The 57,671-nt window shown below is 34.5% G+C and carries 48 protein-coding genes and 4 tRNA genes (1 of these 52 only partly in view); 43 read left to right on the top strand and 9 right to left on the bottom strand.

From position 1 onward, the window contains the following. Nucleotides 1-348, top strand: partial view of a Ppx/GppA phosphatase family protein gene (locus tag CS873_RS07780; RefSeq protein WP_099975263.1) — the final stretch only. Its footprint begins 567 nt before the window's first position; 348 of the gene's 915 nt are visible here — the last part of the coding sequence; the start codon falls outside the window, past its left edge; the stop codon is at nt 346-348. Here CS873_RS07780 and CS873_RS07775 read toward each other — a convergent pair. After that, nucleotides 345-845 (bottom strand): YbhB/YbcL family Raf kinase inhibitor-like protein, encoded by a 501-nt coding sequence (locus CS873_RS07775; protein WP_099975262.1) that lies wholly within the window; start codon nt 843-845, stop codon nt 345-347. The genes CS873_RS07780 and CS873_RS07775 overlap by 4 nt on opposite strands. A 32-nt stretch (nt 846-877) precedes the next feature. Between CS873_RS07775 and CS873_RS07770 the strand changes: the two genes are divergently transcribed. From CS873_RS07770 to CS873_RS07730, 9 genes are all read left to right on the top strand, one after another. Continuing rightward, nucleotides 878-1,825, top strand: coding sequence for an HELLH-NELLK family protein (locus tag CS873_RS07770; protein ID WP_245823054.1), 948 nt, complete (start codon nt 878-880; stop codon nt 1,823-1,825). A gap of 55 nt (nt 1,826-1,880) precedes the next feature. Further along, nucleotides 1,881-3,893: a methionine--tRNA ligase gene (gene metG, locus CS873_RS07765; RefSeq protein WP_099975260.1), complete on the top strand. Its 2,013-nt coding sequence runs from the start codon at nt 1,881-1,883 to the stop codon at nt 3,891-3,893. Continuing rightward, the gene (locus tag CS873_RS07760) at nt 3,893-4,657 is read left to right on the top strand and encodes a TatD family hydrolase (protein ID WP_099975259.1); all 765 of its coding nucleotides are present in this window, start codon (nt 3,893-3,895) and stop codon (nt 4,655-4,657) included. Before metG ends, CS873_RS07760 begins: the two co-directional genes overlap by 1 nt. A 1-nt stretch (nt 4,658) precedes the next feature. After that, entirely contained in the window at nt 4,659-5,225 is a 567-nt protein-coding gene (rnmV, locus tag CS873_RS07755) for a ribonuclease M5 (protein ID WP_099975258.1), read from the top strand. Beyond that, nucleotides 5,225-6,115, top strand: coding sequence for a 16S rRNA (adenine(1518)-N(6)/adenine(1519)-N(6))-dimethyltransferase RsmA (gene rsmA / locus CS873_RS07750; RefSeq protein WP_099975257.1), 891 nt, complete (start codon nt 5,225-5,227; stop codon nt 6,113-6,115). Before rnmV ends, rsmA begins: the two co-directional genes overlap by 1 nt. Before the next feature lie 71 nt (nt 6,116-6,186). After that, nucleotides 6,187-6,459 (top strand): Veg family protein, encoded by a 273-nt coding sequence (locus CS873_RS07745; protein ID WP_099975256.1) that lies wholly within the window; start codon nt 6,187-6,189, stop codon nt 6,457-6,459. A gap of 154 nt (nt 6,460-6,613) precedes the next feature. Then, the gene (purR, locus tag CS873_RS07740; protein WP_099975255.1) at nt 6,614-7,459 is read left to right on the top strand and encodes a pur operon repressor; all 846 of its coding nucleotides are present in this window, start codon (nt 6,614-6,616) and stop codon (nt 7,457-7,459) included. A gap of 77 nt (nt 7,460-7,536) precedes the next feature. Continuing rightward, complete coding sequence (glmU, locus tag CS873_RS07735) at nt 7,537-8,925, top strand: bifunctional UDP-N-acetylglucosamine diphosphorylase/glucosamine-1-phosphate N-acetyltransferase GlmU (protein WP_099975254.1); 1,389 nt, start codon at nt 7,537-7,539, stop codon at nt 8,923-8,925. Between the two features lie 9 nt (nt 8,926-8,934). Next, the gene (locus CS873_RS07730) at nt 8,935-9,915 is read left to right on the top strand and encodes a ribose-phosphate diphosphokinase (RefSeq protein ID WP_099975253.1); all 981 of its coding nucleotides are present in this window, start codon (nt 8,935-8,937) and stop codon (nt 9,913-9,915) included. A gap of 33 nt (nt 9,916-9,948) precedes the next feature. On the opposite strand, the gene mscL is transcribed toward CS873_RS07730, so the two are convergent. The 3 genes from mscL to CS873_RS07715 all read right to left on the bottom strand — a co-directional run bounded on the left by mscL (nt 9,949) and on the right by CS873_RS07715 (nt 12,559). Next, nucleotides 9,949-10,347, bottom strand: a complete 399-nt coding sequence (gene mscL, locus CS873_RS07725) for a large conductance mechanosensitive channel protein MscL (RefSeq protein WP_099975252.1) — start codon at nt 10,345-10,347, stop codon at nt 9,949-9,951. 65 nt (nt 10,348-10,412) lie between these two features. Continuing rightward, nucleotides 10,413-11,753, bottom strand: a complete 1,341-nt coding sequence (locus CS873_RS07720; protein ID WP_099975251.1) for an HD domain-containing protein — start codon at nt 11,751-11,753, stop codon at nt 10,413-10,415. A 2-nt stretch (nt 11,754-11,755) separates the two neighbouring features. Then, complete coding sequence (locus CS873_RS07715) at nt 11,756-12,559, bottom strand: lipoate--protein ligase family protein (RefSeq protein WP_099975250.1); 804 nt, start codon at nt 12,557-12,559, stop codon at nt 11,756-11,758. A gap of 63 nt (nt 12,560-12,622) precedes the next feature. Here CS873_RS07715 and CS873_RS07710 point away from each other — a divergent pair, with 63 nt between their 5' ends. From CS873_RS07710 to CS873_RS07685, 6 genes are all read left to right on the top strand, one after another. After that, nucleotides 12,623-13,060 (top strand): YwiB family protein, encoded by a 438-nt coding sequence (locus CS873_RS07710; RefSeq protein ID WP_099975249.1) that lies wholly within the window; start codon nt 12,623-12,625, stop codon nt 13,058-13,060. A gap of 44 nt (nt 13,061-13,104) precedes the next feature. Further along, complete coding sequence (rpoE, locus tag CS873_RS07705) at nt 13,105-13,731, top strand: DNA-directed RNA polymerase subunit delta (RefSeq protein ID WP_342743836.1); 627 nt, start codon at nt 13,105-13,107, stop codon at nt 13,729-13,731. Nucleotides 13,732-13,886: 155 nt separating this feature from the next. Further along, nucleotides 13,887-15,500, top strand: a complete 1,614-nt coding sequence (locus CS873_RS07700) for a CTP synthase (RefSeq protein WP_099975247.1) — start codon at nt 13,887-13,889, stop codon at nt 15,498-15,500. A 37-nt stretch (nt 15,501-15,537) separates the two neighbouring features. Then, complete coding sequence (locus CS873_RS07695; protein WP_099975246.1) at nt 15,538-16,821, top strand: UDP-N-acetylglucosamine 1-carboxyvinyltransferase; 1,284 nt, start codon at nt 15,538-15,540, stop codon at nt 16,819-16,821. A gap of 255 nt (nt 16,822-17,076) precedes the next feature. Further along, nucleotides 17,077-18,567: a ribosomal protection-like ABC-F family protein gene (gene abc-f, locus CS873_RS07690; RefSeq protein WP_099975245.1), complete on the top strand. Its 1,491-nt coding sequence runs from the start codon at nt 17,077-17,079 to the stop codon at nt 18,565-18,567. 103 nt (nt 18,568-18,670) lie between these two features. Beyond that, nucleotides 18,671-18,910: a type B 50S ribosomal protein L31 gene (locus tag CS873_RS07685; RefSeq protein ID WP_099975244.1), complete on the top strand. Its 240-nt coding sequence runs from the start codon at nt 18,671-18,673 to the stop codon at nt 18,908-18,910. Nucleotides 18,911-18,936: 26 nt separating this feature from the next. Here the strand turns inward: CS873_RS07685 and CS873_RS07680 are convergent, their stop codons facing one another. Then, nucleotides 18,937-20,148, bottom strand: a complete 1,212-nt coding sequence (locus CS873_RS07680; RefSeq protein WP_099975243.1) for a multidrug efflux MFS transporter — start codon at nt 20,146-20,148, stop codon at nt 18,937-18,939. 90 nt (nt 20,149-20,238) lie between these two features. Here CS873_RS07680 and CS873_RS07675 point away from each other — a divergent pair, with 90 nt between their 5' ends. The 4 genes from CS873_RS07675 to alr all read left to right on the top strand — a co-directional run bounded on the left by CS873_RS07675 (nt 20,239) and on the right by alr (nt 24,829). Then, the gene (locus CS873_RS07675) at nt 20,239-21,603 is read left to right on the top strand and encodes a UDP-N-acetylmuramoyl-tripeptide--D-alanyl-D-alanine ligase (protein WP_099975242.1); all 1,365 of its coding nucleotides are present in this window, start codon (nt 20,239-20,241) and stop codon (nt 21,601-21,603) included. Between the two features lie 71 nt (nt 21,604-21,674). Continuing rightward, nucleotides 21,675-23,264, top strand: coding sequence for a degradosome RNA helicase CshA (cshA, locus tag CS873_RS07670; protein WP_099975241.1), 1,590 nt, complete (start codon nt 21,675-21,677; stop codon nt 23,262-23,264). 103 nt (nt 23,265-23,367) lie between these two features. Continuing rightward, nucleotides 23,368-23,736, top strand: a complete 369-nt coding sequence (gene acpS, locus CS873_RS07665) for a holo-ACP synthase (RefSeq protein WP_099975240.1) — start codon at nt 23,368-23,370, stop codon at nt 23,734-23,736. Further along, entirely contained in the window at nt 23,729-24,829 is a 1,101-nt protein-coding gene (gene alr / locus CS873_RS07660; RefSeq protein WP_099975239.1) for an alanine racemase, read from the top strand. The genes acpS and alr overlap by 8 nt, the downstream gene beginning before the upstream one ends. Before the next feature lie 36 nt (nt 24,830-24,865). Here alr and ald read toward each other — a convergent pair whose 3' ends face one another. From ald to CS873_RS07645, 3 genes are all read right to left on the bottom strand, one after another. Next, complete coding sequence (gene ald, locus CS873_RS07655) at nt 24,866-25,987, bottom strand: alanine dehydrogenase (RefSeq protein WP_099975238.1); 1,122 nt, start codon at nt 25,985-25,987, stop codon at nt 24,866-24,868. A 125-nt stretch (nt 25,988-26,112) separates the two neighbouring features. Then, the gene (gene cbpA / locus CS873_RS07650) at nt 26,113-26,775 is read right to left on the bottom strand and encodes a cyclic di-AMP binding protein CbpA (RefSeq protein ID WP_099975237.1); all 663 of its coding nucleotides are present in this window, start codon (nt 26,773-26,775) and stop codon (nt 26,113-26,115) included. A gap of 183 nt (nt 26,776-26,958) precedes the next feature. Beyond that, nucleotides 26,959-27,945: an L-lactate dehydrogenase gene (locus tag CS873_RS07645; RefSeq protein ID WP_099975236.1), complete on the bottom strand. Its 987-nt coding sequence runs from the start codon at nt 27,943-27,945 to the stop codon at nt 26,959-26,961. Between the two features lie 164 nt (nt 27,946-28,109). Here CS873_RS07645 and pth point away from each other — a divergent pair, with 164 nt between their 5' ends. The 18 genes from pth (at nt 28,110) to rpoC (ending at nt 52,836) form a co-directional block, all read left to right on the top strand. Next, entirely contained in the window at nt 28,110-28,667 is a 558-nt protein-coding gene (gene pth / locus CS873_RS07640) for an aminoacyl-tRNA hydrolase (protein ID WP_099975235.1), read from the top strand. A 12-nt stretch (nt 28,668-28,679) separates the two neighbouring features. Further along, nucleotides 28,680-32,201, top strand: a complete 3,522-nt coding sequence (mfd, locus tag CS873_RS07635) for a transcription-repair coupling factor (protein ID WP_099975234.1) — start codon at nt 28,680-28,682, stop codon at nt 32,199-32,201. Continuing rightward, nucleotides 32,191-33,756 carry an oligosaccharide flippase family protein gene (locus CS873_RS07630; RefSeq protein ID WP_099975233.1) on the top strand — a complete coding sequence of 522 codons (1,566 nt, stop codon included), beginning with the start codon at nt 32,191-32,193 and terminating at the stop codon, nt 33,754-33,756. Before mfd ends, CS873_RS07630 begins: the two co-directional genes overlap by 11 nt. Further along, nucleotides 33,757-33,999 carry an RNA-binding S4 domain-containing protein gene (locus tag CS873_RS07625; RefSeq protein WP_099975232.1) on the top strand — a complete coding sequence of 81 codons (243 nt, stop codon included), beginning with the start codon at nt 33,757-33,759 and terminating at the stop codon, nt 33,997-33,999. 84 nt (nt 34,000-34,083) lie between these two features. Continuing rightward, complete coding sequence (locus tag CS873_RS07620) at nt 34,084-34,479, top strand: FtsB family cell division protein (RefSeq protein WP_099975231.1); 396 nt, start codon at nt 34,084-34,086, stop codon at nt 34,477-34,479. A 47-nt stretch (nt 34,480-34,526) separates the two neighbouring features. Continuing rightward, on the top strand, nt 34,527-35,870 hold the full coding sequence (gene tilS / locus CS873_RS07615) for a tRNA lysidine(34) synthetase TilS (RefSeq protein WP_099975230.1): 1,344 nt from the start codon (nt 34,527-34,529) through the stop codon (nt 35,868-35,870). Then, the gene (hpt, locus tag CS873_RS07610) at nt 35,863-36,408 is read left to right on the top strand and encodes a hypoxanthine phosphoribosyltransferase (RefSeq protein WP_099975229.1); all 546 of its coding nucleotides are present in this window, start codon (nt 35,863-35,865) and stop codon (nt 36,406-36,408) included. The genes tilS and hpt overlap by 8 nt, the downstream gene beginning before the upstream one ends. Before the next feature lie 88 nt (nt 36,409-36,496). After that, nucleotides 36,497-38,596: an ATP-dependent zinc metalloprotease FtsH gene (ftsH, locus tag CS873_RS07605; RefSeq protein WP_099975228.1), complete on the top strand. Its 2,100-nt coding sequence runs from the start codon at nt 36,497-36,499 to the stop codon at nt 38,594-38,596. A gap of 56 nt (nt 38,597-38,652) precedes the next feature. Further along, the gene (gene hslO / locus CS873_RS07600; protein WP_099975227.1) at nt 38,653-39,537 is read left to right on the top strand and encodes an Hsp33 family molecular chaperone HslO; all 885 of its coding nucleotides are present in this window, start codon (nt 38,653-38,655) and stop codon (nt 39,535-39,537) included. A 68-nt stretch (nt 39,538-39,605) separates the two neighbouring features. Continuing rightward, nucleotides 39,606-40,610: a tRNA dihydrouridine synthase DusB gene (gene dusB / locus CS873_RS07595; protein ID WP_099975226.1), complete on the top strand. Its 1,005-nt coding sequence runs from the start codon at nt 39,606-39,608 to the stop codon at nt 40,608-40,610. Nucleotides 40,611-40,659: 49 nt separating this feature from the next. Next, nucleotides 40,660-42,138 carry a lysine--tRNA ligase gene (gene lysS / locus CS873_RS07590; RefSeq protein ID WP_099975359.1) on the top strand — a complete coding sequence of 493 codons (1,479 nt, stop codon included), beginning with the start codon at nt 40,660-40,662 and terminating at the stop codon, nt 42,136-42,138. Nucleotides 42,139-42,206: 68 nt separating this feature from the next. After that, nucleotides 42,207-42,279 (top strand) — tRNA-Val (locus tag CS873_RS07585). A 41-nt stretch (nt 42,280-42,320) separates the two neighbouring features. Continuing rightward, a tRNA-Leu gene (locus CS873_RS07580) sits at nt 42,321-42,403 on the top strand. A 28-nt stretch (nt 42,404-42,431) separates the two neighbouring features. Continuing rightward, nucleotides 42,432-42,504: transfer RNA gene (locus tag CS873_RS07575), tRNA-Thr, on the top strand. A 7-nt stretch (nt 42,505-42,511) separates the two neighbouring features. Further along, nucleotides 42,512-42,583, top strand: a tRNA-Gly gene (locus tag CS873_RS07570). A 191-nt stretch (nt 42,584-42,774) separates the two neighbouring features. After that, nucleotides 42,775-45,243 carry an ATP-dependent Clp protease ATP-binding subunit gene (locus CS873_RS07565; RefSeq protein ID WP_099975225.1) on the top strand — a complete coding sequence of 823 codons (2,469 nt, stop codon included), beginning with the start codon at nt 42,775-42,777 and terminating at the stop codon, nt 45,241-45,243. A gap of 249 nt (nt 45,244-45,492) precedes the next feature. Next, on the top strand, nt 45,493-49,122 hold the full coding sequence (gene rpoB, locus CS873_RS07560) for a DNA-directed RNA polymerase subunit beta (protein ID WP_099975224.1): 3,630 nt from the start codon (nt 45,493-45,495) through the stop codon (nt 49,120-49,122). 30 nt (nt 49,123-49,152) lie between these two features. Beyond that, nucleotides 49,153-52,836, top strand: coding sequence for a DNA-directed RNA polymerase subunit beta' (rpoC, locus tag CS873_RS07555; RefSeq protein ID WP_099975223.1), 3,684 nt, complete (start codon nt 49,153-49,155; stop codon nt 52,834-52,836). 38 nt (nt 52,837-52,874) lie between these two features. Here rpoC and treR read toward each other — a convergent pair whose 3' ends face one another. Beyond that, nucleotides 52,875-53,597, bottom strand: a complete 723-nt coding sequence (treR, locus tag CS873_RS07550; RefSeq protein ID WP_169922468.1) for a trehalose operon repressor — start codon at nt 53,595-53,597, stop codon at nt 52,875-52,877. Nucleotides 53,598-53,759: 162 nt separating this feature from the next. Here treR and CS873_RS08255 point away from each other — a divergent pair, with 162 nt between their 5' ends. The 5 genes from CS873_RS08255 (at nt 53,760) to CS873_RS07530 (ending at nt 57,615) form a co-directional block, all read left to right on the top strand. Next, entirely contained in the window at nt 53,760-54,113 is a 354-nt protein-coding gene (locus CS873_RS08255) for a PTS transporter subunit EIIB (RefSeq protein WP_245823053.1), read from the top strand. A gap of 40 nt (nt 54,114-54,153) precedes the next feature. Next, nucleotides 54,154-55,242 carry a PTS transporter subunit EIIC gene (locus tag CS873_RS07545; protein ID WP_245823052.1) on the top strand — a complete coding sequence of 363 codons (1,089 nt, stop codon included), beginning with the start codon at nt 54,154-54,156 and terminating at the stop codon, nt 55,240-55,242. A 10-nt stretch (nt 55,243-55,252) separates the two neighbouring features. Further along, nucleotides 55,253-56,623, top strand: coding sequence for an alpha-glucosidase (locus CS873_RS07540; RefSeq protein WP_342743835.1), 1,371 nt, complete (start codon nt 55,253-55,255; stop codon nt 56,621-56,623). A gap of 292 nt (nt 56,624-56,915) precedes the next feature. Beyond that, on the top strand, nt 56,916-57,401 hold the full coding sequence (locus CS873_RS07535; RefSeq protein WP_099975221.1) for a PTS sugar transporter subunit IIA: 486 nt from the start codon (nt 56,916-56,918) through the stop codon (nt 57,399-57,401). Next, nucleotides 57,394-57,615, top strand: coding sequence for an SGNH/GDSL hydrolase family protein (locus CS873_RS07530; protein ID WP_099975220.1), 222 nt, complete (start codon nt 57,394-57,396; stop codon nt 57,613-57,615). The genes CS873_RS07535 and CS873_RS07530 overlap by 8 nt, the downstream gene beginning before the upstream one ends. The last annotated feature ends 56 nt before the right edge of the window (nt 57,616-57,671 follow it).

Genomic DNA, 57,671 nt, shown 5'->3' with positions numbered 1-57,671 from the left:
GAATTTTCTTGGATGGTAAATTCAAATAATTTTATTGGTTTAGGTGGTACTATGCGTGCTGTTGCAAGTATTTTAAATAGAGAAGGTAAGAAGAAAAAGAGCCTGCATAACTCTATAATTACTGAGCAACAAATAAATGACTTATTTAATAGATTTCTGCATATCTCTGAGGATGAACGTAGCCATATTCGCGAATTGAGCGATGGACGTTATGAGGTGATCTTGGGTGGTATGTTGATTATTTCTGAAATACTAAAAAAATCCCCCGCGAAAGAAATCAGATTTTCTAATTTCGGTGTTCGCGAAGGATATGTTTTTAATTATTTTCAAAAGAATAATAAGAATTAGGCTCTACTCAATAAAACTAATTCAGTAGAATCTATGATGTGACCACGAGATTTGTCTATAAGTTCGTTTAGCCAAAAACCTTGTTTTATATCAAGCTTTTCATCTAAAGCATAAACTTTTAGTACATAGTTGTGATCCTTATCAGGTGGCATAGGACCGTTGTATCCTTCTGTGAATGGTTCATCACCGTTAGAAATTAACGGAGAAGCAGAACTGTTCTTTCCTTGGATAAGAGATGAATCTTCTTGGCTAGCATTTTCTTTTAACAAAGAAATATTAGGATCTAAATTAGCAACGGTCCAATGAATCCATTCGAATCCACAGACTGGAATTGAATCAGGATCAGAGAAAACTAAATCGACACTTTGAGTGTTTTCAGGAATATCGAGAAATTCAATCGGGAAACTTACTACGGGTTTCTCGTTTTTCATTTTTGAACTGTATTTTCCATATAAATCAGGTAAGTAACCATTTTCCAATGGGATGTTTACTTTCATAATAAAGACTCCTTTAAAATTGAGGTATAAAGATGAATAACAAAAACTTATCTAAGAATATTTTAGATCAAATCGAAGCGATTGAACAACAATCTAATAAAAAAATAAATATATCAAATGATTTTCAAGAATTTGAATTTATCACATTGGATCAAGCAATTCATCAAACTACAGATTCTGAAATTAACATAACTGTTAAAAATGAAAAATACTTTGAGTTCGTTCTTTCACATGAGCTACATCATATAATGTTTGAAATATCTGATGAACCTTCAGTTAGTAATGCTGTAACAAGCGGTAATCAAGGACTGGACGGACGTATATTATCAACAGCAAACTCGATTTTTGAAAGTTTGGAACATGTCCAAGTTATCCAAGATCAATTGGAAGATGGTACATTAACTGACGAAATAAAAGATCTATATCTACAGGGGATTGAGAAAGCACTACATCCTAATGTTGACTTAGATGAGAATAATTTACACTTTTATCAAATTTTGATTATGTTAGATGGCATGATTTTTTCTCAACATAGCCATGACGAGCAGTGGAAACAAGATATGCCAGTGGTCTATGGTGTTGTTACTGAAATGCTGAAGGAAATAGAATCTAGTGATTTATCTAAGCCTACCGAGTTTCGTAGAACATTAATTAATACATTAGATATGTATGATAATTACATTACTAATGCTGGCTATGAAGGTATGAATTACCATGATTTTTTGAATATTACTCCGATTGTTTCAGAACGTCAGTTAAGGTTAAATTTGAACCAAAATTATCAAATAAAGCATTCCGTATTTAAAAATAGAGCTACTGGAAAAGATGGTTTTGTCTTGATAGGAACAAAAGATGAACAGTCTGTAGCTACTCTAAATATTGATCCAAAACTAGTAAAACCTGAATTCTATCAAGTTTATTATAGTCGTACAGTTAAAGATGTTTTTGAAGGTAACGGAATTGATTATCTTATAAGATAGACCGGTGATTATGCTATACTAAATAACGATTTAAACCCCAATGGAGGCAAGCTAAATGTCTGAAAAAAATACATTTTACGTAACAACACCAATCTATTATCCATCTGGAAGATTAACGATTGGTAATTCTTATACAACTATCGCTGCAGATACATTAGCACGTTACAAACGCCAAGAAGGATACGACGTATTCTTTTTGACTGGTACTGATGAACATGGATTGAAGATTGAAGAAAAGGCTGAAAAGTTAAACATGAAGCCTAAAGAGTATGTAGATATGATGGCTACTCAAATTAAAGATCTATGGAAACTTTTGGAAATCTCAAATGACAAATTTATCCGTACAACAGATCAGTATCACGTTGATGCTATTCAGAAGATTGTTGAACAATTGATTGATCAAGGTGATATCTATCTTGGAGAATACTTTGGTTGGTATTCAGTTGATGACGAAGAATACTTTACTGAATCACAACTTGAAGAAGTATACCGTGATGAAAACGGCAAGGTAATCGGTGGTAAAGCTCCATCAGGTCATGAAGTAGAATTAGTTAGTGAACCATCATATTTCTTCAAGATGAGAAAATACGCTGATCGTTTATTGAAATATTACGAAGACAATCCAACTTTCATCCAACCAGAAATACGTAAAAATGAGATGATTAACAATTTCATCAAACCTGGTCTAGAAGATTTGGCTATTTCTAGAACTTCTTTTGATTGGGGAATTCCTATAAAGAGTGATCCTAAACATGTTGTTTATGTTTGGATTGATGCTTTGATGAACTATATTACTGCCCTAGGATATGGTAGTGATGATGAAACATTGTTCAATAAGTATTGGCCTGCCGATGTTCATTTTGTAGGTAAAGAAATTGTGCGTTTCCATACTATTTATTGGCCAATCATGCTTATGGCGCTTGACTTACCACTTCCAAAGCAAATTTTTGGACATGGATGGTTATTGATGAAAGAAGGTAAAATGTCTAAATCTAAGGGAAATGTTGTTTACCCTGAAATGCTAGTTGAACGTTATGGATTAGATGCACTTAGATATTACTTAATGCGTGCAATGCCATTTGGTAATGATGGAATGTTCACACCAGAAGATTTCGTGGATAAGGTCAATTATGATTTGGCAAATGATTTGGGAAATCTTCTAAATCGTACGGTTTCAATGATTAATAAATACGATGATGGAAAAATTCTATCAGTAAAAACAATTTCAGAATACGATAAGTCCTTAGAAGACAAGTATGCGGAAACAATAACTACTTATCGTGATCAAATGGATAAATTCCAATTTCCAGATGCGCTAGCAAGTGTCTGGAGTTTAATTAGTCGTGCAAATAAATATATCGATGAGACACAACCTTGGGTTTTAGCAAAAGATGAATCTAAGAAAGAAGAACTACAATCTGTTTTAGGTCATCTAGCAGAAACTTTACGTTTAGTTGCTTTATTAATTGCACCTGTAATGACACAAGCACCTGCAAAAATCTTTGAGCAATTAGGATTATCAATTGACTCTGATAATTGTTTTGAATTTGGAGATACAGTTGTTGGTAAGACAGTAACTTCTAAACCAGAACCTATTTTCCCAAGACTTGATACTGAAGAGGAAGTTAACTATATCAAGGAAAAAATGGCAGAAGAAAAAGCTAAAAATGGTGCTGGCAAGCTAAGTAAGTCTGCCCAAAATAAGTCTAAGCAAGAAGAAACTGATGACGAATTCCCTAAAGAAATCGAATTTGATGATTTTGCTAAAGTAAAAATCATAGTTACTGAAGTTCTAGATGTAAAACCTGTTGAAAAATCTGACAAATTGCTTCAATTTAGATTAGATGATGGTTCAGGAGTTGATCGCCAAATTCTTTCAGGTATGCACAAATTCTATCCAGATTACAAAGAATTAATTGGTAAGAAAATTCTTGCAGTAGTTAACTTGAAACCACGTAAGATGGTCGGAGAGTGGAGTAATGGAATGTTACTTTCATCAGAACTAGGAGATGAAGTTAAACTTGCAATCGTTGATGATTCTCACCAAAATGGAGCAATTATAGGCTAATGAAAATTTTTGATACTCATACACATTTAAATGATGAAGCTTTTGCAGGTAAGGCAAAAGAATATATTTCTCGTGCAGCAGAATTAGATGTAGATGAAATGGCAATTATTGGTTCTAATGAAGAATTCAATATTGAAGCAATCCGCCTAGCTCAAAATTATAAGCAATTATATGCGGTCATTGGTTGGCATCCAGAATTTGCTGACAAATATAATGAAGATCAGTTGATTAACCAAATCAAGCTTCCTGAGGTTGTAGGTATTGGTGAAATTGGATTGGATTATCATTGGCCAGAAAATCCCAGTCATGAAATTCAAAAAGAAGTTTTCATTAAGCAATTATCTGTAGCTCGTCAGTATGATATGACGGTAAGTATTCACTGCCGTGATGCATTTGATGATATGTATGAAATTTTAAGTAATGAAAATATTTCAGGTATGGATATTATTTTGCATAGTTTCAATGGTGATGTTGACTGGCTGAATAAATTCTTAGATTTAGGATTGTGGATTTCTTATAGTGGAGTTTCTACTTTCAAAAATACAAAAGAAGTACATGAGTCAGTTAAGAATACTCCTCTAGATAGAATGCTTGTTGAAACAGATGCACCATATCTATCACCAGAACCATATCGTGGACGTCAAAACGAACCAGCGTATACTCGCTACGTTGTAGAAGCTATTGCTGGATATAAAGATATTGGTCCAACAGAAGTAGCACAGGCAACATATAACAACGCACATAAGGTGTACAAGATAAAATAGTATGATAAAAAAGATAAAAGAAATTATTGTAGTTGAAGGAAAGTCGGATACTAATCGTCTTAAAGACTGTTTAGGGGATGTTGATACCATTGAGACAGTGGGGTCAGCATTAGATGATCGCACCATTCATCAAATAAAGTTAGCTCAAAAAACCAGAGGAGTCATTATCTTCACCGACCCTGATTTTAATGGCAATAGGTTGCGTACACTTTTGATGAAAGAAGTGCCAGATGCGAAACAAGCATTTTTAACGAGAGCTTCAGCAGCTCCCAAAACTAGCAATCACAATAGCTTAGGTATTGAGCATGCAAGCAATCAAGATATTGAATTAGCCTTGGAAAATGTCTATGAAATATCAAATGATGATTTTGAACCATATACAATTGTAGATATGTCAGATTTAGGATTGTCTGGTGACAAAGATTCTCAAAATCTCCGCAACTATGTGGGAGATAAGCTAAATATTGGCTCAACAAATGCCAAACAGTTTAGAAATCGATTGAATATGTTTCAAGTTGATAAAAGACTATTAGTAGATACCATAAATAACTTTAAAAAGGGAAAATGATGCCACGAAATAAATTAAGTATTTCTGATCCAATTAAAACGAATGAAATTTTACGCAAGTACAAGCTGCGTGCTAAGAAGAGCTTAGGCCAAAACTTTTTGACTAATCCTAAAGTTCTAGATGATATTGTAGATGCAAGTCAACTAAATCTGGATGAAGTAGCTATTGAAATTGGCCCAGGTATTGGTGCTCTAACTGAAAAATTAGCAGAGGTCTCTAAGCAGGTATATGCTTTTGAAATTGATGATAGTTTGATTCCAATCTTGCACGATACATTGAGTGACTATGACAATATTGAAATTATTCATGATGATATTTTAAAAGTAAACTTAGATCAGTTTGTTAAAGATCATGGTTTAGAAAATACAACAATTAAAGTAGTTGCTAATTTGCCTTACTACATCACTACACCAATCATGCTTAATTTGATTAATAGTCAGTATTCATTTAAATCATTAGTGTTGATGATGCAAAAAGAAGTTGCTGAAAGAATCACCGCAAAACCTGGAACAAGGGACTATGGTTCATTAACAATTGGTGTTCAGACAAAAATGAATGCACGTATAGAAAGAATTGTTGGTGGTAAATCGTTTATTCCTCGTCCAAAGGTTGATTCAGCTGTTGTCGTTTTAGAGAGACTGCCAGAAGATCAGATAGATATTGAAGACCCTGTATTTTTTGATAAGCTAGTACGATCCTCATTTGCACAGAAGCGTAAGAGTTTAACAAACAATTTATTAAACTGGCTGGGTCGCAATGATGATAGTCGTGAAAAAATTAAAGAGGCGTTTGAAATCTGTAATATTCCAGAAAATGCTCGTGGAGAACAAGTTTCAATTGAACAATTTAAACAATTAGCAACAGAAATTAAAAGATTATTTAAAAAATAGAGATTTTTGTTACATTATTGTAAACGTTGTGATACTATGTTATGCTTAGTACTCTAGGGGGTAATGACATTATGCCAACATCTTTACAAACAATTAAGACACATCTTGATGAACATATCGGGGAAAACCTTACAGTGGTGGCGCAAGCCGGACGCAAGAAGGTTGTTCGTCGTAAGGGTACTTTAGCTGAAACATTCCATTCAGTTTTTGTTGTTAACCTTGATCAAGAGGAAAACTCATTTGAAAGAGTTTCATACAGTTACGCAGACTTACTTACAAAATCTATCGATATTACATTCGAAGGTGATGAAGTAGTCGATGCAGAAGTAGCTGAAGCAGAATAATAAAAAAACATCTACTTTGAGGGTAGATGTTTTTTTATTATTCAAAATTAGATAAGATTCCGCAAAAATACTTGCTATTTAATTTACATTGGGACATTATAAAATTAAGTTTTTACGGTAATTTATTGTATATATTTAATTTTAAGGGGAAAAAATGTCTAAAATACGAAGAAGCGAACGTTTGATTGATATGACTTTTTATCTATTGGAACGTCCTAATACCTTGATTTCACTATCGAATTTTGTGGAAAGATATGATTCGGCTAAGTCTTCAATTTCCGAAGATATTGGTATTATTCGCCGAACATTTATGATGAGGGGTATAGGGATGTTGGAAACCTTACCTGGTGCTGGTGGCGGAGTTCTGTACACTCCAGGTATATCAAAAGATGAGTCACAAAAATTTTTGAACGATATAAAAAATGAAATTGCTCAAATTGATCGTATTTTGCCAGGAGGATATTTATATCTATCCGATTTACTTACCAATCCCGAAATTTTAAAAACAATAGGTAGAATGATAGCTACGCAATATGCAGATAGTTCTATTGATGTTGTTATGACAGTTGCCACAAAGGGTATCCCTATTGCTCAAAGTGTTGCTAATTATCTTAATGTACCATTTGTCATTGTTCGACGTGATTCCAAAATCACTGAGGGTTCAACTATTAGTGTTAATTATGCTTCTGAATCTAGTGACCGTATTCAAAAGATGGAATTATCCAAACGTTCTTTAAAGGCAGGATCCAATGTTTTAGTTGTAGATGATTTCATGAAGGGCGGCGGAACTATCATTGGGATGAAGAGTTTGATTGAAGAATTTGATGCTAACTACATTGGAGCAACAGTATTTGTCGAAAATTCTACAACAAGTAACAATGTCTCTGAAAATTCCATTACATCAATGTTTAAAGTAAATGAAATTGATCCAAATAAAAAGTCAGTTTCGATTGATGAAGGAAACTTCATAGAAAATACAAATTTTAACTATTTTGAATAAAACTCAATTGAGTAGACTCCCTAAAAAATGCTATTATATATAATGTAAATAGTGTGACCGAAAGGGAGTCTTTTTTGATGTCAAATCGATATGTAATTATTCTTGCCGCCGGTAAAGGTACAAGAATGAAATCAAAACTTTACAAAGTACTGCATCCAGTCGCTGGTAAAGCAATGGTTGATCATGTTGTTACTCAGGTAGAAAAAATCAATCCTGAAGTAATTGAAACAGTTATTGGTCACGGTGCTGAAAAAGTGCAAGATCTACTAGGCGATAGAACTAAGTATGCGCTACAGTCTGAACAGTTAGGAACTGCGCATGCTGTTCAACAAGCAGAAGATGAATTGGGTTCAAAAGAAGGAATGACTCTGATTGTTAATGGTGATACACCATTATTCACAGCAGAAACTTTTGAAAATCTATTCAACTACCATGAAGAACAAAAAGCGGCAGTTACAATATTGACTGCTCATGCTGATAATCCATTTGGCTATGGAAGAATTATCAGAGATGAAAATAACGATGTTCAAGCTGTTGTTGAGCAAAAAGATGCAACGCCTGAACAACAAGATATCCGAGAAATAAATACTGGTGTTTATTGTTTTGACAATAAGTTACTATTTGATAACTTAAAAAATGTGAAAAATGATAATGCTCAAGGTGAATATTACCTGCCAGATGTAGTATCCATTTTAAGAGAACAAGGCAAAAAAATTGCTGCTTACCAAATGGATGACTTGAGTGAGTCATTGGGCGTGAATGATCGTATTGCGCTTTCCAATGCAGAAAAATTGATGCGCAAACGTATCAATGAAGATCACATGCGAGAGGGAGTAACAATTGTTGATCCTGAAAGCACATATATTGATTTTGGAGTAAAAATCGGTAATGATACAGTTATTGAACCGGGATCAAAGATTTTTGGAAATACAACCATTGGTTCAGATTGTTTGATTGGCTCAGGATCAAGAATTGAAAATTCAGTTATTGAAGATAATGTTCAAGTTATTAGTTCAACAATTGAAGATGCCGTTATGCACAATGGTAGTAATGTTGGTCCTAACTCACACCTACGTCCTAAAGCGGTTCTTGGCGAAGATGTACACGTGGGTAATTTCTGTGAAATTAAAAATGCTGAAATAGGTGATAGAACTAAGATAGGTCACCTAACTTATGTTGGTGATGCTACCTTAGGTACTGACATCAATGTTGGATGTGGTGTTGTTTTTGTTAATTACGACGGAGTGGGTAAGCATCATAGTAATATCGGTGATCATTCATTTATTGGAAGCAATTCTAATATTGTTTCACCAGTTAATGTTTCAGATCATTCATTTATTGCAGCAGGATCTACTATTACTAATGATGTGCCTTTCCACTCTTTAGCAATTGCTAGAGAAAGACAAACAAATAAAGAAGACTTCTGGGATAGACTTCCAGTATCTAAAAGTGAAGATTGGAATTAGGAGAAGAAAATGTCTGATAATAACAGCGATAGACCAATTAAAATTTTTGCACTAAATTCTAATAAACCATTAGCTGAAAAAATTGCCGAAACAGTAGGTATTCCACTGGGAAAATCATCTGTTACTCGTTTTAGTGACGGTGAAATTCAAATTAACATTGAAGAAAGTATCCGTGGTGCTGAAATTTTCTTGGTACAATCTACCAGCGCACCAGTTAATGATAATTTGATGGAATTATTAATTATGGTTGATGCTCTTAAGAGAGCTTCAGCAAGCACTATTAATGTTGTTATTCCTTATTACGGCTATGCTCGTCAAGATCGTAAAGCAAGATCTCGTGAACCTATTACAGCCAAACTAGTTGCAAACATGCTACAAAGAGCTGGTGTAAATCGTGTTCTAGCTCTTGATTTGCATGCTGCACAAATTCAAGGATTCTTCGATATTCCTGTAGATCACTTGATGGGTGCACCATTGCTAGCGGACTATTTCTTGAGTAATCATCTGGAAGAAAATGCTGTTGTTGTTTCTCCAGATCACGGTGGTGTTACAAGAGCTAGAAAGTTGGCTGAATTTTTGAAGACACCTATTGCCATTATCGATAAAAGACGTCCAAAAGCAAATGTGGCTGAAATCATGAATATTATCGGCAATGTTAAGGGTAAAAGAGCTATTATTATCGATGATATGATTGATACAGCTGGTACAATTACGTTAGCATCTCAAGCAATTATTGATGCAGGTGCAACAGAAGTATATGTATGTTGTACACATCCTATACTTTCAGGACCAGCTGTCGAGAGATTAGCTGCATCTCCAATTAAAGAATTGATTGTTACTGATTCAATAAACTTATCAGAAGACAAGAAGATTGATAAGTTAGTTCAAGTTTCTGTTGGACCACTTATTGGTGAAGCTATTAATCGTATTCATGACAATGAACCAGTCAGTCCATTGTTCAACACAAGATTTAACAGTTCAAACAATTAAAAAAAAGGAAATCCTATATAGGATTTCCTTTTTTTAATATCTATTTCTTTGATCATTTTGTTGTTGCAATAGATTTCTAATTTGAGTAAGTGTTTGAAGTTCTGGACTTTGATTCTGGCTTTGTTCAAACTTACTTTTAGAACCGTCACGTCGTAATTGATTCATAAGTCTCATGATCATGAATATTACGAACATAGTAATCAAAAATTCAATTATTGCATTAATCAGATCACCAACTAAGAATGTTGCACCTAATATTTGGAATTGCATAGCTGACAAGTTAATTTGTCCGATGAAGATACCAAGTAAAGGGTTAATAATTGAAGTTGATAGTGCAGCCACTAGTTTATTGAAAGCAGCACCAATAATAACACCGACTGCCAGGTCAACAGTACTACCACGAGAAATAAATTCTCTAAATTCTTGTAACATTTAATATCTCCTTTGAAAGTATAATATTAATTACTTTACTACAAAATTGTGAAAGATTGTTGAATCTATATAATTTTGTTATTACGAATATTCGATTGAAATTCAAGATATGCATCATTAAAAATATCATTTGTCTGATTTTTCAGCATAGATTTAGGGAAATAGAATCTTTCATCTCCCGTGAATCTACCTGAAAGTGCCTCTACCAAGGGGCTAACAGTAGATAACTCAATGAATGTTCCATCTGCTTGAACTAGTTCAATTTGAGTACGATTTTTTTGTTTCTTAGGATCATAAATATCATATGGTAAGTCAAAATTCGTATTTGTTGAAGTGTAGTAATTTTTTTCGAAACCAGCATTTTCCACAATATTAGCTAGAGTAGGAAGAAGATGTTCAGTATCACTGCTATATTCAACAGATTTGAATGGCTTTCTATTTAAAAATCGACTAGATAAATCTCTCAAGATAGCATCAGGAGAATCTTGCCAGATTGAGAAATAAGTATTGAGTATTCCGTCATCTAAACGAAGATAATCATCGATATCAACATCATTGCGGAAGAATGGCATAAGAAAATTCGATAGTTCAAATTTTTCTAATTGATTAGTATCAAATAGGTCTTTAGCACGTTTTAGCAATTTAGTTAAAACGACCTCCATACCCCTAGAGACAGGATGGAAATATACTTGTTGATACATTTGATATCTACAAATTAGATAGTCTTCCACAGCGTGCATACCGCTGGCATCAAAGACAATACCTTGCGAGTATGGTCGCATCATTCGCAAGATTCTTTTGAGGTCAAACATTCCATATTCAGTACCAGTGAAGTAAGCATCTCTCAGTAAATAGTCCATGCGATCAGCGTCTATCTGGCTAGATATCATCTGAACAACTTGAGGATTAGGGTAAGTTTTAGCGATAACACTGGCTACTTTATCTGGTAGATCTGGAGAAACTTGTTTTAAAATTTGATTAATTTCTGTTTTATCAGAAGTAATAATTTCTTGTGTCCATTTTTCATGATCAGTATCAAAAATATGTTCGAAGGTATGTGAGTAAGGGCCATGTCCAACGTCATGAAGTAGAGCAGCACAAAGTGCTACTATTCTTTCATCATCGTTCCACAAACCGTCATTTTCATTTTTAGATGGGTAATTTCTTTGGAAATTATCACATATTTGACGTGTAATATCGTAGACACCAATACTATGTGTAAATCTGGAATGTTCTGCACCATGAAATGTAAATGAAGTAGTCCCCAATTGTTTAACACGGCGAAGACGTTGAAATTCTTTACTATTTATAAGATCCAGAATAACCTTATGTTGAATATGAATATAGTTGTGAACAGGATCTAGGAATACTTTTTCTTTTGGCAACATTTCTATTTCGTAGGCCATTTTTATACCTCTGGTTGTTGGAGATTTTTTTGTTCAATTCGTTCAATTGAGTTTTTAAAATTTTTAATGTAAGTATCACTATCTTTTATAGTCTCAAAATTATCGTAATCAATATTGTAATCTAAAGCTATTCTATCAATAATTTTCTGTTTTGCTAAATAGATAGTTAAATTTGGCTCATCAAAGCTATCTAAATTTTCCATACATTCTGGATCAATTACAGGAAACTTGATTTTTTCGTTGATAGGTACATTGCTTAATTGATAAAAATTTTGCATCAAGTTGGATCTCAAGTTTTGATCACCACAAATACTGATGTAAGCCATGATAGCAACTGACTCTCCAACACGACGTTGAGATAATCCGGCGATTTTTTTGCCATTAATACTCAAATCATAAGTACCAGGGCAATAAGAATTTTCTATTTCTCCAGCTACAATGTTTTCATTAAAAGTTTCTCTGATAATTTTGTACATCAGTTCGTAGGCAGCATCAATTGAAAGTTGATCTTTTGATGGTAGGCAGATAGTAAAGTTTAAAACTCCATCATCTGAAACAACTCCAAGACCGCCAGAATTTCTGACAAAATAATCGTATTGTTGCTCTTTTAAATAAATTAATCCTTTAGATAGATTTGATAGTCTTAAATCTTGCATCCCAAGAATTACTGTCGGTTCAGTCGTCCAAAAGTGAATTACAGCTTTTTTCGTTTCAGAAGTATACTTTAAAATTGCTTCAGTGTTTGCAAAAGATGAGTATTTGGATGTTTTTTGTTTTTGATTGTATAATAAAATGGTATCATTCATTGAGTTTTCTTCTTTAGTAAATTATTTTAATATATATAATTTTATCATTTCGAGGTCTTATTTTTGGAAAATAATACAGATGTATCAGTAGAACTTAATATCGATATGCAGCAAGAAGACGAAATCAGTCGAACTACCATAATTGAACCGGGGAAATTTTCTCAGGTTGGTAAGTCTTTTTATCTTCGGTTTAGTGAAAAATTAGATGACAGTGAAGAAGCACTAATCACAGTGAAGATTACTGAAGATGGTGATGTGCTGGTTCGCCGTGTGGCTAGCTCAACTAAATTGAGTACTAATCTATATTTTACACATGGAGATTACAATTCAGGTCAGGTACAAACTGAATACGGATTGATGCCAATGAGAACATTTACTAAAAATTTAAGTGCAGAATTTTCAACAGAACCACTAGCTGGAAATATAAAGGTTGACTATGACTTAATAATTGGGGAAAATGTTATAGGTAATTACAAATTTAGATTGATTTTTAATGCTTAGCTGATATCATAATAACTAGACGCTTGTGAAAGGACGTGTACCTTTTGGAATTTGAAAAATTCAAAAATCAAAGAAAAGAAGAACTATCTCTAATTGAGGTGGCACTTGAACTTCTTGAAAATAACAATAAAAAAGTAATGAACTTTTCTGATATGATCAATGAAATTCAAACATATCTTGGTAGATCTGACGACCAAATTAAAGAAGCATTACCACAATTTTATACTGATCTAAATAATGATGGTAGTTTTCTATCTTTAGGTGAGAATGTTTGGGGATTACGCAAGTGGTATCCATTTGATTCTATTGATGAAGAAGTTAACCATCCAGAAGATAGTGGTGCTGAAAGTGCTCACAAGTCTGCATCTAAGGTTAACGCCTTCTTGAGTGATGACGTAGATGATGTTGTATCATTTGAAGATGATTCAGAACTAGGCGACGGAGATGACGAAGTTGCAGTATCTGGTGTTGTAGACAATGGTCCTGATCTATCTAAATTTACAAATGCTGATATCACAGCAGTAGATGAAGTTGATGATGAGGATGAAAAAGACGATAGCCTAGAAGATGGTATCGAAGGTCAACTAACAGAATTCGACGAAGATGAAGAAGACATCGATCTTGATGAAGAAGACGATGACGACAATTCAGACGACGACGAAGATTTATAAAATAAAAGGTTTGACGTAGGACTCATATAATCGTATTATATTGTTTGGGCTCTATTACAAAGGCTAATTAAAGGTTCCCTGTTCAATATTGAATAGGGGACCTTTTTATATTTTTTGAGTGTAAATCCCTACCAAAAATATGTGGAGGAACAGATATGACAAAGTATATTTTCGTTACAGGTGGAGTTGTTTCATCATTAGGAAAAGGTATAGTTGCCGCATCACTAGGACGACTATTGAAGAATCGCGGATTGAAAGTTACAATCCAAAAATTTGATCCATATATCAACGTTGATCCAGGAACTATGAGTCCTTATCAACACGGTGAAGTTTACGTTACAAATGACGGAACTGAAACAGATTTAGATTTAGGACACTATGAGAGATTTATCGATAATGATTTGAATAAATATTCAAATGTTACTACTGGTAAGATTTATTCAGAAGTTATCAGAAAAGAACGCCGTGGAGAATACAACGGTGCTACAGTACAAGTAATTCCACATATTACAGACATGATAAAACAAAAAATCATGCGCGCTGCTACAACAACTGATTCAGATGTAATCATTACTGAAGTTGGTGGAACAGTTGGGGATATTGAATCAACTCCATATTTAGAAGCTTTGCGTCAAATGAAAGCAGATGTTGGAGCAGAAAATGTAACTTATATCCATACTTCACTGGTGCCATATCTAAAGGCAGCAGGTGAGATGAAGACAAAACCTACACAACACTCAGTTAAAGAATTAAGAAGTATCGGTATTCAACCAAATATCTTGGTAGTTCGTACAGAACAAGAAATGCCACAAGATATGAAAAATAAGATTGCATCATTTTGTGATGTAGATCCAGAAGCAGTTATTGAATCAAGAGACGCTGACTCATTGTATTCAATCCCATTGAATCTTCAAGAACAAAAATTTGATGAAATTGTATGTAAATATTTGGGTATAGACACAAAACCTGCAGATATGGCAGATTGGAACAAACTTGTTGATCGAGTTAGAAACTTGAAACATAAGACAAAAATTACTCTTGTTGGTAAATATACAAAACTACAAGATGCTTATATCTCAGTTACAGAAGCATTACGTGCAGCTGGTTACACATATAATACTGATATTGAAATTGAAAAAATCTCTGCGGATTTGATCAATGAAGACAATGTTGCTGAATATTTGAAGGATTCAGATGGTATAATTGTTCCTGGTGGTTTTGGTAGTCGTGGTCTGGAAGGTATGATTACAACTATCAAATATGCACGTGAAAATGATGTGCCATTCCTAGGTATCTGTTTAGGAATGCAAATGGCAAGTATCGAATTTGCTCGAAATGTAGCTGGAATCAAAGACGCTACAACTGGTGAAGTTGATGACAAAGCTCCAAATAAAATTATTGATATCATGGCAGACAAAAAAGATGTTGAAGACATCGGTGGAACATTGAGACTTGGTGCTTACCCATGTAAGCTAAAAGAAGGTTCTAAAGCATATGAATCATATGATAGACAATCAGTTATTCAAGAACGTCATAGACATAGATATGAATTTAATAATGAATACCGTAAACAATTTGAAGAGTTAGGACTTACATTTTCTGGTGTTTCTCCTGATAATCGTTTAGTTGAAATTGTTGAAGTAACAGAAAATAAATTTCACGTTGCTGCTCAATATCATCCTGAATTTTTATCAAGACCAACAAGACCAGAAGGACTATTCAAAGCATTTATCGGTGCAGCTTCAGGTCTAGAAGAAGATTCGATCTAGATCCTAGCAGTCAATAAATACTTTAAGGATATTAAAGATGCAAAAACTAATAATTAATGGTGGAAAAAAACTTTCTGGTGAAGTGACTATTGGTGGAGCAAAGAATAGTACTGTTGCTATTATTCCAGCAGCAATACTTTCTGAAACTCCTGTAACACTTGATTCAGTTCCTCAAATTAGAGATGTGAATAACCTATGTTCTATCCTTAAGGATATGAATGTAAAATCTAGTATGAAGAATGATGTGTTGCATATCGATACAACAAATATTAAATTTGCTGAGCTACCAAGTGGTAAGGTAAGTTCTCTTCGAGCTTCTTATTATTTTATGGGTGCAATGCTTGGAAAATTTGGTAAGGCTATAGTTGGGTTCCCCGGTGGGGATGATATTGGACCTAGACCAATTGATCAACATATCAAAGGATTCGAAGCCTTGGGTGCAACTGTTGAAAACAGAAAAGGTCAAATTATCATAACTTCACCAGAGGAAGGACTTACTGGTGCCAAGATATTTTTAGATATGGTATCAGTAGGTGCCACTATTAATATTATTTTGGCTGCTGTAAAAGCAAAGGGAACAACAGTAATTGAAAATGCAGCTAAAGAACCTGAAATTATCGACTTAGCTACATTTCTGAATAATATGGGAGCCACTATACGTGGCGCTGGAACAGAGACAATTAGAATTGAGGGCGTCGATAGCTTGAAATCTAAGAATTCTCACACAATTATTCCAGATAGAATTGAAGCAGGAACTTACTTGAGCTTGGCTGCTGCAAATGGCGGCGGAATCAGAGTCAACAATATTATCAGTGAGCATTTGGATGCTTTCATTGCAAAATTAATTGAAATGGGCGTTGATCTTCAAATTGACGAAGATAGTATTTATGTTGGTGAAACTAAAAATATCAAGCCAATAAATGTGAAGACAATGCCATATCCTGGATTTGCGACAGACTTACAACAACCGATAACACCATTGTTAATGTCTGCAGCAGGTGAAGGGATGATTGTTGATACTATCTATCCTAAGCGAATCAAACATATCCCTGAATTAGTAAAAATGGGTGCAGATATCAGAAGTGAAAATGATCTTATTTTTATTAAGGGTGGAAAACCACTTAAGGGTGCCACAGTTTCAGCGGAAGAGATTCGAGCTGGTGCCTGCTTGATGATTGCAGGTTTGTTAGCTGAAGGACAAACAGTTATTAATAATGCTGAAAATATTCTACGAGGATACGATCAAGTTGTTTGGAAATTACATTGTTTACAAGCAGATGTTCAATTGATCGGTGATGACGAATTTAGATTTGAAATTTAATTGACAATGTTTTGGTCACATGATAAATTATAAAAAACTAAAAACAAGAGAGGATGTGTCGCTATTGAGAAATTAAGCAGAATATACAAGATTATACATAAATAACGTGTGTAGTTTTTTACTTTTGCTTAATTTAACTCAATAGTGTCAAACATCCTGTGCTGTAGATAAACACCATAGGACGCTATTTAAGCGTTCTTTTTTATTTGCCCGAGTAAATGTAAATCACTACACCTCAAACGAAGAGGTGCGCAAATGGGAACAATAAACATAAATAATTTAAACTTTCGATATAATCAAATGTCAGATTATCTATTCCAAAATGTTAATTTAAATATTGATGAAACTTGGAAATTAGGATTAGTTGGAAGAAATGGTCGTGGGAAAACAACATTACTAAAAATTTTGTCTGGAGATTTACCTTCAGATAACTCTGTTAATACAGACATGAAATTTTATATGTATCCACAAAATATAGAGGATCCATCAAGATTAGTCTCGGATATTGTTACCAATTTATCAGGGATCAATATTTACGATATGTGGAAAATAGAAATTGAATTTGAGAAATTGCATTTAAGCGATGATGTTTTAGAAAGACAGTTTGATACTCTTAGCCCAGGAGAACAAACAAAAGTCTTGCTTGCAATTTTGTTTGCTGATGAGAGAGGATTCCAATTGATCGATGAACCAACTAATCATTTAGATATTCAGGGACGACAAATTGTCTCTGAATATTTAAAAAATAAAAAGGGATTTATAGTAGTTAGTCATGATAAATATTTTTTAAACGAAGTAATTGATCACGTTATATCAATAAATAAAGCCGATATTGATACTATCAAGGGAAATTATGATACTTGGGAAACAAAAAAGAATTTACAAGATAGCTTAGAAATAGAGCAAAAGAAACATCTAACAAGTGAAATTAAGAATTTAAATAAAATAGCAACGAAGAGAAAAGAATGGGCAGGTAAATCAGAGAAACAGAAAAATAAAACTAAGGGACAAAAGGACAATCTAGATAAAGGCTTTATTGGACATAAGTCAGCTAAAATGATGAAAAAATCAAAACTTTTAGAAGACAGATCTAACAAGTCACTAGAAGAATCTAGAGAATTGTTGAAAAATATTGATGTGGAAAGTCCACTTTCCATGAATTTTAAAAAATTTACTCAAGATAAAAGCTTGATCCATGTTCAAAATTTGATTTTAAAAACCAATAAAATAAGCACTCCAGAAACATCATTTTATTTAAATAACGATGATATAATTTCTTTAGTCGGTAGAAATGGAATTGGAAAGACAACTATTTTTAGACAGATAATGGGTATTTCTCAACCGTTTGAAGTATATGGAGAAATAAAAATCAAGCCTCAATTAAAAATTTCTTATCTAGAACAATTGCAAGAATTTACTGAAAATATAGAAAAATTAGCTGAAATAAAGAATGTAGATGTTCAATTAATTTATTCAAATTTGCGAAAAATGGGGTTTGAGAGAGAATCTTTTCCAATGCCAATATCCCAAATGAGTTTAGGCCAACAACAAAAAGTTAAGTTAGCAGTTAGTTTTTCAGAAGAATCAAATGTTTACTTGTGGGATGAGCCACTTAACTATGTAGATATAATTACCAGAGAACAAATTATAAAAATGATTAAAAATCAAAAACCTACAATGATTGTTATAGATCATGATTTAGATTTCATAAATGAAATATCTAATAAAAAAATCGTTTTGGGATAGCATAATTGTATTGAATGTAACGCTAATTCATGATAATATTATTAATCGTTAGTAAATAATCTCTATTTCAGCAAATGATTTAGGGCAAAAGGAGCGCATATAAATGAAAGACGGAATTCACCCAGAATACCATCAAGTAGTTTTCATGGATTCAACTACAGGTAAGAAATTCTTAGCTGGTTCTACAGTTCAATCAAATGAAACAACTGACTTTGAAGGTAACGATTATCCACTAGTACGTATTGAAATTTCATCAGATTCACATCCATTCTACACAGGTAAACAAAAGTTTGCTCAAGCAGATGGTCGTATCGATCGTTTCAACAAGAAATACGGACTATAAGACAAGTACTAAAAAAAGCCACCTTTTTACAGGTGGCTTTTATTTTTAACTTTTAAATTGGAAAATACCCAGATGAAGTTTATCAGTGCCAAAGAACTAGTGAATAAAAATACTGCAGAGTAGTTATAAAAACCTGCTATGGAAGAACCCAATAGAGGTCCTGCAACATTTCCCATTGATTGGAATGATTGATTATAACCAAATATTCTACCAGTGTATTTATGACTAGTATTTTTAGCCAACATGGTTTGAACTTGCGGAGCAAGACAGGCATCTGAAATTCCAACAAGGAATCTTAGACCAGCCAGTTGCCAAATATTTGTAACAAACGCTTGGGGAATGTAAACTAGGAAAGCAAAGAATAAACCACCGATTAATATTTTTTCGGTACCTATTCGATCTCCTAGTGCTCCAAACCTGGGAGCAGCAATAACATTTGCAATACCAGGCATAGCAGCCACCAATCCAGCTACCAGTGTTACATTACTACTTCCATTCATAAGTTGTTTTGTGTACAAACTGACAAATGGATTAATAGAAGTATTGGAAGCATAGATAATAAAAGTAGTAACAAATAATGCAAAAATTATCTTTGGATGTTTCAAATTATGGAAGATTTCCTTTGTGGATTCTTCGTCTTCCTTGGCAATTGGATGAAAATCTTCTTGTATGAAGGTTACAACTAGGATGAATGCTATAAATAATAGAGTACCTGTTATTAAGAATGGAACTCTGTATCCAAAGTATTGTGCTATAGCTCCACCTACTAAGGGTCCTAATAGTGTTCCAGACATAACACCAGTGTTTAGAGTTCCTAGAGCTCGACCACTTTGTGATCTAGGAGCGGTAGACGCTATAAGCGTATTGGCGTTACTGATAAATCCTGAAAAAACACCTTGTAACAGTCTAAGTACAAGTAGCTGCCATGGTGCAACTACAAATGCTTGTAGTGTGATGACGATAGCCATACCTAGTGATGCACGAATTAACATTAACTTTCTACCGCGGCGGTCAGCAATTTTTCCCCAAACGGGAGAAATGAATGCCATAACTAGGAATGTAGCAGAAAAAATCAGACCATTCCAAGTAACCAGCTGACTCTTAGTGAAATTGCCTAAAGTATTGATGTATAATGGCATGAAGGGTGTTATCATGCTAAATCCAATACCAGATATAAAGGTACTAAACCAGAGTACGGTTAGATTTTTTTTCCAATAATTATTTTGTTTTTCTTTCATGATGATATAGTTCAAATCCTTTCTAACTCTAACTAGTATACTCTTAAGATTTATCGATACTAATAATTTTTGATTTGGGGAAATTTTATTATGAAAATGAGACTTAAAGAAGTGTATTCTGCACTCAATATTGAAGCAGAAAATATCAAAGATATATCTATTACAGGTGTAAGTTTTGATAGTCGTGAGGCAAAAGATGGGGATTTGTTCATTCCACTAATTGATCAACGTGATGGACATGATTTTATAGATAGCGCTATTAACAATGGTGCTGTTGCTTCAATTTGGCAAAGAGATCATGAAATTCCAGATGTCTCTATCCCACTTTTGGAGGTTAAGAATACTAGTGATGCTTTTGAAGCTATCGCAAAGTATTATCTTTCTAAGGTAAATCCTAAAGTTGTTGCAGTTACAGGTAGTAATGGTAAGACAACAACCAAAGATATGATTGCCAATGTGCTTTCAATAAATAATAATGTTGCAAAAACTCCCAAGAATTTTAACAATGAAATTGGTGTTCCTTTTACCATTTTGAATATGCCAGTTAATACAGAAGTTTTAGTTCTTGAAATGGGAATGGATCGACCAGGTCAGATAGAGCATTTGAGTACAATTGCAAATCCTGACTTTTCAGTTATTACCATGATTGGTGAAGCACATATAGAGTTTTTCCAGACCAGAGATAAGATCGCTGATGCTAAGATGGAAATTACTAGTCACCTTAGAGAAGATGGCCGTTTCATTTATGATGGAGATGAACCACTGTTAGTTAAAAAGGCTGAAAATGTTGAGCAAGAACAACTTACTTTTGGTATGGGTACAGAGAATAGTATTTATGCAACAGAAGTTGTTTCAGGTAAGGATTATACTGAATTTAAAACAAATCTTTGGCCAGATGAGAAATTTACTATTCCGATGATGGGCGAATATAATGTCAGAAATGCTTTAGCAGCCTTGATGATTGGTAAAATTTTCCATACTAGACCTGATCAAATGGCTAAATCTTTGAAAGAATTAAACGTTACTGAAAATCGTACAGAATGGTTAAAAGCAAGTAACGGAGCTGATATTTTAAGTGATGTATACAATTCCAACCCTACTGCTGTAATTGAAGTTTTAGACAATCTAAAAACTATTAAAACAGCAGGAAGAAAGATTATTGTATTAGGGGATATGCTTGAGCTTGGCGATTTATCTTCTGAGTTACATGAATCATTGGCAGACCATATTGATCCTGATGACTTTGACAAAGTCTATCTAGTGGGAACTGACATGCAGCAATTGAATAACAAGTTAACTGATAAGTATTCATCTAAAGATTTGAAATTATATGATAAAGATCAACTAGATAATCTTGTCAGTGATTTGAAGCAAGAATTAGAACCAACAGACACAATCTTATTAAAAGCTAGTCACGGAATTCATTTGGAAAATGTTTTAAAAGACTTGGTTTAAGTTGAGATTATTACTAATAAATGGTAAATTAGTTTTTTATGCCAAAAAAGGCGTAGACTCGGAGGAAATTTGTGAAATTTAATGAATTAGGTTTAGACCCCACTTTAATTAGTGCGGTAGAAAAAGTTGGATATGTAGAAGCTACACCAATCCAAGCAGAAACAATTCCACTTGTATTAACAGGTGAAGACGTAATTGGACAAGCGCAAACAGGTACAGGTAAAACTGCTGCGTTTGGTTTACCAATTTTAAATAGTATTGATACTAAAGACCCAGCAGTTCAAGCTTTGATCATTTCACCAACTAGAGAGTTGGCAATTCAAACTCAAGAAGAACTTGCAAAATTAGGTCGTGACAAGCACGCCAAAGTTCAAGCCGTTTTCGGTGGAGCTGATATTAGAAGACAAATTAATGGTTTAAAAAACCACCCACAAATTGTTGTAGGAACACCTGGTCGTTTACTTGACCATATCAATCGTAAAACAGTCAAATTGGGAAATGTAAGAACAATTGTTTTAGATGAAGCTGATGAAATGCTAGATATGGGATTCATTGAAGATATCGAAAGTATTCTTTCAAATGTTCCTAATGAACACCAAACACTACTATTTTCAGCAACAATGCCAAAACCAATCATGAATATCACTAAGAAATTCATGACAGATCCAAAAGTTGTTCAAATCAAATCAAAAGAACTAACAGCTGACAACATTGAACAATATTATGTTAATTCAAAAGAATTTACAAAATTCAATATGATGACACGTATTATGCAAGTTCAACAACCAGATCTTGGTATTATTTTTGGACGTACAAAGAGACGTGTTGACGAATTAATTCGCGGATTACAAGCTCGTGGTTTCAAAGCTGAAGGTATCCACGGAGATATGTCCCAAGATAAGCGTTCTAGTGTATTGAAGAAATTCAAATCTGGAAAGCTTGAATATCTAGTAGCTACTGATGTTGCTGCTCGTGGTATCGATGTTTCAGGTGTTACTCATGTTTATAACTATGATATTCCTCAAGATCAAGATAGTTATGTCCACAGAATTGGACGTACTGGACGTGCTGGTAAGTCAGGTGTTTCAGTTACATTTGTTGCACCAAACGAAACTAGTTACTTGAGAGCAATTGAAAAGTTAACTAAAAAACGCATGACACCACTTGCACCTCCTACTGATGATCAATTGGTAAAAGGTCAAATGGAAGCTGTTGAAGAGGAAATACAGAGTACTCTTGCACACGGCAAAGGTTTGGATCGTTTTAAAGAACCAGCTGAAGAATTATTAAAGAAATACACACCAGAACAATTGGTTCAAATTTATTTGAACTCAGCTGTTAAGGATGAACACAGTGTTCCTGTTAATATCACACCAGAAAGACCACTTCCTTCTCGTGGTGGTGGTTCATCTAGAGGCGGTAACAGAAGAGGAGGCGGTGGTCATTCAGGCAACCGTTCTCGTAATGGACATGGTGGCAGTAGTCGTGGAGGCCAAAGACGTAGTTACCGCGATAGAGATCGTGATAGCTCAGGCAGCCGTAATGGTACTAGTAGAAAAGATACTCACTCAAAGAGTAGAACTAATCCAGGAAATAAGGCTAACTCATCTAATAGAAAGTCTTCTTCTAAGAAGTCATTCAAGATTAGAACAAGTATCTAATTAAGCTATAAAAACAACTAAAATGTTATAATATTATTTAAAAGGTAGGGTAATTAATCTAATTACTGTGCCTTTTTTTATAGAAAAAATGGAGATAATTAATATGATTAAAGGATTAGGAATTGATATTGCTGAAATAGGTCGTGTGACGGATATTTATACAAAACATCCTAATTTCATAGAAAAGGTATTAACTGAAGAAGAAAAAGAACTTTTCTATCAACGTAATACTTTAAAAGCAAAGATGACTTTTTTAACAGGACGTTTTTCAGTTAAGGAATCATTTTCTAAAGCAATGGGAACCGGTTTGGGTAAAGTAGGATTCCATGATTTAAGCATATTAAATTATGAATCAGGTCAACCATATATCAAAACTGATATATATGATGGACCAATCCATGTTTCAATTTCTGATACTGATGAATTAGTAATCACTGAAGTTATTCTAGAGGAGTCTAACAACAATGAATAAATTAGATTACATACCGTCTTATATTGAAGTTAATAAAGATAACTTGATAGATAATTTACAAAACCAAATGAAGATATTACCCGAAGATGCAACAGTTTTTGCCGTTGTTAAGGCTAATGCTTATGGACATGGTATGGTGGAAGTCGCTAAGTTGGTACTTGAACATGGTGTTAGTGGACTCTGCGTTGCAACACTGAATGAAGCTGCAAAATTAAGAGGGGCTGGAATAAGTGCCCCAGTTTTAGTATTGGGTATCACACCATATCAATATGCACAATTTGCAGCAGATAATGATATTTCATTAACAGTTGGTGATTTACCATGGCTAGAAAAAGCTGAGGTAAATAATCTAAAAATACATTTAAGCATTGATAGTGGCATGGGCCGTATAGGATTCCGAAAGAAATCTGATTTGCTTGAGGCATGTGAATTCATTGAAAATAACACTAACAAGTTCATAGCAGAAGGTATTTACACACACTTTTCAACGGCAGATAGTCCAGATGACAGCTATTTTCAAATTCAACGCAAAAGATTCAATGAAATGATTAGCAATTTACCAATTGACTTTAAATATATTCATTGTGCTAACTCAGCAACAGCTTTGTGGCATGAAGATATTGGAATAAATATGGTTCGTTTTGGTATTGGATTGTTTGGACTAAATCCATCAGGGACAGATATCACAGAATTGCCTTATAAGCAAAAACCAGCTCTATCGTTATATTCTTCATTGGCATTTGTTAAGAGTGTTCCAGCAGGTGAAAAAATCGGTTATGGAGCAACTTACACTACATCCGAGGAAGAATGGATTGGTACAGTTTCTATGGGGTACTCTGATGGATGGTTACGTAGAATGTCTGGATTTGATGTGTTAGTTGATGGACAGAGATGTCCAATCGTTGGTCGTATCTGCATGAATCAATTTATGATTAAATTACCGCATGAAGTGCCAGTTGGCAGCAAGGTTACCTTAATAGGTACTGATGGAAATGAAACTATCACTGCAACAGATGCAGCTGCATATTCTAGAACAATAAACTATGAAATTTTATGTAGTTTGGCTGAACATTTACCTAGAATTTATAAATAAAAAACCTCACAATTATTGTGAGGTTTTTTTATTTAATTAAGATTTAACTGATTCAGACAAATTTGTAAATTTATGAAATGGAATATTTAAGCTTTCTGATACTGCTCCTTCTGTTAGCATACCATCAAATGTATTAATACCTGATTGAATAGTGAAATTATTTGATGCTTCAATTAATCCTTTGTTTGCAATTTGTAAGGCATAAGGTAGTGTAGCACTTGAAAGTGCTTCGGTAGCAGTTTTTGGAACAGCACCAGGTATATTTGCCACTGTATAGTGTATTACGTCATTAACCTTGTATACTGGATTATCATGTGTAGTTGCATGAGTGCTGGTTTCAAATATACCTCCTTGGTCGATAGGTATATCAACAACCACAGAACCTGGCTCCATTGAAGCTACCATTTCTTTAGTTACTAGCTTAGGAGCAGCCGCACCAGGGATAAGTACCGCACCTACAACAATATCTGATTTTTTAACTGATTCAGCTATATTATGTGTATTTGATATTAATGTATTAATTTTACCATCAAAAATATCTTCGATTTCTGCAAGTCTTTGTGCATTTATGTCTAGTATAGTAACATTTGCACCCATTCCAATTGCTATTTTGGCTGCATTAAATCCTACTGATCCTGCACCAATGATAGTTACGTTACCTCGGCGAACTCCTGGAACGCCACCGATCAGAACACCTTTTCCACCATTTATTTGTTCTAAGAAATGAGTACCAACTTGAACTGACATACGGCCTGCAATTTCACTCATTGGAACCAATAATGGCAAACCACCTTTTGGACCTATCATAGTTTCATATGCTACTGATGTAACTTTTTTGGCCATAAGTTCTTCAGTTAATTCTTTATTTGCAGCTAAATGCATATACGTATAAATTATCAAATTTGGTCGGAAATACTTATATTCTTCTTTCATTGGTTCTTTTACTTTAATGACCATATCTGCAGACCAAGCAACGTCTACATTTACAATTTTTGCGCCAACATTTTTATATTGGTCGTCAGAATAACCAGAACCAAGGCCAGCGTTTGATTCTATCAAAATTTCATTTCCTGAACGTATTAAATTATCAACACCGGATGGAGTCATTCCAACGCGATTTTCTCTATTTTTAATTTCTTTAGGAATTCCAATTTTCATGATCGATATACCCTCCTAGTTTTGTAATCGTTTACAATTGCTAGTTAAGTATATCAACCAAATTATAATCTTACAAACAATATAATTATTTTAAAAAAAGGAACTATCCAAGTGGATAGTTCCTTTTATATATTTGCTTTATTTAAAATTTTTCCAGAATGAATATCATCAATTTCTGACACAACAAAACCTTTTTTCTCTAGTTTGTTAATTACTACTTTCAATGTTTCTATATCAGTATCTGAAGGAAGAGAGAATAGAGTTCTACGAACTACTTCATTATTTTTACTATCTAAAGTAATACATGCTGTAATAGAAGAATGCTTAGAAATAATCTTTGACATTTTTTCCAGATCACCGTGTTCTCCTGGAGAACTAACTGTTAGAACGTAGCTACTGATATCCATTTTCCATGCATCAGACAACATACTCAATAGACGTGAGTGAGTTAAAATGCCATAGAAATTATTATTTTCATCTAAAACTGCAATATAAGGTAAATCTTTGATGTTGAAAAATACTTTAAAGAAGGGTGAGTCTACACTGATAGTTTTTGTGGCATTTTTTAGTAGGGAAGTTACGGGTTGAGTCATATCGCCACCACGAGATTTGTGACGATAAATGTGCATTTTGTAAATATTTCCTCTAAATATTTTACCTGTTTCATCAACAATAGGTACACAACGGAAGCCTGAGTCTTCAAGTATTTTTAATGCTTCTTCTAAGGTAACAGTTTCTTGTACTGTAGTTAGATGATCCTTTGTTTGAACTAAAGATTTAACTAGCATGATATTCCTCCGGTCAATTATTATTAATTACAATAATACATTAAAATCTTAAAAATTAAAAGATTCTTAATTTAATGATAATTTTAAGGCATCTAAATACTATCGTAAGGGGATTTGAATGTTAATTTTGGGCAAAATAAAAAGCCCATCTCCTGTTGGAGGATAGACTTTTTAAAATGATGATTATTGACGAGCTTCAATTCCTGTTGCAGCAAATCCATCTTCGATAACTTTTTTAAGTTCATCAGCAGATTTCTTCATTTGTGCACTTTCAGTATCTGTAAGAGGAATTTCAAGAATATCGCGTAGACCTTTACGGTTAACGATAGCTGGAGAACCGATAAATACATCGTTTACACCATATTCACCTGTCATGTAAACAGATAATGGTAGCACTGTATTTTCGTCACCAAGAAGTGCTTTAGAAATTCTTGCTAGAGCTGTACCGATACCGTAGAATGTAGCACCTTTACGGTTGATAATGTTGTATGCAGCGTTAACAACGTTGTCATAAATTTCATCAAGTTTAGCTTGAGTGATTTCTGGATGTTTTTCCATCCATTCGTGCATTGAGATTCCACCGATTGTTAAGTGAGACCATGCAGCAAATTCTGAATCACCGTGTTCCCCAAGAATGTAACCATGTACTGATCTTGGGTCAACGTTTAGTTCTTCACCAACAAATTTGCGTAGACGTGCTGTATCAAGTGATGTACCTGAACCAATAACACGTTCCTTAGGGAAACCAGATAGTTTCCATGTTGCATATGTAAGAATATCAACTGGGTTAGCAGCTACAAGGAAGATACCATTGAATCCTGATTCAACGATAGGATCAACGATTGATTTCAAAATGTTTAGGTTCTTGTTAACAAGGTCAAGTCTTGTTTCACCTGGTTTTTGTGGAGCACCAGCAGTGATAACAACTAGATCAGCGTCTTTAGCGTCTGAGTAGTCACCTGAGTAGATTGTTTTAGGTGCGGCAGAGAATGGTAGTGCATCGGCGATATCCAATGCGTCACCTTCTGTTTTTTCTTTAGCAATATCGCAAATTACAAATTCTTGAGCGATACCTTGAAGTGTCATTGCGTAAGCAAATGTAGAACCAACGGCACCATCACCAACTAGAAGTACTTTTTGGTGGTTTTTTTCGTTTGTTGGAGTTGTCATATTTAAAAATGTCCTTTCAAAATTAAATTAGTTCAATTTAATTATACAAATAACTTTCTAAAAATAACAGCATTTACATAAAAATTACATTTATAATTCACTTTTCTTATAAAGATATTGTAAGCGTGTAGTGTTATAATGGAATTTCGAAATGAGGTAGAGCAATGAAATTTGTTGTTGGATTAGGAAATCCCGGTAAAAAATATGATCGTACAAAACACAATATGGGGTTTATGGCGATTGATCAATTAATGGAAGATTATGGTGAAACAAGAACCAAAACAGACTTCCAAGCAGAATTTGTTAAATTCAAAGTAAATGGAGAAACGGTATTTTTTGTTAAACCACTTACATTCATGAATGAATCAGGTCGAGCTGTCCGTATGTTGATGGGTTATTTTCAGGTCGAAGCTTCAGAAATTATGGTTATACAAGACGATATGGATATTCCTATCGGAAAAATAAGAATAAGACAAAAAGGTTCAGCTGGTGGACACAACGGGATTAAAAGCATCATCTCTTCTCTAGGAACTCAAGATTTTGCTAGAGTAAAAGTTGGTATTCAACATCCACAACGCCAATCTGTAGTTAACTGGGTTCTGACACCATTCTCTAAGGATGAAGAACCTGTGGCACTGTCAGGAATTGACAATGCAGTCAATGCAGTTAAAGATTGGATAGACGGAGAAAGTGTCGACCAGTTAATGAACAAATATAACTAATAGAGGTATATTGTGGAATTAACTGATTACATCTCAAATAAATTAGACCTTGGGAAATTTATTGATCAAGTCAAACCTGGAACTAAGAACTTATTGACAGGGTTGGTTGGATCAACGATTTCCCTATTTGTGTTGGATTCATTTAAGAGAACAAATAAAAAAATCCTACTGGTTGAAAATACGAATTTTCACGCTAATAAATTGTTTGATGAATTAAATTTAGTAGATGATATTGATACACATATTTTCCCAGTTGAAGAGGCGGTTTCATCAGAACTAGCAACTAGTTCACCTGATGAACTGGCTCAAAGAATCGATGCACTAGATTTTATTACTAGCGAAAAAGCTGGGATATTAGTGACGTCTATTTCTGGATTGGAGTATATTCTTTCACCAAAAGAATTATATGAAAAATCTAGGATAAATTTAGTTTTAGATGAAGATTATAACTTAGAAGAACTTAATAAAACATTTGTTCAGATGGGTTATATAAAAGAAAAGCTCGTAGCCAAACCAGGTGATTTTTCTATTAGAGGGGATATTATCGATATCTATCCATTAAATATGGATGATCCGATTAGAATGGACTTTTTTGGAGATCAACTGGAAAATATACGTACCTTTGATACAGAAAGTCAGCGTAGTATTGATGGATTAAAATCCGTAGAAATTTTACCGGCAGTGGATCGGATTTTTACATCAGAGCAACTATCAGCAGCTGCAGCAAAGCTACAAGAAGACTATGACAGTCAAATAGAGATAGACGATAAGATCGTAAAAGAAAATCTAGAGAATAGTTTTGGATCTTTGTTGTCAGAATTATCTCAAGGTAATAGACCTGATAATTTGAGTAGAATTGTTGATTATTTAGACACAACTAAAACAAGTTTGTTAGACTACATGTCTGAAGATGACATTGTTATTTTTGATGAATACAATCGTTTAGTTGAGCAATCAAATAATAACTACTCTGATAATCAATCCTATTTAGCTAGTCAATTAGAATACGGTAAAATTTTACCTAATCAAAATATTCGTCAAAAATTTATGGATATTTATCCAAATAATAAAAGTACCCAAATTTATCTATCCGCATTCCAACAAGGAATGGGGCGTATTCGACTTGATCAATTGGAAAATGTTTCCGTTAGAAGTATGCAGCAATTTTTTGGTCAAATGCCATTGCTAAAATCTGAAATAGGTCGCTGGCAAAAGCAAGCATATACAGTATTGATTATTTTGAATGACAAAAAACGTGTTGATTCAATAATGAGAACATTGGAAGATTTTGAAATCAGCGCTATCGTTACAAGCTCAGAAAAAATCATTGATGGTCGAACACAGGTAATTGAAAATCCGTTTGGTGAAGGTTTTGAATTACCTCAAAATAAATTGGCTGTAATTACTGAGAAAGAACTATTCAACAAAAAAGTTAAACGTCGTCGTCATCAGACTTTAGCCAACGCAGAAAGACTAAAAAGTTACAATGAGTTAAAACCTGGTGATTATGTAGTTCACGTTAACCATGGTATTGGTAAATTTACCGGAATGCAGACCATGGAAGTAGATGGTAAACATCAAGATTACATTACTATCGAGTATAAAGATGACGGAAGATTATTCATTCCTGTATCACAATTAGATCTTGTTCAAAAGTATGTTTCTGCAGAAGGTAAAACACCTAAAGTTAATAAACTTGGTGGTAAGGAATGGAGTAAGACTAAAAGTAAAGTTCAATCAAATATTGAAGATATCGCTGATGATTTGATTGAACTATATGCACAACGTGAATCCGAAGTCGGATATCCATTTCCCAAGGATGATGAACTACAAAATCAGTTTGATGATGCCTTTCCTTATCCAGAGACACCTGATCAACTGAGGTCAATTGACGAAATTAAACATGATATGGAAAAACCACATCCAATGGATCGTTTATTAATAGGGGATGTTGGATTTGGTAAAACCGAAGTTGCTTTTCGTGCAGCCTTTAAAGCCGCCGAAAATGGTAAACAGGTAGTTTTCCTAGCACCAACAACCTTATTGGTACAGCAACATTACGACAATATGCGTGAAAGATTTGCTGGATTTCCAATAAATATTGGTGTTCTATCAAGATTTCAATCTCGCAAACAAGTCAAAGAAACCACTGAAAAATTAAAAAATGGTGAAATAGATATCGTAGTTGGAACACATCGACTGTTATCGGATGATATAGAATTCAAAGATATTGGTTTATTAATTATTGATGAAGAGCAACGTTTTGGAGTTAAGCACAAGGAAAAAATCAAGCAATTAAAAGCAAATGTTGACGTTCTAACTTTGACAGCTACACCAATTCCTCGAACATTGAATATGTCTATGTTAGGTGTACGTGATTTGTCAGTTATTGAAACTGCACCAAGTAATAGATATCCTGTTCAAACTTTTGTAATGGAACAAAACTTTGAAGTTGTAGCTAGTTCTATTCGTCGTGAAATGGAGCGAGGCGGACAGGTATTTTATCTACATAATCGTGTCGAAGACATGGATCGAGTTGCTGATGAGATTCAGACATTTGTTCCAGAAGCAAGGATAGCTATAGCTCATGGAAGAATGACAGAGACACAAATGGAAGGTGTTATAGCTGATTTTTTGGCAGGAGAATATGATGTCTTAGTCACTACCACAATTATTGAAACAGGTGTTGATATGCCTAATGCCAATACTCTAATTGTAGAAAATGCTGATCAATATGGGTTATCACAGTTGTATCAAATAAGAGGCCGTGTAGGTCGTTCTAGTCGTGTAGCGTATGCCTATCTAATGTATAAACGTAATAAAGTTCTAACTGAGGTTGGTGAACAAAGACTAGAAGCCATCAAGAATTTTACAGAGTTAGGATCAGGGTTTAAGATTGCCATGCGAGACTTATCAATTCGTGGTGCTGGTAATCTCTTAGGTAAACAACAACATGGATTTATTGATTCAGTTGGTTTTGATTTGTATACTCAAATGTTAAATGAGGCAGTTGCTAAGAAGCGTGGTCAAACTAAGACTGAAAAAACAAATTCAGAAGTTAATCTTCAACTAGAAGCTTATATTCCAAGTGATTATATTGAAGACCAAAATCAAAAAGTTGAACTATATAAACGTATACGTCAGATAGACTCAGAAGAAAATTACCAAGAAGTACGTTCTGAATTAATTGATCGTTTTGGCGAATACCCTAAAGAAGTTGATAACTTACTTCAAGTCAGTCTACTGAAGGCTTATTTAGATGAATCACTGGTTCAAAATGCAATGATGAAGGATAATATCGTTACTGTTAAGTTTGCTAAGAATGCCAACAATTATCTAACAGGTGATTTGGTATTTAGATTGTTGGGTAATACTGAGATGAAAGCAACTGTCAATAATAGCGATGATGAATTTAAAATTATGTTAGATACATCTTCAGTCGACAATTGGGTTGAACAATCGGTTAATTTTGCTCAAAAAATGGCAGAAGTTTTCGATAAATTAAAAGAGGATAAGCCTAAAGATGGAAAATAATTATAGCAGCCGAGCTGTCAAAGGTGCTTGGATACTAGCTATTGCTTCATTTGTATCAGAATTTTTGAGTGCAGTTTATCGAATTCCTCTACAAAACATTGTTGGTGATCAAGGATATTTTATATATCAACAGGTTTATCCAATATATGGAATATTTACTGTTCTTTCACTGACTGGATTGCCAGTAGTATTGTCCAAAGTTTACGCTGATCAGGATAATGAAAGATCCAAGAGAAGATTATTTTTTAGACTGTTCTGGATATTGACGATAATTTCAGTTTTTATCACAGCTTTTTTAGTTGTTTTTTCAGATCAAATATCCTTATTGATGGGTGATATAGGTCTAACAAATGAAGTCAAGATAGTTAGTTTGGCTTTCTTGTTGGTTCCATTAGAAAGTAATTTAAGAGCATATTTCCAATCAGATTTACTGATGCAACCTAGTGCAATTTCTCAAGTTGTTGAACAGATAGTACGAGTATTCATAATAATTGTCAGTGCAATTATATTTGGTAAAGGAACTATTAATCTTTATCAAATGGGAACATTAGCAAACTCAGGTGCATTTTTTGGTGGGATTGCTTCTATTTTCATTCTGTTAATAACTTATATATATTTTTCTCGTATCAAAAATGAAGAAAAAACCAAAAAAACTAAACCTTTAGTAATCAGCAAAGGTCTAGTTTTTGAAATTGTCTTGATTGTAACTTTTACAGGAATTACAATTTTTTATCAGTTAATTGACACCTTCACAATGATTCATCAATTGAAATTATTTGGATTTTCTTTGTATGATGCTGAAGTACAGAAGGGTATTTTTGATCGAGCACAACCAATTTTACAATTAGGTATTGTTATATCATTATCATTTGTTTCAAGTATCATGCCCCAGCTAAGAAGATCAAATAATAATCGCCAGATCATTTCCAGAATGGTACGTGTTTGTATTTGGTTATCATTTGCTGAAACAGCTGGTTTATTAGCATTGATGCCAGTTATTAACACAATGTTGTTCAAAGATAGCAGAGGATCTATCACGATAGGGGTATATTTACTGTCTATTATATTGATATCTTTGATCAATCTGATAGTTGTTATTTCTAGTGAAGATAAATCACAAAATATTAGTAAGCTATTGGCATTTGGAGTTTCTATTTTCATTAAAATAGGACTTAATATATTACTAGTATCTCATTTTGGAATACTAGGTGCTGCGATTTCTACAATTGCTAGTGAGCTAATATTATTAATCTGGATATTTATTAGTTATCAAAAGACTACAACAAATAGTTTGTTGAGTATTAAATTTATTTCCAAAGTATTTGTAACATCATTGATTATGGGAATTTTTGTTGAAATAATTTCCTTATTAATGATGAAATTACTAGATTTAACAAGATTGTCTGGGGTTTTAATATGTATAGTTTCAATTCCTGTAGGGGTGATACTATACTTTGTTATAACTAAGTATTGGAAAGTTTTAGATGTAAACGAATGGCAAATTTTGCCTAAGGGTAAATTTATCACCAGAATTATGAAAATTGAGGATAAATAAATGAGATTAGATAAATTTTTAAAGATAAGTAGAATTATAAAGCGTAGAACTGTAGCAAAAGAATTTGCAGATAACGGTCGTGTATTGATAAACGGACGACCAGCCAAATCTTCAACTTCTGTTGCTATAGGAGATATCATGGAACTTCAATTTGGTGAGAAGACTATGAAAATAAAAGTTTTGGATATAAAAGAAACAACTAAGAAAAATGAGTCAGCAGATATGTTTGAGGAAATTGTTTAAAGATTTTCTTAATATTGTATTAAAATTTTGTCCATAAATTTAAAAACTTGATATACTCGATACATAAGATCAAGGGGAAAATCTATGGAAGTTCGAAGAATAAAAGGTTCAGCTTTTTCTGTGATTAGTGCTAAATCACAAGTAAATAAGCAAATATCAGATCGACAATCATATGTTAGAAGTGTCCACAAAAGACGATTAATTGTAATAGGTATAGTTTTTGCAATTATTTGCCTTTATTTTGGTTCACAAATTATCTCCTCACATGCAACATACACAAAGACAAATGAGAGTATCTCAAAAACTAGTGATAATTTGAGAAGTCAAAGAGAAACAAATAAAGATTTAAAGATTGAAGTCAAACAATTAAACAACAAAAGTTATCTAGAAAAATATATTCGAGATAAGTATATGTACACAAAAGATGGTGAACTAGTTTATAATTTACCTGAAGATGCAACATCAAATATTGATAAATAAGGTTGAGACTTAGTCTCAACCTTATTTAATTACAATGGAGAAAAATAATGGTGCTTAGCTTGCTGAAAATGGTACACGATGTAAAAAGACAACTAAATAAATTTTCAGCTAACCGAATACTAGTTGCTGTTTCTGGTGGAGTAGATTCAATGGTTTTGCTGCAAACTATTGAAGAAATCTGTGATAAATCTGATTTTGCAGTTATTAATGTGGATCATGATTTACGTGAACAAAGTAAATTTGATACAGATTTTGTCCAAAAATATTGTAAAGATAAAGGAATAACTTTTTACTCATCAATTTGGAATCATCAAGGAGATATTTCTAAAGGTATGGAAGTACAGGCCAGGGAGTATCGCTATAACTATTTTTACAATGTGATGTCTACGGAGAATTTTGATACTCTTCTAACAGCACATCATCAAAATGATATTGCTGAAAATATTTTGATGAAGATGATTCGTTCAGGTAATTTATATGAAATTTCTAGCCTCAAAGTAAGAAGACCCTTTAAAGAATTTCAAATTGTTCGACCACTGTTGAATTTTTCAAAACAAGATATCAAAGAAATTGCCGATCAGGAAGAAATAGATTTTGTTGAGGATGAAACTAATTCTGAAGATATAACAATAAGAAATCGGATAAGAAACAGTGTTCTGCCATTATTTGAAGAAGAAAATGGTCAGTATCTAGAACATTTTGAATTATTCGATAAACAATTGAAAGGCCTGCTCCAGTTAGGGAACAGGTATTTTGACCAATTAGAACAAAAAATGAATGTACAGGTATCATCTGATGATATTAGTGGTTTAGTATCGCCGGTGTTTGATTTAAATGATGAACAGAGTTCACTATTTTGGGGAAGATTTTTCACAAAAAATTTGACCGCAATAAAGGTTAGTAATCGACAAATTGAAATGATAACTTCCATTATTAAATCTGATAGACCTAACCTTAAAGTAGACTTGGATAAGGGACATGTATTCCTTAAGTCTTATGATAAATTTTCAATTAATGTTCAGAGTAAAAAGAAGAATCAATTCACAAAAAATATATCAATTAATGAAATGGTGAAAATTGATAATAAAAAAATACTAATTGAAAGTTGTCCTGAAGAAGATGCTGATTTTTCTACAGATAATTCGGATCCTTTAATTGAGCTGAGAAACAGAATAGATGGAGATCTTCTTTTAATACAAGATGGGCATCATCAAAAGTTAAGTCGCAGATTAATCGACAAAAAAGTTCCAAAAGAACGTCGAGATAAATTACTTGTTTTGAGTATTAATAATCAGGTTGTATGGGTTGAAAAAAACTACCGTTTAAGGGATTATTTAAATAACGGAAATTATTTTTGGAAAGTCAAATTTGAAGAGGATTCTTATGAATAACGATATTAAAGAAATTCTAGTAACTCCAGAGCAAATTTTAGAAACTAACAAAAAATTAGGCGCTCAATTATCAAAAGATTATGAAGGTAAAAACCCACTATTTGTCTGTATTTTACGTGGTGCAGCTATGTTCATGATGGATTTAATAAAGAATGTTGATGTTTCACTTGAATATGATTTTATGGATGTTTCAAGTTATGGTGGCGAAAATACTGTTTCTACAGGTGAAGTAAAAATCATCAAAGATTTGGATACATCAATCAAGGGACGAGATGTTGTCATCGTCGAAGATATCATTGATACAGGTATCACATTAGATTCATTATTGGATCTTTTGAACGCACGTCAGGCTAATTCAATAAAGATTGTATCTTTCCTAGATAAACCTGATAGACGTGTTAAATCTATCAAAGTTGATTACACTGGAATTCAAATTCCAGATGAATTTGTAGTAGGATATGGTATGGACTATGATGAAAAATATCGTAATTTACCTTATGTTGGTATTTTAAAGCCAGAAGTATATAATACGAAATAATTTAATGATATTAGTCTAAATTATGTACATATATTATTAATTAAATGTTACAATATTTTCGTTAAATTCAGGAGGAAAGTAAACATATATGAAAAATAATCGAAATAGACTTTTTAGTAATAGTCTGTTTTATCTTTTACTTGTTGTTGTTCTTGTATTAGCGGGTAGTTGGTTCGTAGGTGGACAATCTAACACCACAACTAAGACTTTGTCTCAAGATCAATTTATTAGCCAGTTGAAAGATGGAAAAATAAAAAATTATACAATCCAACCAGGTGGAAGTGTCTACTCTGTGAGTGGTGAGTATAAGACAGCTCAAAAAACAAAATCATCATCTAATTCTGTTTCACTATTTGGAAGCTCAAATTCTAAGAGTAGTGAAGCCAAGAATTTTACTACAACTGTATTACCAAACAACAGTACTCTAGCAAGTATTAGTAGTGCTGCAAAAGATAAAAATGTTAAAGCTACAACTAAACAAGAGTCATCATCTGGACAATGGATTTATTCCATTCTAGTAATCGGTTTACCATTACTTGTCATTTTCTTTATCTTTAGTTCAATGATGGGACGTGGTGGTCAAGGTGGCCAAGGCGGAGCTAACAGAATGATGAACTTTGGTCGTTCAAAGGTTAAGCCAGAAGATCCTAAGAAGAACAAGATCAGATTCTCTGATGTTGCTGGTGCAGAGGAAGAGAAACAAGAACTTGTTGAAGTTGTTGAATTCTTAAAAGATCCTCGTAAGTTTGTGGCACTGGGTGCCAGAATACCTTCAGGTGTATTACTTGAGGGACCTCCTGGTACTGGTAAAACATTGCTAGCTAAGGCCGTTGCCGGTGAAGCTAGTGTGCCATTTTATTCAATTTCTGGTTCTGACTTCGTTGAAATGTTCGTCGGTGTCGGTGCTAGTCGTGTACGTGATCTGTTCGAAACTGCTAAGAAAGACGCTCCAGCAATCATTTTCATTGATGAAATTGATGCCGTTGGTAGACAACGTGGTTCTGGTACTGGTGGTGGAAATGATGAACGTGAACAAACACTTAACCAATTGCTAATTGAAATGGACGGATTTACTGGTAACGAAGGTGTCATTGTTATGGCAGCTACTAACCGTTCTGATGTTCTGGATCCTGCTTTACTACGTCCGGGTCGTTTTGACCGTAAGATCCTTGTTGGTCGCCCAGATGTTAAGGGACGTGAAGCTATTCTTGATGTTCACTCTAAGAACAAACCATTTACAGATGATGTTGATCTAAAAGTGGTTGCTCAACAAACACCAGGATTTGTTGGTGCCGATCTAGAAAACTTACTTAACGAAGCTGCTCTTGTTGCTGCTCGTCGTGGTAAGAAGAAGATTGATTCAACAGATATTGATGAAGCTGAAGATCGTGTAATTGCTGGTCCAGCTAAGAAGAATCGAGTTATCTCTGATAAAGAACGTAATATGGTTGCTTATCACGAAGCAGGACATGCCATTATCGGTCTTGTACTTAGTGATTCACGTGTCGTTAGAAAAGTTACAATTGTACCTCGTGGACGTGCTGGTGGATACGCAATTATGCTTCCTAAAGACGATCAAAACTTAATCACTAAAAAAGAATTGACTGAACAAATGGCAGGGTTACTTGGTGGACGTACAGCTGAAGAAATTGTCTTCAACTCACAATCATCTGGTGCCTCAAATGATTTCGAGCAAGCAACACAAATTGCAAGAACAATGGTCACAGAATATGGTATGACTGAAAAACTAGGTACTGTACAACTAGAAAAAGACGGTCAACCATTCTCTGGTGGATATCGCTCAGTTCCTTCTTATTCACAAGATACTGCTACATCTATTGACGGAGAAATTAAACGTTTAATTGATGAAGCACATGAACAAGCTCATCAAATTATTGAAGATAATCGCGACAAGCATAAGTTGATTGCTGAAGCATTATTGAAATATGAAACACTTGATGAAAAAGAAATACTTAGTCTATTCAACGATGGTAAGATGCCTGAAAGTGCAACAGCTTCAGCTTACCCAAGTGAAAAGGCTGGTACGTTCGAACAAGCTAAACAAGCTGTTGAAGCTAAAGATGCTGAAAAACAAAAATCTGAAGAAGTTGAAGAAAATACTGAAAAGAAAATTGATAATACAACTTTCCCATCAGAAAAAGATGATTCTTCATCAGATGATAAATAATAATTCAGGAAGGCGACTCGCGAGAGTCGCTTTTCTTGATTTTAAGGAGTAAATATATGGCAGACAATATGATTAAAGCTGTTTCTACGGATGGAAAATTTAGAGTTTATGTTGTAAATGCTAAGAACACTGTTTCAGAAGCACAAAGGCGACACGATACATGGAGTAACTCCACTGCTGCATTGGGTAGAACTATGATCGGTTCTATTCTGGTAGCGACATCAACATTGAAACAAGATGAACTTATAACAACAAGATTAATCGGTAATGGACCCGCAGGAGCTGTAATTGTTGATGCAAATGCTTATGGAAATGTTCGTGGATATATTCAAAATCCACATGTGAGTTTGCCTTTAAATGATAATCAACATATAGATGTTAGAGGTGCAGTTGGTGATTCTGGAACACTAAGTATTACTAAGGACTTACATTTGAAGGAACCATTTACTGGCCAAGTACCAATAGTTTCCGGAGAAGTTGGTGATGATTTTGCCTATTATATGGCTAAGTCAGAACAAATTCCTTCAGCTGTCGGAGTGTCAGTATTTGTTCAACCCAATGAAACAGTTGGTGCAGCTGGTGGATTTTTGATTCAGACATTGCCAGATGCAACTGATGAAGATATTGAACATATTGAAAAGAACTTGTCTGAAATGACTCACATCTCAAGACTTTTCAACGAAGGTTTAACTAATGAACAAATTCTAGAAAAATTGATGAATGGTATTGAAATGAAAGTGTTAGAAACTATTCCTGTAAAATTTGTCTGTGATTGTTCTAAAGAAAAATTTGCAAAATCTCTAGCAACATTGTCAGATGACGAAATCCAAGCAATGATTGATGAAGACGGTGGAGCAGAGGCAGTTTGTCATTTTTGTTCTGAAAAATATCAATTTAGCAAAGAAGATTTGGAAAACATCTTGCAAGAAAAAAATAGTTAATCTGGAAAGATTTGCAAAAATTTGCTATGATGATTTGATGTAATTTATTAAGTACTGAGGTAGATATTATGGAATGGAAAATTGGAGACGTTACAATTCCCAATCAAGTAGTTGTAGCACCTATGGCAGGAATAACTAACTCATCATTTAGAATGACAGCTCGAGAATTTGGTGCGGGTATGGTTGTCTGTGAAATGATCAGTGACCAAGGTATTCATTATCGAAATGATAAAACTTTGAATATGTTATTTGTTGATCCTAAAGAACACCCAGTAAGTATCCAAATATTTGGTGGTAGCAAAGAATCACTTGCAGAAGCAGCTCAATACGTTGCTGAAAATACTGCTGCAGATATTATTGATATCAACATGGGTTGCCCAGTTAAAAAGATAATCAAATCAGACGCCGGTTCAAAATGGTTGTTGGATCCTGATCAAGTTTATGATGTTGTTAAAACTGTTAGTTCAGCAATTGATAAACCTCTGACAATTAAAATGCGTACTGGTTGGGATGACGATCACATTTATGCTGTTGAAAATGCTTTGGCTGCCCAAGAAGGTGGAGCTGCAGCAATTGCTATGCATGGACGTACTCGTGAACAATTTTATTCTGGTAAAGCTAACTGGGATATTTTGCATGATGTTGCTGAAAAACTAACCATTCCATTTATGGGAAATGGTGATGTTAAGACACCTCAAGATGCTAAATATATGTTGGACGTTGTCGGCGCTGATGCTGTAATGGTTGGTCGTGCAGTTTTAGGTAACCTATGGAAACTAAACGCAATGCAACAATATATTGAAACAGGTATTTTAGTGCCAGATCCAACAATTCGTGAAAAAATTGATATTGCCAAAGTTCAACTTGAACGCCTAGTAGACTTAAAGGGTGAAGAAATCGGAGTTCCAGAATTCCGTCAACAAGCTGCTTACTATCTAAAAGGTATTCCTCATGCTGTTAGAACACGTGCAGAAGTGATGAAAGTTGATACAATGAAAGAAGTATTTGATTTACTAGATTCATTCGTTGAACAATCAGAAAAAAGAGAAGCTAAGACTGCTAAAATTTCATAATTAATAAGGGGTGAAACAAGTGGGAAAGAATAATCCAAATGGTACTCAAATGAACGACCAATTAAAGGTTAGACGTGAAAAACTTGCTGAATTATATGATGCAGGAATTGATCCATACGGTTCAAGATTTGTAAGAACAGAACTTGCTCAAGACATTCATGACAAGTATGAAGATGAGACAAAAGAAGTTTTAGATGAACAAGAAACACATGCTGTCATAGCTGGTCGTATCATGACAAAACGTGGTAAGGGAAAAGTAGGGTTCGCTGATATAAGGGATCGTACAGGCAGAATTCAAATTTACGTTCGTAAAGATGAAGTCGGTGAAGAAAATTACCACATCTTTAAACGTGCTGATATTGGTGATCACCTAGGTATTGAGGGTGTTATCATGAAAACTGATATGGGTGAGTTGACTGTCAAAGCTACTAAAGTAACTATGTTGTCAAAGGCTCTTAGACCATTACCAGATAAATTCCATGGTTTGACAAATATCGAGCAAAAATATCGTCAAAGATATCTTGATTTGATTGCCAACGAAGATAGTTATGATCGTTTCCACAAGCGTTCTAAAATTATTTCAGCTGTCCGTGAATATCTAGATTCAAATGATTTTCTTGAAGTAGAGACACCTGTTCTTAATGCTCAAGCTGGTGGAGCTTCTGCAAGACCATTTATTACTCACCACAATGCATTAGATGCTGACATGTATTTGAGAATAGCGCTAGAACTTCACTTAAAACGTTTGATTGTAGGTGGATTTGAACGTGTTTATGAAATAGGTCGTGTTTTCCGTAACGAAGGATTAGATACTCAACATAACCCTGAATTTACAACATTGGAAACATATGCTGCTTACTTTGACTTCAATGATGTTATGGATGAAACTGAAGGTATCTTCAGATATGCTGCACAAAAAGCATTGGGAACTCAAAAGTTTACTTATCAAGAACAAGAAGTAGATTTAGAGAAACCTTTCAAGCGTGTACACATGGTTGATGCCATTAAAGAAAAAGCTGGTGTAGACTTCTGGCAAGAAATGTCTATTGAAGATGCACGTAAACTTGCTGATGAAAAAAATGTTAAGTACGAAGAATATTGGGGAGTAGGTCACATCATCAACGAATTCTTTGAAGAATTTGTAGAAGATACGATCAAAGAACCAACATTTATTTATGGACATCCAGTAGAAGTATCACCTTTAGCTAAGAAAAATAAAGAAGACGAAAGATTCACAGATCGTTTTGAGTTATTTATCTTAGGACATGAATATGGTAATGCCTTTACTGAATTGAATGATCCTATCGACCAACGTCAACGTTTTGAAGAACAATTGAAAGAACGCAATGCTGGTAATGATGAAGCTGAAACTATTGATGAAGATTTTGTAGAATCACTAGAATACGGTATGCCACCAACCGGTGGTTTAGGTATCGGAATTGATCGTTTAGTTATGTTACTAACCGATGCACCATCAATTCGTGATGTTTTACTATTTCCAACAATGAGAGTAGACGAAGACAAATAAAAAAAGTCAACGGAAACGTTGACTTTTTTTATTTGTCTTGGGTATAATAATATAGTTGTTTCAAACATGGAGGATTAGCTCAGCTGGGAGAGCATCTGCCTTACAAGCAGGAGGTCACAGGTTCGATCCCTGTATCCTCCATTGGTAGTTTTTCTACCGATGGTTATATTATTTATGGTTTTGCGGGTGTGGCGGAATTGGCAGACGCGCTAGATTTAGGTTCTAGTGTCCAGTGGACGTGAAGGTTCAAGTCCTTTCACCCGTATTCTTAACATTAAACTAATTAGTGTTAAGCCGACTTAGCTCAGTTGGCAGAGCACCTGTCTTGTAAACAGGGGGTCGGAGGTTCGAATCCTCTAGTCGGCATTCATTTGCGGAAGTAGTTCAGTGGTAGAACATCACCTTGCCATGGTGGGGGTCGCGAGTTCGAATCTCGTCTTCCGCTTCATTGAAAAAGAACAACCAGTGTATACTGGTTGTTCTTTTTTTGATGAATTATTATACAAATGCAATGAGCTAAGTAAAGATCTTATCAACTTCAGTGCGGTATAATAATTAGTATAGATTAATGACTTGCAATTTTTGAAAACAGTTTTATACTAGCAAGACATACATGAATGAAATGAGGTGTTCTCAATGGAAAAGGCTTTTACAGAGAGCGCAAAAAATGCATTAATTCTCGCTCAAGATCAGGCAAAGTCTTTCCATCATAATGCGGTTGGTTCAGAACATATTTTACTTGGATTGACTATGGAGAATGATGGTATTGCCGGAATTACGTTAAGAGATTTATCAATTAGTACAAAAGATGTTGAGGAAGAAATCGAACATCTAACAGGATATGGAGATACTTCATTAAGTGCCCCACAGAATATCTATTTACCATATTCTCCAAAGGGTCAAAAGATTTTGACTATGGCAGAAGAATTATCAGGACAATATAAATCTAACCGTGTTGGTTCAGAACATATTTTGATGGCTATCTTAGATGATTCTAACAATCTGGCAAATCGTATTTTGAGTAACCTTGGACTAAGTTTGACTAAGACTAAAGAATTACTTCTTAATAAGATGGGACTAAACGGCAAGACAAATCGTCGTAATATGGCACTTGCTGCCAAGAAGAAGACTTCAGAAGGAACACCAACTCTTGATTCTTTGGCAAGGGATATCACAGAATCTGCTAGAGAAAACTTAGTGGACCCTGTAATTGGTCGTCACAAAGAAGTTGAACGCACTATTCAGATTTTAAGCCGACGTACAAAAAACAACCCTGTTTTGGTTGGTGAACCTGGTGTTGGTAAAACAGCTATTGCTGAAGGATTAGCACAGGCTATTGTATCTAAAGAAGTTCCGCAAGATCTACAGAATAAGCGAATCATGATGCTTGATATGGGTTCACTTGTTGCGGGAACTAAGTACCGTGGTGAGTTTGAAGACCGTTTGAAGAAAGTTATCGAAGAAATTTATCAAGATCAAAATGTTATTTTATTTATTGATGAATTACATACTTTGATTGGTGCTGGTGGTGCAGAAGGTGCTATTGATGCTTCTAACATCCTAAAACCAGCATTGGCTCGTGGTGAGTTGCAAATGATTGGTGCTACAACTCTTGATGAATATCAAAAATATATTGAAAAAGATGCTGCACTTGAACGTAGATTTGCCAGAGTAATGATAGAAGAACCATCAACTCAAGAAACTAGACAGATTTTAGATGGGTTACGTCCACGTTATGAACAACATCATGGACTATCGATTTCTGATGATGCATTAGATGCTGCAGTCACTATGTCAGATCGTTATTTGACCAATCGTTTCTTGCCAGATAAAGCAATCGACTTAGTTGACGAAGCATCAGCAAAAGTTAAGATAGAAAACACTTCCTCTATGTCTAAGTTAGATGAATTGAACGAAGAGTTATCAGCACTTATTAACAATAAAAACCATGCTATATCAGATCAAAATTTCCAAGAAGCAGCAAAAATACGTGAAGATGAACAAGATTTGCAAAAACGTATAGATAGTTTAAGTGCTTCTAAGACAACTAAAGCTACAAAGAAACCAGTAGTAACTGGTGATGATATTGCTTCTGTTATTTCACAGTGGACAGGCGTTCCTGTAAATCAAATTACTAAAAAAGAAAGCGATCGTCTTCTTAATTTAGAAAAAGATTTACATAAGAGAGTTGTTGGACAAGATGACGCTATTAATGCTATTTCTCGTTCAATTAGAAGAGCAAGAAGTGGATTGAAAGACCCAAGTCGTCCGATAGGATCATTCCTATTCTTAGGACCTACAGGTGTTGGTAAGACTGAATTAGCTAAATCTATTGCTGAATTGATGTTTGGATCAGAAGACAATATGGTCAGAATTGATATGTCAGAATATATGGATTCTGTAAGTACTTCTAAATTGATTGGTTCTGCCCCTGGCTATATTGGCTATGATGAAGGTGGACAATTAACAGAAAAAATTAAGAACAATCCTTATTCTGTAATTCTATTGGATGAAGTAGAAAAAGCTCATCCAGATGTCTTCAATGTCTTACTACAAGTTCTAGATGATGGAGTACTGACAGACTCTAAGGGAAGAAAAGTTGATTTTAGAAATTCAATTATCATCATGACTTCTAACTTGGGTGCTCGTCAATTGGAAGAAGATAAGTCTGTTGGATTTGGTGCTAAAGATGCTAAAACTGATTATGCAGAAATGCAATCACGTATTAACGCAGAGTTGAAGAGATTCTTTAGACCTGAATTTTTGAATCGTATCGATGAAACAATTATCTTCAAATCACTAACACAAGATCAGTTGAAAGAAATTGCTAAGATTATGAGTACTAGTGTTAAACAAAGACTTGCAGATCTTTCAATTAAATTGGAAATTTCTTCTTCTGCATATGCAGATCTATCAAAGGATGGCTATGAACCAGAATATGGCGCACGTCCAATGAGAAGAACTATTCAAAGAGAGATAGAAGATCCAGTTAGTGAATTGTTATTAACTAATCAAGCAATACCTGGAGATACAATTAAAGTTGGTTCAACAAAAGGTAAGATTAAAATATCAGTTGTTGGAAAAGAAAAAACAGAAGTTCATTAACGTGAGCTACTGATGTTGACTTTGAGGGTATATCAGAGTATTATAGAAATTGAGTTTTAAAGTTAAATGAGTTAACTACGAAATATTGTCCGTGGTTATCAAAAATAAGAAAAGCAAAAGTAGATTTAGGTCTATTTTTGGTTTTTTTTTGCCTAAAATTAGGAAAATTAAGCGTTTTCTTATATTTTGTAATCAAATTGTAATATTTCTATTTAACTTTTTAACAATCTAAATGTTGAGGTGAACGATTTGACATATCATAACGTAAATTACGGTGCACACCGTACTCGTCGTAGCTATGCAAAGATCAAAGAAGTGTTATCACTTCCTAACTTGATAGACATTCAAACAAATTCTTACAATTGGTTCTTGGATGAAGGACTAAAGGAAATGTTTGATGACATTATGCCTATTGATGATTTTGCAGGCACTCTTTCATTAGAGTATGTTGATTACAAACTACTAGAACCTAAATATACAGTTGATGAAGCAAGACAACATGATGCTAATTACTCAGCTCCACTACACGTAACTTTGAAGTTAACTAACCATGAAACTGGTGAAATTAAGACTCAAGACGTGTTCTTTGGTGATTTCCCAATCATGACACCACAAGGTACATTTATTATCAATGGTGCTGAACGTGTTATTGTTTCTCAATTAGTTAGATCACCAGGTGTTTACTACAATGAAGACACTGACAAAAATGGTCGTATAAACTATGGTACAACTGTAATCCCTAACCGTGGTGCTTGGTTAGAATATGAAACAGATGCCAAAGGTATTGGATATGTTCGTATTGATAGAACTAGAAAATTACCTATTTCAGAATTAGTCCGTGCTCTTGGATTTGGTGGAGACGATGAAATTCTAGATATTTTTGGTCAAAATGATACTTTGGACTTAACTCTTGATAAGGATGTTCATAAAGACACATCTGATTCTCGTGTTGAAGAAGCCTTGAAAGATATCTACGAACGTCTACGTCCCGGTGAACCCAAAACTGCTGATAGTTCAAGATCACTTCTTTATGCTCGTTTCTTTGATGCTAGAAGATATGACCTTGCAAATGTTGGTCGTTACAAAATCAATAAAAAACTTAGCCTAAAGACAAGACTATTCAACCAAGTATTGGCTGAAACTCTTGCTGATCCTGATACAGGTGAAGTTATCCTTGATAAGGATACAGTGCTAGATCGCGAAGCTATGAACAAATTAGGTTCATATTTAGATCGCGATGATTTCAAGACAACAACATTAACACCTTCTGAAGAGGGTGTTCTAACAGAACCTGTAACAATCCAATCAATTCAAGTTTATTCAAAAGTTGATAACGAAAAAGTTGTTACTATGATTGGTAATGGAAATATTGATGAACAAGTAAGAACTATCACTACTGCTGACATTCTTGCTTCAATCAACTACTTCCTTAACCTAAAAGAAGATATCGGATCTACCGATGATATTGATCACTTGGGTAACCGTCGTATCCGTTCTGTCGGTGAATTACTACAAAACCAATTTAGAATTGGTCTTTCAAGAATGGAACGTGTTGTACGTGAAAGAATGTCAATTCAAGATACTGCAACAGTTACACCACAACAACTTATCAATATTAGACCAGTTGTTGCTTCAATTAAGGAATTCTTTGGTTCATCACAATTATCACAATTCATGGATCAAACAAATCCACTTGGAGAACTAGAACACAAGCGTCGTCTATCTGCACTTGGACCTGGTGGATTGACTCGTGATCGTGCCGGATATGAAGTTCGTGACGTTCACTATACTCACTACGGTCGTATGTGTCCTATCGAAACACCCGAAGGACCTAATATTGGTTTGATTAATAACCTTGCTAGTTACGCTATTATCAACAAATATGGTTTTGTTGAGACACCATATCGTCGTGTATCTTGGGATACTCACAAAGTTACAGATAAGATCGATTATCTAACGGCTGACGAAGAAGATAATTACGTCGTAGCTCAAGCTAATACTCTTCTAAATGAAGACGGATCATTTGTTGATCCAACAGTTCTTGCTCGTCACCAAGATGACAATATCGAAACAACAGTAGATAAAGTCGATTACATGGACGTTTCACCTAGACAAGTTGTGTCTGTTGCTACAGCATGTATTCCTTTCTTGGAAAATGATGATTCTAACCGTGCCCTAATGGGTGCTAACATGCAACGTCAAGCCGTTCCATTGGTTGACCCACATGCACCTCTTGTTGGTACAAGTATGGAATATATTGCTGCGCATGATTCAGGGGCAGCACTTCTATCTAAGGTAGATGGTGTCGTTGAATATGTTGATGCTAAAGTTATTAAGATTAAACGTGATGACGATGGTACAACTGAAGAATATGAAGTAACAAAATTCCGTCGTTCAAATAATGGTAAGAGTTACAACCAAAGACCTATTGTTCGTAAAGACGAAGTTGTTAAAGCTGGCGATATAATTGCTGACGGTCCTGCTATGGAAAATGGAGAATTGGCTCTTGGTCAAAATCCATTGATTGCCTTCATGACATGGAATATGTACAACTATGAAGATGCTATCGTTCTTTCAGAAAAACTAGTTCGTGAAGATGCATATACTTCAATTCATATTGAAGAATTTGAATCAGAAGCACGTGATACAAAACTTGGACCTGAGGAAATCACACGCGAAATTCCTAATGTTGGTGAAGAATCACTTAAAGACTTGGATGAATTCGGTGTTATCCGTGTTGGTGCTGAAGTTTATGATGGTGATATCTTAGTTGGTAAAGTTACTCCTAAGGGTGTGACTGAACTATCAGCCGAAGAACGTCTATTGCATGCTATCTTTGGTGAAAAAGCTCGTGAAGTTCGTGATACATCATTACGTGTTCCTCACGGTGGTGGTGGAATTGTGCAAGACGTTAAGGTCTTCACACGTGAAGCCGGTGATGAACTAGATCCTGGTGTAAACATGATGGTTCGTGTATACATCGCTCAAAAACGTAAGATTCAAGTTGGAGATAAGATGGCTGGTCGTCATGGTAACAAGGGTACTGTTTCAATCGTTGTGCCACAAGAAGACATGCCATTCATGCCTGATGGAACACCGGTTGATATTTTACTTAATCCCATGGGTGTTCCTTCTCGTATGAACATTGGACAAGTTCTTGATCTTCACTTAGGTATGGCCGCCAGAAAACTTGGTATTCATGTTGCATCACCTGTTTTTGATGGTGTTACAAATGACGAATTATGGGACATTGTTAAAGAAGCTGATATGGATTCAGATGGTAAGTCAATCCTTTATGATGGACGTACTGGTGAACCATTCAAGAACCGTGTAGCTGTTGGTGTTATGTACTACATGAAATTAGCTCACATGGTCGATGATAAGCTTCATGCTAGATCAATCGGACCTTACTCACTTGTTACTCAACAACCACTTGGTGGTAAAGCTCAATTTGGTGGACAGAGATTTGGTGAAATGGAAGTTTGGGCCCTAGAAGCTTATGGTGCTGCTTACACACTTCAAGAAATTTTGACATACAAGTCAGATGATATTGTAGGACGTGTATCAACATATGAAGCTATCATCAAGGGTGAAAGTATTCCTAAGCCAGGTGTTCCGGAATCATTCCGTGTTCTTGTTAAAGAACTTCAAGCATTAGGTCTTGATATGAAAGTTCTAGATTCAAGATCAAATGAAATTGAATTACGTGATATGGATGATGATGAAGATACAATTAGTATCGACGCACTATCTAAATTTGCTAAAGAACAAGAACAAAAACGTGCTGAAGAAGAAGCTAAGAAGATGGAGATTGCAAACTCAACTCCTGACTTTACTTCCGAAGCAGATACATCTCAAAACACACAATCAGAAAACTAATAGAATTCATCAAGCTTAGGAGGTTACCTTTTGATAGACGTTAATAAATTTGAAAGTATGCAAATTGGTTTAGCATCTTCAGATAAGATCCGTAGTTGGTCTTATGGTGAAGTTAAAAAACCAGAAACAATTAATTACCGTACTTTAAAGCCAGAAAAAGATGGTCTGTTTGACGAAAGAATATTCGGACCTACTAAAGACTGGGAATGTGCCTGTGGTAAATACAAACGTATTCGTTATAAGGGCATCGTCTGTGATCGTTGTGGTGTCGAAGTTACTCGTTCAAAAGTACGTCGTGAACGTATGGCACATATTGAATTAGCAGCACCAGTTACACATATCTGGTATTTCAAGGGAATCCCATCAAGAATGGGTCTTGTACTAGATATTTCTCCAAGAAATCTTGAAGAAGTTATTTATTTTGCATCATACGTAGTTATTGATCCTGCAAATTCTGATCTAGAACGTGGACAATTACTTACAGAATCAGAATATCGTAATAAACGTGAAGAATTCGGAAACGATTTCGTTGCTGAAATGGGTGCTGAAGGTATCCGTGACTTATTAAGTCTTGTAGATATTGATGCTGAAATTACAGAATTACGTAAAGTTTTAAAATCTGCACAAGGACAAAAACGTACTCGTGCGATTAGAAGACTAGATATTCTTAGTGCCTTCCAAAAATCAGGTAACAAGCCTGAATGGATGGTAATGGAAGCAATTCCTGTTATCCCACCTGACTTACGTCCGATGGTTCAACTTGAAGGTGGTCGTTTTGCCACATCTGATCTAAATGATCTTTATCGTCGTGTTATTAACCGTAATAACCGTTTGAAGAGACTTCTAGATTTACATGCGCCTAATATCATTGTTCAAAATGAAAAACGTATGCTTCAAGAAGCCGTAGATGCCTTGATTGATAATGGTCGTCGTGGTCGTCCGGTCACAGGACCAGGTAACCGTCCACTTAAATCACTTTCACATATGCTTAAAGGTAAGCAAGGACGTTTCCGTCAAAACTTACTTGGTAAGCGTGTTGATTATTCAGGTCGTTCAGTTATTGATGTTGGACCTACATTGAAGTTCTATCAATGTGGACTTCCTCGTGAAATGGCACTTGAATTATTCAAACCATTTGTTATGCATGAACTTGTTAAGCGTGAAATTTCTTCAAACGTAAAGAACGCTAGAAGAAAAATTGATCGTCAAGATGATGACATTTGGGATGTACTAGAATATGTAATTAAGGAACGTCCGGTTCTATTGAACCGTGCACCTACATTGCATAGACTTGGTATTCAAGCTTTTGAACCAGTTCTAGTTGAAGGTAAGTCAATCAGACTTCATCCATTAGCATGTGAAGCTTACAATGCCGATTTCGATGGAGATCAAATGGCTGTTCACGTTCCACTATCAGATGAAGCACAAGCTGAAGCAAGAATGCTTATGCTTGCTGCTCACCATATTCTTGCTCCTAAAGATGGTAAGCCTATTGTTACACCATCTCAAGACGTTGTTTTAGGTAACTACTACCTAACAATCGAAACAAGAAATATGACTGGTGAAGGTAAGATTTTCAAGGATGCAAACGAAGTTCATACTGCATTGTTAAATGGTGATGTACATTACCATACAAGAATTGGACTCTCAGTTTCATCAATGCCTAAGAAACCATTTACATCAGAACAACGCGATAAAGTTATGTTAACTAGTGTTGGTAAAGTTCTATTTAATGAGATTCTTCCAGAAGATTTCCCATACTTGAATGAACCTACTGATGACAACTTAATAAATGGTGTTCCTGATAAATTCTTCCTTGATTGTGGAGAAAATATTCATGACAAGCTTGAAGAAAATGATTTAGTTGAACCTCTTAAGAGTGGATATTTAAGTGATGTTATTGCTCAAATATTCAAAGTATACAAAGTTCAAAGAACATCATCACTTCTTGATGACATGAAAGAATTAGGATATACAATCTGTACAATTTCTGGTTTAACAGTTGGTGTTACAGATGTTCCTAACCTTGAAGAAAAACCTGAAATTATTGAAAATGCTCATAAACAAGTTGCAGCAATTTCAAAACAATTCCGTCGTGGATTGATCACTGATCAAGAACGTCATGAACGTGTTATTGCAGTTTGGAATGATACAAAAGATGATATTCAACAAAAGTTGATTGACTCATTTGATTCTACAAACCCAATTTCAATGATGAGTGATTCAGGTGCTCGTGGTAATATCTCAAACTTTACTCAACTAGCCGGTATGCGTGGACTTATGGCTGCGCCTAATGGTGGTATGATGGAAATTCCAGTTATTTCAAACTTCCGTGAAGGTTTGTCTGTCTTGGAAATGTTCATGTCTACCCACGGTGCTCGTAAAGGTATGACTGATACTGCCCTTAAGACAGCTAACTCAGGTTACTTGACACGTCGTCTTGTTGACGTTGCTCAAGATGTTATCGTTCGTGAAGAAGACTGTGGTACTGACCGTGGATTACTTGTTAAGACAATCTATGATGGTACTGATTTAGTTGAACCTCTATACGATCGTCTTGTAGGACGTTATACTAAGAAATCTGTTCTTGATCCCAAGACAGGCGAGGTTATTGTACCTCGTGATGTCATGATGGATGAAGCAATGGCACAACAAATTGTTGATGCTGGTGTGGAAGAAGTTACAATACGTTCTGCATTTACATGTGATACACGTCATGGTGTATGTAACAAGTGTTACGGACGTAACTTGGCTACTGGTGAAGAAGTTGAAATTGGTGAAGCAGTCGGTACTGTTGCTGCTCAATCAATCGGTGAACCAGGTACTCAACTAACTATGCGTAACTTCCATACTGGTGGGGTTGCCGGTGGTGATGATATCACTCAAGGACTTCCTCGTATCCAAGAAATTGTTGAAGCAAGAAATCCTAAGGGTCTTGCTGTAATTTCAGAAGTTGATGGTACTATTACTGCCATCAACGAAAATCCTGCTGAACATACAAAAGAAATCACAGTCGAAGGTGACATTGATACAAGAACATATAGTGTTCCTTATACATCAAGTGTTGCTGTTGCTGAAGGAGATATTATTGAACGTGGTGCTAAACTAACACAAGGTTCAATTGACCCTAAGGAATTGATTAAGATTACTAATGTTCTTACAACAGAAAATTATATGTTAAGCGAAATTCAAAAAGTTTATCGTATGCAAGGTGTTGATATTTCTGATAAGCATTTCGAGGTTATGGTACGTCAAATGCTTAGAAAGATTAGAATTCTTGATCCTGGTGATACAGATGTATTACCTGGTGAATTGATGGATATTTCTCAATTTACAGATCATAACCGTGAAACTCTAATCAAGGGTGGTATTCCTGCTACAGGACGTCCTGTTCTTCTTGGTATCACTAAAGCATCTCTTGAAACAAACAGTTTCTTGTCAGCTGCTTCCTTCCAAGAAACAACTCGTGTTCTTACTGATGCATCTATCAGAGGTAAGGTTGATCCACTTCTTGGTCTTAAAGAAAATGTTATTATTGGTAAACTTATTCCTGCTGGTACAGGTATGGCTAAGTATAACCACATGGAACCAAAGAAAACTGGTCCTATGGCAGATAACTCTTTAAACGGAGCATTTACAATTTCAGATATTGAAGCTCAAATGAAAGCTGAAGAATCTAGTTCACTATCATCAGATAATGGAAATACATTGTAATAAAAAAAGAGCTCACCGAAAGGTGGGCTCTTTTTTTGTTATAGCGAAGTTCTTGTAGCATATTCAAAGAATTTAAATTGACTAGCAATATGGAACGATTCGGTTAATTCTAGTACTCTAGTATCTTTTAATCTTGTTAATGATCTAATAGAAACTAAGGGTTCATCAACAGGTATCTTTAATATCTTTGATTGTTCTGGTGTAGCTTTTTCTACACGCATTGTTCTAGCAGCGAAACCTATTGACAATTTTAAGGTATTTTCAAAATACTCAAATAGTGAATTTTCTGCCACTTCCATAGGAATTTCTGGAACCGTTGATTTTAGAACGTAATTATTATCGATTATAGCTGGTTTGCCATCGATGATTCTTAAACGCTCAACATGGGTTACAGGAACTTTTTCAAAATGAAAGTCGGTATTGAAATGGTTTGTAGGCAAGTCCATATCTTCAAGTTTAAGAACTTTAGATTCGTAATTAATATCATGAAGTTCAAAATTTTCTTTCAAACTGATTAGTTTAGAGACCGGTACAGAGAATTGGTCATTTACCAGTACCAAGGAACCGCGACCATTGATTTTTAAAATCATGCTTTGTGCCTGTAAGGTGTTCAATGCCTTACGGATAGTATCTCGTGAGACTTGGTATTCTTCTTGTAATGATTTCTCACTAGGAAGAAAAGTATCTGGAGGATAAAATCCGGAAGCAATTTTTTTAGCTAACTCGTGTGTAACATATTCATATTTATTTGTAGCTACCATGCTCAACAACTCCATATATATAATACTATGCAAATTTATATAAACATACAACAATTTATTTTCTAAATATTATAGAAAAATAAATGAAAACATTCGACACCTATACGTACGGGTAGTGCACTGGGTCTTGGAATGAAAACGCTTTAATTGGAGGGAACGGATATGGCAAAGAAAGATTATTCTGAACTTGCAGACAACATAATATCTTTAGTTGGCGGCAAGGAAAACATAAAGAGTTTGATACATTGTATCACTCGTCTTCGTTTTTATTTAAAAGATGAGAGCATCGCACAAACAGATGAGATTAGAAATCTAAATGGTGTTATCGATGTTCAAAAGGCATCAGGACAATATCAAGTTGTTATCGGTGATCAAGTTACTGCAGTGTATGATGCGGTAATTGCAAAACTTGGAGCAGGTTTTGCTGGTGATGATGGTACAACAACTGATACAGATACATCTGATAACGAAAATAAGGGTAAGAGAAATCTTTGGCAATTAACTAAATCTAACTAAATCTGGTGTTAATACATTTATCGGTGTTTTGACCGGATCAATGAGTCCTTTGATTGGACCATTGGCTGCCAGTGGTATCTTGAAAGGTATTCTTGCAATTCTAGTTATGCCTCAATTAGGAGGTTTACTAAGTACTAAGAGTACAACTTATATATTACTTAATGCAATAGGGGACGCAACCTTCTTCTTCCTACCTGTACTAGTTGGTTACACAGCAGCTTTGAAATTAAAAGTTGACCCAATATTAACTGCAGTTGTTGGTGCAGTACTTGTTCATCCAACACTTGTAGCTTTAGCTGGTAAATCATTAGGTGCTATTGGTAGTGTAAACTTCCCGATGGTTAACTACAGTTACTCAATTTTCCCAATGATTTTAGCAGCATGGATGGTTAGAGAACTTAACAAATGGGTAAAGAGTTGGTTACCAGGATATTTACAAATTATATTTACACCGCTAATTGTTATTGCTATTGCAAGTATTGTGACATTGTACGTAACAGGTCCAGCAATTGTTAATATCTCAAAAGGTATTGCTGCTTTCTTACAATGGTTACTACTTACAAGTGGATGGGCTTCTGGATTACTAATCGGAGGACTATATCAAGTAATGGTAATTTTCGGACTTCACTGGGGAATTATTCCTCTTGTTGCTAACGATTTGGCAACATCAGGACACAGTTATTTGAACGCTATTATTAGTAGTACAATGATTTCTCAAGGTGCCGCAGTTCTAGCTGTTGCTATTAAGACAAAGAAAACTGATCTAAAAGAATTAGGTTTTGGTGCAGCAATTTCAGCATTCTGTGGAGTTACAGAACCAGCAATTTATGGTGTTAACCTAAAATATCGTCGAGTATTCATAACAGGTTTGATCGGATCAGCTGTTGGTGGATTCATAACAGGTTTATTCCATGGAAATAACTTTGGATTTGCTAGTTCGTGGATTGGATTTGCAGCATTTATCGATCCAAACAAACCAGGAGATTTAACTAACTTCTACATTTATCTAGCAGCATCTATTGCTTCAACTGTTGTAGCTTTCGTAGTTGCATATGTTTGGGGATATAAGAACTCAATGAAACCTGGAGAAGCTATGAAACAACCTACATTGCCAGGTAGCAAAAAGTGAGGTAACACTTGTGAAAGATTGGAAAAAAGCAACTGTTTATCAAATTTATTCACGTTCATTTCAAGATAGTAATGGTGATGGGGGAGGAGATATTCAAGGAATAATTAGTCATTTAGACTATCTTAAAGATTTGGGAGCTGAGGTTTTATGGCTAAACCCAGTCTATAAATCACCGGGTCGTGACAATGGGTATGATATTGCTGACTACTACGAAATAAATCCAGAGTTTGGTACGATGGATGATTTTGAGCAATTATTGGATGGTGCACGAAACCGCGGAATGAAGATTATTATGGATTTGGTTGTTAACCATACTTCTGATCAGCACGAATGGTTTAAGATGAGTCGTTACTCAAAAGACAATCCATATCATGATTATTATATTTGGAAAGATCCGGTTGATGGTCATGAGCCAAACAATTGGAAATCTAAGTTTGGTGGTAGTGCCTGGGAATACGATGAAAAATTGAATCAATACTACCTACATTTGTATGATCGAACACAACCAGATTTGAATTGGCGTAACCCTAAAATGAAAGCTTCAATTATGGAAATGATGAAGTGGTGGGCTGATAAAGGTATTGCTGGTTTTAGATTGGACGTTATAAACAATATCTCTAAACCATTGGAGATGCCTGATGATACTCTAGAAACTTCAATGGATGATGGTAGAAAATTTTATACTAATGGTCCACATGTACATGAATATATACATGAAATGTATGAGGAAGTATTTGGAAAGCATTCGATGCTTACTGTTGGAGAATTATCATCTACACCCATTGATGAGGCAATCAAGTTTACAAATCCTGATCGAGAAGAATTAACTATGGCGTTTACATTTCATCATGTGAAAGTTGATTACCCCAATGGAGCTAAATGGGTTAAGTCTGGGTATAAATTGGTTGATCTTAAAAAAGTTATTTCTGATTGGCAAATAGGCATGCAAAATGGTGGTGGCTGGAACGCATTATTCTGGGGAAACCATGATCAGCCTAGAGCAATTTCAAGATTTTTAGATGATAATAAATATCGAGAAGAATCAGCAAAACTATTGGCTTTAGTTGAATTTGGACTTCAAGGTACCCCATATGTTTATCAAGGTGAAGAAATAGCTATGAAGAATGCTTACTTCACAGATATCAGTCAGTATAATGATCCAGAATCAATCAATGCTTATCATGAATTGGTAGAAAAAGGTAGCTCTGTTCAAGAGGCAATTGAAATTTTGCAACAGAAGTCACGAGAAAATTCAAGATTACCAATGCAATGGGACAGTCAAAAGAATTACGGATTTACTACAGGAAGTCCATGGTTGAAAGCAATAAATAAAGACACTCAAACTGTAGAATCAGAAATAGAAAAAAAGATGGAGTTTTGAGTTTTTATAAGAAATTGATAGAATTCCGTCGAAATGAACCAATTTTGATAGATGGAAATTATCAATTATTGGATGAGAATAACCCTGATATTTTTTATTTCAAATGAGAGTTAAATAGTCATCATATATCTGTCATTGCTAATTTCAGTGATAAAGATATCGTATACAAAATTGATGATTTGGGAACAGTTAAATTTTCAAATTATAAAGAAACAATTTTGGAAAATGGCGAATTAAAATTAAGACCTTATGAAGCTGTTTTATTCCAAGATTAATTGTTGGAGGAAGTAATATGCTTAAATTATTGAAGAAGAAAGAAAAAGTATTACCAATAGTTTCCCCCGTTTCTGGAACTTATATAGAACTAAAAGATATTTCGGACAATGTTTTTGCATCCGGAGCAATGGGTGAAGGATTTGCTGTTTTACCAACCAGTGAAGAGATTTTGAGCCCAGTTAAAGGTAAAGTAACTAGTATTTTTCCAACTAAGCATGCCATTTCAATAAAAAGCGATTTAGGTCCTGAAATTTTGGTCCATCTTGGAGTTGATACAGTTGAATTAGAAGGTAAACCCTTCGAACAACTGATACAAGAAAATACTAAAGTAAATATTGGTCAACCGATTATGAAGATGGATATTGAAAAAGTTAAAGAAATGGGCAAAAGTACTGAAGTTATAGTAGTTTTACCAGGAATGGATTTGCTTGTAAATGATTCACTAAAAGAACTATCGGCAGGTGATGAAATAGGTACTATAACTGTTTCAGAAGATGAATAGTACATATGTTGCTCTGGGTGATAGTATTACAGATTCTAGTAATAGTTATGCAACTAAAAGATATATGGACTATTTAAATGAGTATTATTCATTTGATGAATTTTTAAATTTAGGTGTTTCAGGTTCTACTATAGGTAATTTATATGATCCTTTCCAAAGTCGTCTAGATGAATTACAAGTTTCCCCAAAACTATTAAAACATATGGTGGAGTAAATGATTTTGGACGCAATCAACCATTAGGTAAATATGGAGATAGCAATAACCAGACA

Source organism: Companilactobacillus metriopterae, assembly GCF_002762335.1.
GTDB lineage: Bacteria > Bacillota > Bacilli > Lactobacillales > Lactobacillaceae > Companilactobacillus > Companilactobacillus metriopterae.
This window is presented reverse-complemented; position numbering and strand designations above follow the sequence as displayed.

What these genes read in the sequence shown, in the direction of transcription:
- lysS (WP_099975359.1), top strand. Translation starts at nt 40,660, where the DNA reads ATGAACGACCAATTAAAGGTTAGACGTGAAAAACTTGCTGAATTATAT.
- tilS (WP_099975230.1), top strand. Translation starts at nt 34,527, where the DNA reads ATGGTGCTTAGCTTGCTGAAAATGGTACACGATGTAAAAAGACAACTA.
- CS873_RS07760 (WP_099975259.1), top strand. Translation starts at nt 3,893, where the DNA reads ATGAAAATTTTTGATACTCATACACATTTAAATGATGAAGCTTTTGCA.
- CS873_RS08255 (WP_245823053.1), top strand. Translation starts at nt 53,760, where the DNA reads ATGGCAAAGAAAGATTATTCTGAACTTGCAGACAACATAATATCTTTA.
- cbpA (WP_099975237.1), bottom strand. Translation starts at nt 26,775, where the DNA reads ATGCTAGTTAAATCTTTAGTTCAAACAAAGGATCATCTAACTACAGTA.
- CS873_RS07625 (WP_099975232.1), top strand. Translation starts at nt 33,757, where the DNA reads ATGAGATTAGATAAATTTTTAAAGATAAGTAGAATTATAAAGCGTAGA.
- CS873_RS07645 (WP_099975236.1), bottom strand. Translation starts at nt 27,945, where the DNA reads ATGACAACTCCAACAAACGAAAAAAACCACCAAAAAGTACTTCTAGTT.
- acpS (WP_099975240.1), top strand. Translation starts at nt 23,368, where the DNA reads ATGATTAAAGGATTAGGAATTGATATTGCTGAAATAGGTCGTGTGACG.
- treR (WP_169922468.1), bottom strand. Translation starts at nt 53,597, where the DNA reads ATGGTAGCTACAAATAAATATGAATATGTTACACACGAGTTAGCTAAA.
- CS873_RS07770 (WP_245823054.1), top strand. Translation starts at nt 878, where the DNA reads ATGAATAACAAAAACTTATCTAAGAATATTTTAGATCAAATCGAAGCG.
- CS873_RS07545 (WP_245823052.1), top strand. Translation starts at nt 54,154, where the DNA reads ATGAGTCCTTTGATTGGACCATTGGCTGCCAGTGGTATCTTGAAAGGT.
- CS873_RS07730 (WP_099975253.1), top strand. Translation starts at nt 8,935, where the DNA reads ATGTCTGATAATAACAGCGATAGACCAATTAAAATTTTTGCACTAAAT.
- CS873_RS07530 (WP_099975220.1), top strand. Translation starts at nt 57,394, where the DNA reads ATGAATAGTACATATGTTGCTCTGGGTGATAGTATTACAGATTCTAGT.
- CS873_RS07700 (WP_099975247.1), top strand. Translation starts at nt 13,887, where the DNA reads ATGACAAAGTATATTTTCGTTACAGGTGGAGTTGTTTCATCATTAGGA.
- pth (WP_099975235.1), top strand. Translation starts at nt 28,110, where the DNA reads ATGAAATTTGTTGTTGGATTAGGAAATCCCGGTAAAAAATATGATCGT.
- hpt (WP_099975229.1), top strand. Translation starts at nt 35,863, where the DNA reads ATGAATAACGATATTAAAGAAATTCTAGTAACTCCAGAGCAAATTTTA.
- dusB (WP_099975226.1), top strand. Translation starts at nt 39,606, where the DNA reads ATGGAATGGAAAATTGGAGACGTTACAATTCCCAATCAAGTAGTTGTA.
- CS873_RS07680 (WP_099975243.1), bottom strand. Translation starts at nt 20,148, where the DNA reads ATGAAAGAAAAACAAAATAATTATTGGAAAAAAAATCTAACCGTACTC.
- ftsH (WP_099975228.1), top strand. Translation starts at nt 36,497, where the DNA reads ATGAAAAATAATCGAAATAGACTTTTTAGTAATAGTCTGTTTTATCTT.
- CS873_RS07565 (WP_099975225.1), top strand. Translation starts at nt 42,775, where the DNA reads ATGGAAAAGGCTTTTACAGAGAGCGCAAAAAATGCATTAATTCTCGCT.
- purR (WP_099975255.1), top strand. Translation starts at nt 6,614, where the DNA reads ATGTCTAAAATACGAAGAAGCGAACGTTTGATTGATATGACTTTTTAT.
- hslO (WP_099975227.1), top strand. Translation starts at nt 38,653, where the DNA reads ATGGCAGACAATATGATTAAAGCTGTTTCTACGGATGGAAAATTTAGA.
- CS873_RS07685 (WP_099975244.1), top strand. Translation starts at nt 18,671, where the DNA reads ATGAAAGACGGAATTCACCCAGAATACCATCAAGTAGTTTTCATGGAT.
- rsmA (WP_099975257.1), top strand. Translation starts at nt 5,225, where the DNA reads ATGCCACGAAATAAATTAAGTATTTCTGATCCAATTAAAACGAATGAA.
- alr (WP_099975239.1), top strand. Translation starts at nt 23,729, where the DNA reads ATGAATAAATTAGATTACATACCGTCTTATATTGAAGTTAATAAAGAT.
- CS873_RS07715 (WP_099975250.1), bottom strand. Translation starts at nt 12,559, where the DNA reads ATGAATGATACCATTTTATTATACAATCAAAAACAAAAAACATCCAAA.
- CS873_RS07720 (WP_099975251.1), bottom strand. Translation starts at nt 11,753, where the DNA reads ATGGCCTACGAAATAGAAATGTTGCCAAAAGAAAAAGTATTCCTAGAT.
- CS873_RS07535 (WP_099975221.1), top strand. Translation starts at nt 56,916, where the DNA reads ATGCTTAAATTATTGAAGAAGAAAGAAAAAGTATTACCAATAGTTTCC.
- CS873_RS07630 (WP_099975233.1), top strand. Translation starts at nt 32,191, where the DNA reads ATGGAAAATAATTATAGCAGCCGAGCTGTCAAAGGTGCTTGGATACTA.
- ald (WP_099975238.1), bottom strand. Translation starts at nt 25,987, where the DNA reads ATGAAAATTGGAATTCCTAAAGAAATTAAAAATAGAGAAAATCGCGTT.
- CS873_RS07675 (WP_099975242.1), top strand. Translation starts at nt 20,239, where the DNA reads ATGAAAATGAGACTTAAAGAAGTGTATTCTGCACTCAATATTGAAGCA.
- rnmV (WP_099975258.1), top strand. Translation starts at nt 4,659, where the DNA reads ATGATAAAAAAGATAAAAGAAATTATTGTAGTTGAAGGAAAGTCGGAT.
- CS873_RS07695 (WP_099975246.1), top strand. Translation starts at nt 15,538, where the DNA reads ATGCAAAAACTAATAATTAATGGTGGAAAAAAACTTTCTGGTGAAGTG.
- metG (WP_099975260.1), top strand. Translation starts at nt 1,881, where the DNA reads ATGTCTGAAAAAAATACATTTTACGTAACAACACCAATCTATTATCCA.
- CS873_RS07775 (WP_099975262.1), bottom strand. Translation starts at nt 845, where the DNA reads ATGAAAGTAAACATCCCATTGGAAAATGGTTACTTACCTGATTTATAT.
- abc-f (WP_099975245.1), top strand. Translation starts at nt 17,077, where the DNA reads ATGGGAACAATAAACATAAATAATTTAAACTTTCGATATAATCAAATG.
- CS873_RS07620 (WP_099975231.1), top strand. Translation starts at nt 34,084, where the DNA reads ATGGAAGTTCGAAGAATAAAAGGTTCAGCTTTTTCTGTGATTAGTGCT.
- mscL (WP_099975252.1), bottom strand. Translation starts at nt 10,347, where the DNA reads ATGTTACAAGAATTTAGAGAATTTATTTCTCGTGGTAGTACTGTTGAC.
- glmU (WP_099975254.1), top strand. Translation starts at nt 7,537, where the DNA reads ATGTCAAATCGATATGTAATTATTCTTGCCGCCGGTAAAGGTACAAGA.
- CS873_RS07745 (WP_099975256.1), top strand. Translation starts at nt 6,187, where the DNA reads ATGCCAACATCTTTACAAACAATTAAGACACATCTTGATGAACATATC.